Source organism: Streptomyces sp. NPDC044044, assembly GCF_056434405.1.
Window position 1 is genome coordinate 1 of sequence record NZ_JBWKFG010000011.1, and the last position, 56,875, is coordinate 56,875.

Annotated in this window: 48 protein-coding genes, 1 tRNA gene and 1 rRNA gene (1 of these 50 cut by a window edge); 31 read left to right on the plus strand and 19 right to left on the minus strand. The window is 70.6% G+C overall.

The genetic code is table 11. The features are described from left to right. Positions 1 to 86, plus strand: a 5S ribosomal RNA gene (rrf, locus tag AC07AG_RS36030); the annotation flags it as partial. A gap of 115 nt (positions 87 to 201) precedes the next feature. After that, positions 202 to 864, plus strand: coding sequence for a DegT/DnrJ/EryC1/StrS family aminotransferase (locus AC07AG_RS36035; protein ID WP_478760666.1), 663 nt, complete (start codon positions 202 to 204; stop codon positions 862 to 864). Between the two features lie 12 nt (positions 865 to 876). Here the strand turns inward: AC07AG_RS36035 and AC07AG_RS36040 are convergent, their stop codons facing one another. Then, on the minus strand, positions 877 to 1,797 hold the full coding sequence (locus AC07AG_RS36040) for a CE1 family esterase (protein ID WP_478760668.1): 921 nt from the start codon (positions 1,795 to 1,797) through the stop codon (positions 877 to 879). Between the two features lie 116 nt (positions 1,798 to 1,913). On the opposite strand from AC07AG_RS36040, the gene AC07AG_RS36045 reads away from it, so the two are divergent. Beyond that, positions 1,914 to 1,986: transfer RNA gene (locus AC07AG_RS36045), tRNA-Thr, on the plus strand. Positions 1,987 to 2,072: 86 nt separating this feature from the next. On the opposite strand, the gene AC07AG_RS36050 is transcribed toward AC07AG_RS36045, so the two are convergent. Further along, a complete protein-coding gene (locus AC07AG_RS36050; RefSeq protein ID WP_478760670.1) occupies positions 2,073 to 4,736 on the minus strand; it encodes a SpoIIE family protein phosphatase in 2,664 nt (887 codons plus the stop codon). A gap of 273 nt (positions 4,737 to 5,009) precedes the next feature. Here AC07AG_RS36050 and AC07AG_RS36055 point away from each other — a divergent pair, with 273 nt between their 5' ends. The 10 genes from AC07AG_RS36055 (at position 5,010) to AC07AG_RS36100 (ending at position 20,141) form a co-directional block, all read left to right on the plus strand. Then, positions 5,010 to 10,517: a HAMP domain-containing protein gene (locus AC07AG_RS36055; RefSeq protein WP_478760671.1), complete on the plus strand. Its 5,508-nt coding sequence runs from the start codon at positions 5,010 to 5,012 to the stop codon at positions 10,515 to 10,517. Between the two features lie 244 nt (positions 10,518 to 10,761). Continuing rightward, entirely contained in the window at positions 10,762 to 11,445 is a 684-nt protein-coding gene (locus AC07AG_RS36060; protein WP_249587368.1) for a response regulator, read from the plus strand. 138 nt (positions 11,446 to 11,583) lie between these two features. Then, on the plus strand, positions 11,584 to 14,379 hold the full coding sequence (locus AC07AG_RS36065) for a DNA translocase FtsK (RefSeq protein ID WP_478760672.1): 2,796 nt from the start codon (positions 11,584 to 11,586) through the stop codon (positions 14,377 to 14,379). A 188-nt stretch (positions 14,380 to 14,567) separates the two neighbouring features. Beyond that, positions 14,568 to 15,455: a helix-turn-helix domain-containing protein gene (locus AC07AG_RS36070; RefSeq protein ID WP_478760674.1), complete on the plus strand. Its 888-nt coding sequence runs from the start codon at positions 14,568 to 14,570 to the stop codon at positions 15,453 to 15,455. Positions 15,456 to 15,521: 66 nt separating this feature from the next. Continuing rightward, positions 15,522 to 17,015: a 30S ribosomal protein S12 methylthiotransferase RimO gene (rimO, locus tag AC07AG_RS36075; protein ID WP_478760675.1), complete on the plus strand. Its 1,494-nt coding sequence runs from the start codon at positions 15,522 to 15,524 to the stop codon at positions 17,013 to 17,015. After that, complete coding sequence (gene pgsA, locus AC07AG_RS36080; RefSeq protein WP_249587364.1) at positions 17,012 to 17,725, plus strand: CDP-diacylglycerol--glycerol-3-phosphate 3-phosphatidyltransferase; 714 nt, start codon at positions 17,012 to 17,014, stop codon at positions 17,723 to 17,725. Before rimO ends, pgsA begins: the two co-directional genes overlap by 4 nt. Beyond that, the gene (locus AC07AG_RS36085; protein ID WP_478760677.1) at positions 17,722 to 18,309 is read left to right on the plus strand and encodes a CinA family protein; all 588 of its coding nucleotides are present in this window, start codon (positions 17,722 to 17,724) and stop codon (positions 18,307 to 18,309) included. The genes pgsA and AC07AG_RS36085 overlap by 4 nt, the downstream gene beginning before the upstream one ends. A gap of 109 nt (positions 18,310 to 18,418) precedes the next feature. Next, on the plus strand, positions 18,419 to 18,793 hold the full coding sequence (locus AC07AG_RS36090; RefSeq protein WP_160507571.1) for a helix-turn-helix domain-containing protein: 375 nt from the start codon (positions 18,419 to 18,421) through the stop codon (positions 18,791 to 18,793). A 299-nt stretch (positions 18,794 to 19,092) separates the two neighbouring features. After that, positions 19,093 to 19,563: a Dps family protein gene (locus AC07AG_RS36095; protein ID WP_478760680.1), complete on the plus strand. Its 471-nt coding sequence runs from the start codon at positions 19,093 to 19,095 to the stop codon at positions 19,561 to 19,563. Positions 19,564 to 19,784: 221 nt separating this feature from the next. Then, positions 19,785 to 20,141: a hypothetical protein gene (locus AC07AG_RS36100; protein WP_478760682.1), complete on the plus strand. Its 357-nt coding sequence runs from the start codon at positions 19,785 to 19,787 to the stop codon at positions 20,139 to 20,141. On the opposite strand, the gene AC07AG_RS36105 is transcribed toward AC07AG_RS36100, so the two are convergent. The 3 genes from AC07AG_RS36105 to AC07AG_RS36115 all read right to left on the minus strand — a co-directional run bounded on the left by AC07AG_RS36105 (position 20,089) and on the right by AC07AG_RS36115 (position 26,780). Then, positions 20,089 to 20,892 carry an SDR family NAD(P)-dependent oxidoreductase gene (locus AC07AG_RS36105; protein ID WP_478760683.1) on the minus strand — a complete coding sequence of 268 codons (804 nt, stop codon included), beginning with the start codon at positions 20,890 to 20,892 and terminating at the stop codon, positions 20,089 to 20,091. The two genes, AC07AG_RS36100 and AC07AG_RS36105, sit on opposite strands and share 53 nt — an antisense overlap. A gap of 163 nt (positions 20,893 to 21,055) precedes the next feature. Then, complete coding sequence (locus AC07AG_RS36110; RefSeq protein ID WP_478760685.1) at positions 21,056 to 21,856, minus strand: Fpg/Nei family DNA glycosylase; 801 nt, start codon at positions 21,854 to 21,856, stop codon at positions 21,056 to 21,058. Between the two features lie 214 nt (positions 21,857 to 22,070). Beyond that, positions 22,071 to 26,780: an ATP-dependent helicase gene (locus AC07AG_RS36115; protein ID WP_478760686.1), complete on the minus strand. Its 4,710-nt coding sequence runs from the start codon at positions 26,778 to 26,780 to the stop codon at positions 22,071 to 22,073. Positions 26,781 to 26,859: 79 nt separating this feature from the next. On the opposite strand from AC07AG_RS36115, the gene AC07AG_RS36120 reads away from it, so the two are divergent. From AC07AG_RS36120 to AC07AG_RS36130, 3 genes are read left to right on the plus strand one after another with little or no spacing between them, the layout of a single operon-like run. Next, positions 26,860 to 27,795, plus strand: coding sequence for an AraC family transcriptional regulator (locus tag AC07AG_RS36120; protein WP_478760687.1), 936 nt, complete (start codon positions 26,860 to 26,862; stop codon positions 27,793 to 27,795). Between the two features lie 56 nt (positions 27,796 to 27,851). After that, positions 27,852 to 28,682: an AzlC family ABC transporter permease gene (locus tag AC07AG_RS36125; RefSeq protein ID WP_478761028.1), complete on the plus strand. Its 831-nt coding sequence runs from the start codon at positions 27,852 to 27,854 to the stop codon at positions 28,680 to 28,682. Further along, positions 28,679 to 28,987, plus strand: a complete 309-nt coding sequence (locus tag AC07AG_RS36130; protein WP_361058677.1) for an AzlD domain-containing protein — start codon at positions 28,679 to 28,681, stop codon at positions 28,985 to 28,987. Before AC07AG_RS36125 ends, AC07AG_RS36130 begins: the two co-directional genes overlap by 4 nt. Here the strand turns inward: AC07AG_RS36130 and AC07AG_RS36135 are convergent. Together AC07AG_RS36135 and AC07AG_RS36140 are read right to left on the minus strand one after the other, a co-directional pair. Then, a complete protein-coding gene (locus AC07AG_RS36135) occupies positions 28,956 to 30,305 on the minus strand; it encodes an MFS transporter (protein ID WP_478760688.1) in 1,350 nt (449 codons plus the stop codon). The genes AC07AG_RS36130 and AC07AG_RS36135 overlap by 32 nt on opposite strands. Continuing rightward, a complete protein-coding gene (locus tag AC07AG_RS36140; RefSeq protein WP_478760690.1) occupies positions 30,302 to 31,681 on the minus strand; it encodes an alkyl sulfatase dimerization domain-containing protein in 1,380 nt (459 codons plus the stop codon). Before AC07AG_RS36140 ends, AC07AG_RS36135 begins: the two co-directional genes overlap by 4 nt. Before the next feature lie 147 nt (positions 31,682 to 31,828). On the opposite strand from AC07AG_RS36140, the gene AC07AG_RS36145 reads away from it, so the two are divergent. Further along, on the plus strand, positions 31,829 to 33,028 hold the full coding sequence (locus AC07AG_RS36145; RefSeq protein WP_478760691.1) for a PucR family transcriptional regulator: 1,200 nt from the start codon (positions 31,829 to 31,831) through the stop codon (positions 33,026 to 33,028). Here the strand turns inward: AC07AG_RS36145 and AC07AG_RS36150 are convergent. Beyond that, positions 32,999 to 33,973: a hypothetical protein gene (locus AC07AG_RS36150; RefSeq protein WP_478760693.1), complete on the minus strand. Its 975-nt coding sequence runs from the start codon at positions 33,971 to 33,973 to the stop codon at positions 32,999 to 33,001. The genes AC07AG_RS36145 and AC07AG_RS36150 overlap by 30 nt on opposite strands. Before the next feature lie 79 nt (positions 33,974 to 34,052). Between AC07AG_RS36150 and AC07AG_RS36155 the strand changes: the two genes are divergently transcribed. The 6 genes from AC07AG_RS36155 (at position 34,053) to AC07AG_RS36180 (ending at position 41,456) form a co-directional block, all read left to right on the plus strand. Next, positions 34,053 to 34,247 carry a DUF3046 domain-containing protein gene (locus tag AC07AG_RS36155; RefSeq protein WP_478760695.1) on the plus strand — a complete coding sequence of 65 codons (195 nt, stop codon included), beginning with the start codon at positions 34,053 to 34,055 and terminating at the stop codon, positions 34,245 to 34,247. A gap of 103 nt (positions 34,248 to 34,350) precedes the next feature. Further along, complete coding sequence (locus tag AC07AG_RS36160; protein WP_478760697.1) at positions 34,351 to 35,679, plus strand: AI-2E family transporter; 1,329 nt, start codon at positions 34,351 to 34,353, stop codon at positions 35,677 to 35,679. Positions 35,680 to 36,156: 477 nt separating this feature from the next. Next, on the plus strand, positions 36,157 to 37,281 hold the full coding sequence (recA, locus tag AC07AG_RS36165) for a recombinase RecA (RefSeq protein WP_478760698.1): 1,125 nt from the start codon (positions 36,157 to 36,159) through the stop codon (positions 37,279 to 37,281). 3 nt (positions 37,282 to 37,284) lie between these two features. Further along, on the plus strand, positions 37,285 to 38,034 hold the full coding sequence (gene recX, locus AC07AG_RS36170; protein ID WP_478760700.1) for a recombination regulator RecX: 750 nt from the start codon (positions 37,285 to 37,287) through the stop codon (positions 38,032 to 38,034). A gap of 192 nt (positions 38,035 to 38,226) precedes the next feature. Further along, positions 38,227 to 38,916, plus strand: a complete 690-nt coding sequence (locus AC07AG_RS36175) for an ArsR/SmtB family transcription factor (RefSeq protein WP_478760701.1) — start codon at positions 38,227 to 38,229, stop codon at positions 38,914 to 38,916. Beyond that, a complete protein-coding gene (locus tag AC07AG_RS36180) occupies positions 38,913 to 41,456 on the plus strand; it encodes an FtsX-like permease family protein (protein ID WP_478760702.1) in 2,544 nt (847 codons plus the stop codon). The genes AC07AG_RS36175 and AC07AG_RS36180 overlap by 4 nt, the downstream gene beginning before the upstream one ends. A 67-nt stretch (positions 41,457 to 41,523) precedes the next feature. On the opposite strand, the gene AC07AG_RS36185 is transcribed toward AC07AG_RS36180, so the two are convergent. The 8 genes from AC07AG_RS36185 to AC07AG_RS36220 all read right to left on the minus strand — a co-directional run bounded on the left by AC07AG_RS36185 (position 41,524) and on the right by AC07AG_RS36220 (position 47,948). After that, positions 41,524 to 41,928, minus strand: coding sequence for a rhodanese-like domain-containing protein (locus AC07AG_RS36185; protein WP_478760703.1), 405 nt, complete (start codon positions 41,926 to 41,928; stop codon positions 41,524 to 41,526). Continuing rightward, positions 41,925 to 42,485 (minus strand): cupin domain-containing protein, encoded by a 561-nt coding sequence (locus tag AC07AG_RS36190; RefSeq protein WP_478760704.1) that lies wholly within the window; start codon positions 42,483 to 42,485, stop codon positions 41,925 to 41,927. Before AC07AG_RS36190 ends, AC07AG_RS36185 begins: the two co-directional genes overlap by 4 nt. Positions 42,486 to 42,560: 75 nt before the next feature. Continuing rightward, the gene (locus tag AC07AG_RS36195) at positions 42,561 to 42,692 is read right to left on the minus strand and encodes a putative leader peptide (RefSeq protein ID WP_478760706.1); all 132 of its coding nucleotides are present in this window, start codon (positions 42,690 to 42,692) and stop codon (positions 42,561 to 42,563) included. A 2-nt stretch (positions 42,693 to 42,694) separates the two neighbouring features. Beyond that, complete coding sequence (locus tag AC07AG_RS36200; RefSeq protein WP_478760708.1) at positions 42,695 to 44,338, minus strand: FAD-dependent monooxygenase; 1,644 nt, start codon at positions 44,336 to 44,338, stop codon at positions 42,695 to 42,697. A gap of 217 nt (positions 44,339 to 44,555) precedes the next feature. Next, positions 44,556 to 45,500 (minus strand): amino acid ABC transporter permease, encoded by a 945-nt coding sequence (locus AC07AG_RS36205; protein ID WP_478760709.1) that lies wholly within the window; start codon positions 45,498 to 45,500, stop codon positions 44,556 to 44,558. Next, on the minus strand, positions 45,497 to 46,165 hold the full coding sequence (locus AC07AG_RS36210; RefSeq protein WP_478760710.1) for an amino acid ABC transporter permease: 669 nt from the start codon (positions 46,163 to 46,165) through the stop codon (positions 45,497 to 45,499). The genes AC07AG_RS36205 and AC07AG_RS36210 overlap by 4 nt, the downstream gene beginning before the upstream one ends. A gap of 113 nt (positions 46,166 to 46,278) precedes the next feature. Then, positions 46,279 to 47,112 (minus strand): glutamate ABC transporter substrate-binding protein, encoded by an 834-nt coding sequence (locus AC07AG_RS36215; protein ID WP_478760712.1) that lies wholly within the window; start codon positions 47,110 to 47,112, stop codon positions 46,279 to 46,281. 56 nt (positions 47,113 to 47,168) lie between these two features. Next, entirely contained in the window at positions 47,169 to 47,948 is a 780-nt protein-coding gene (locus AC07AG_RS36220) for an amino acid ABC transporter ATP-binding protein (protein ID WP_160507590.1), read from the minus strand. 287 nt (positions 47,949 to 48,235) lie between these two features. On the opposite strand from AC07AG_RS36220, the gene AC07AG_RS36225 reads away from it, so the two are divergent. Both AC07AG_RS36225 and AC07AG_RS36230 read left to right on the plus strand, forming a co-directional pair. Beyond that, positions 48,236 to 48,925, plus strand: coding sequence for a response regulator transcription factor (locus AC07AG_RS36225; RefSeq protein WP_249587342.1), 690 nt, complete (start codon positions 48,236 to 48,238; stop codon positions 48,923 to 48,925). Between the two features lie 16 nt (positions 48,926 to 48,941). Further along, positions 48,942 to 50,357 (plus strand): sensor histidine kinase, encoded by a 1,416-nt coding sequence (locus AC07AG_RS36230; RefSeq protein WP_478760714.1) that lies wholly within the window; start codon positions 48,942 to 48,944, stop codon positions 50,355 to 50,357. Between the two features lie 44 nt (positions 50,358 to 50,401). Here AC07AG_RS36230 and AC07AG_RS36235 read toward each other — a convergent pair whose 3' ends face one another. Next, complete coding sequence (locus tag AC07AG_RS36235; RefSeq protein ID WP_478760716.1) at positions 50,402 to 51,397, minus strand: TAXI family TRAP transporter solute-binding subunit; 996 nt, start codon at positions 51,395 to 51,397, stop codon at positions 50,402 to 50,404. Between the two features lie 86 nt (positions 51,398 to 51,483). On the opposite strand from AC07AG_RS36235, the gene miaB reads away from it, so the two are divergent. Genes miaB through AC07AG_RS36250 form a run of 3 tightly spaced genes read left to right on the plus strand, consistent with a single transcriptional unit; the run spans position 51,484 to position 54,071 of the window. Further along, complete coding sequence (miaB, locus tag AC07AG_RS36240; protein ID WP_478760717.1) at positions 51,484 to 53,004, plus strand: tRNA (N6-isopentenyl adenosine(37)-C2)-methylthiotransferase MiaB; 1,521 nt, start codon at positions 51,484 to 51,486, stop codon at positions 53,002 to 53,004. Positions 53,005 to 53,052: 48 nt separating this feature from the next. Continuing rightward, on the plus strand, positions 53,053 to 53,337 hold the full coding sequence (locus AC07AG_RS36245; protein WP_478760718.1) for a hypothetical protein: 285 nt from the start codon (positions 53,053 to 53,055) through the stop codon (positions 53,335 to 53,337). 20 nt (positions 53,338 to 53,357) lie between these two features. Beyond that, complete coding sequence (locus AC07AG_RS36250) at positions 53,358 to 54,071, plus strand: class III extradiol dioxygenase subunit B-like domain-containing protein (protein WP_478760719.1); 714 nt, start codon at positions 53,358 to 53,360, stop codon at positions 54,069 to 54,071. Between the two features lie 132 nt (positions 54,072 to 54,203). Here the strand turns inward: AC07AG_RS36250 and AC07AG_RS36255 are convergent, their stop codons facing one another. Then, entirely contained in the window at positions 54,204 to 54,473 is a 270-nt protein-coding gene (locus AC07AG_RS36255; RefSeq protein ID WP_478760720.1) for an antitoxin, read from the minus strand. Positions 54,474 to 54,498: 25 nt separating this feature from the next. Further along, entirely contained in the window at positions 54,499 to 54,849 is a 351-nt protein-coding gene (locus AC07AG_RS36260; RefSeq protein ID WP_478760721.1) for a hypothetical protein, read from the minus strand. A 182-nt stretch (positions 54,850 to 55,031) separates the two neighbouring features. Between AC07AG_RS36260 and miaA the strand changes: the two genes are divergently transcribed. The 3 genes from miaA to dapF all read left to right on the plus strand — a co-directional run. Next, positions 55,032 to 55,970 (plus strand): tRNA (adenosine(37)-N6)-dimethylallyltransferase MiaA, encoded by a 939-nt coding sequence (gene miaA, locus AC07AG_RS36265; protein WP_478760723.1) that lies wholly within the window; start codon positions 55,032 to 55,034, stop codon positions 55,968 to 55,970. A gap of 107 nt (positions 55,971 to 56,077) precedes the next feature. Continuing rightward, positions 56,078 to 56,533: a hypothetical protein gene (locus tag AC07AG_RS36270; protein ID WP_478761030.1), complete on the plus strand. Its 456-nt coding sequence runs from the start codon at positions 56,078 to 56,080 to the stop codon at positions 56,531 to 56,533. A 75-nt stretch (positions 56,534 to 56,608) separates the two neighbouring features. Continuing rightward, positions 56,609 to 56,875, plus strand: partial view of a diaminopimelate epimerase gene (dapF, locus tag AC07AG_RS36275; protein ID WP_478760725.1) — the 5' portion only. Its footprint extends 612 nt past the window's final position; 267 of the gene's 879 nt are visible here — the first part of the coding sequence; its start codon is at positions 56,609 to 56,611; its stop codon lies beyond the right edge, outside the window.

Sequence of the window (56,875 nt, forward strand, 5' to 3'; positions counted from 1 at the left end):
GTTACATTCCGAACCCGGAAGCTAAGCCTCACAGCGCCGATGGTACTGCAGGGGGGACCCTGTGGGAGAGTAGGACGCCGCCGAACTATTATTAATAGAGCTGGTCCCTGAACTTCGGTTCAGGGACCAGCTCTTTTTTGTTTTGCGTCACTTGCCGTTCACGTTCCGCAGCCAACATCTTGAGTCATGGGGACAGTTGGCATGTTGCGAGCCGCAGGTGTCGGTGCTGGTGACGAGGTCATCGTGCCGGCGTTCGGAAACGTCGAGATCGCCGAGGCCGTGGTCCTGGCAGGGGCCGTGCCCGTGTTCGCGGACATAGATCGGGCGACGTACTGCCTTGATCCTGATGCGGTGACCGCCGCCGTGAACTCCCGTACGGCCGCTGTGGCCGTCGTGCACCGCTTCGGGCACCCCGCCGACATCAGGCGGCTGCGGGACGTCGGGCAGCGGCACGGCGTCCTCGTACTGGAGCAGGGCGAGTCGGACGCTCCGTACGACGAGCTCGCGCAGCGGAGGGCGCACGCGGCCTACCTCAGCGGGCGGCTCGGCGGTGTGATCACCCCGGACGGCGTCGAGGGGCACAGCTATCAGCAGTACGTCGTGCGCGTGCCCGGGAACGGGCGGCCGGACCGGGACGCGTTCGCGCGTGCCGTGCGGGCCAAGGGAATTGACTGCCGGGTGCCCGTGAAGACGCCCGCGCATCGCACGCCGAAGTTCTGGCGGGACGTCTATCTGCCGGAGACCGAGCATGCCGCGGACGAGACGCTGGCGCTGCCGGTCGCCGCGTCGATGTCGCGGCGTGAACTGCAGCGCGTCGTGTCCGCCTGCAACGCGCTCGGTGGGCTTCTTCAGCCGGCCTTCTAGGAGAATCTCCTACTAGGACGCCGTCTTGGGGTGGGACTTGAAGAACTCCCACATCAGGTCGGTGGCGTTGATGCCCGCGCCGGGATCGGACATGCTGCCGCCCGCGCCGTCCGGCCAGGAATGGCCCATGTCGGGCAGCCGGTACACGATCACGCCCGAGCCGTCGCGGCACTTGGCCGTCGTCTTCTTGATTTTGTTCTTGAGTTTCTCGGTCTTGTCCGGCTTGCAGGACAGGCGTTTCTGCCAGGCCGTGATGCCCTCGTCCATCCCTGTGTAGTGCTCGTCGAGGCCGCCGATGAAGGTGATCACGGAGACCGGGGTCTTCGGCATGTACGAGTCCATGGCCGAGTCGGGGCCGAGGTAGCCGCCGCTGACCGGGGCTATGGCCGCGAAGGTGTCGGGGAGTTCGACCGCCAGCTTGTAGGACATGTCCCCGCCGTTGGAGATGCCGGTCGCGTAGAGGCGGTCCGCGTCGGCGTTCCAGGTGCTGGTCAGCCTCTTCGTCAACGTACGAATGAAGCCGACGTCGTCCTCGGTGCCGCAGCAGATCAAGGCGTTGAAGCCTTGGTTGTGGCCGTCGGGGTAGGCGACGAGGAAGTTCTCCTTGTCCGCCTTGGCGTTGAGGCCGCTGATGGCGGCCGCGGCCGCGCCGTTGGCCGGATAGGGGTGCATGGCTACGACCAGCGGGAGCTTCTCGGTGCGGGTGTATCCGGGTGGGGCGTGCACCGTATAGACGCGCTTCTTGCCCTTCCAGGTGAGCGTGACCTTCTGGTCGCCGGGGCGCGGGGTCTCCGCGGTCGGCGGCTTCTTGGTGGGCTTCTGGTCCGGGGCTTCGCTGTCGTCGTCGGATCCGCACGCTGTGAGCAGCAGGAGCGGGGCGGTCAGTGCCAGGGATAAGGCGTACCGCTTGGATGCGCCACGTCGGGTCAGCATGGGCGCACAGTGGCAGGGCCGGTGCGGGTGGTCCAGAGGAATGGTCGGTTCGAGGTGGCTTCACTTTCGGGTAGGATCTATTCCGTTGCCAAGCGGGAAACCGCGAAGCGCAACAGGCCCCTATAGCTCAGTCGGTAGAGCGTCTCCATGGTAAGGAGAAGGTCTGCGGTTCGATTCCGCATGGGGGCTCAGAGAGCAAGTCGGGAAAGTCCCCGCCCAGTTGGGCGGGGACTTTTCTGTTTCCCGGGGGCCCTTGGGCCCCCGGGTGAGGTGCTTCAGTCCTTCTGGAGGCCGGGGACCCGCATCGCGAGGATCGCCATGTCGTCCGACGGCGCGTCCGTCGCGAAGCGCTCCACCGCGCGCATGATGCGGGCCGCGACCGCGCCTGCCGTGAGGCCCGTGCAGGTGGTGAGGACGTCCGCGAGGCCGTCGTCGCCGAGCATGCGGGTGCCCTCGCGGCGCTCGGTGACTCCGTCCGTCACGCAGAGCAGGACGTCGCCCGGGTCGAGCGTCACCGTCTGTTCGTAGAGCTCCAGGTCGTCCATGACACCGAGGAGCGGCTGCGGCTCCGCGTACGGCTCGACCGTGCCGTCCTGGCGCAGGCGGAGCGGGAGCGGGTGGCCGGCGCAGACGATCTTCAGGACGGCCGAGCCGTCCTCCTGGGGCCACAACTCCCCGTAGAGGAGGGTGAGGAAGCGGCTGCGGGCGCCCTCGTCGAGGATCGCGGCGTTCAGGCGCTCCAGGACCGCGGGGCCGCCGAAGCCCTCGCGGGCCAGGAGACGCAGGGCGTGGCGGGCCAGGCCGGTGACGGCGGCGGCCTCCGGGCCCGTGCCGCAGACGTCGCCGATCGCGAAGCCGTACGCGCCGTCGCGGATGGGGAAGAGGTCGTAGAAGTCGCCGCCGACCTCATTGCCCTCGCCGGCCGCGCGGTAGATGACCTCGACCTCGACGCCCGGGATCTGCGGGAGCCCCGGAGGAAGCAGGCTGCGCTGGAGGGACTGGCTGATGGCCATGCGCTCCGAGTACAGGCGGGCGTTGTCCAGGGCGAGGGCCGCTCGGCGGGAGAGATCTTCGGCCAATTCCAGGATCTCTTGGCGGAAGTGTTCGTCGGAGGGCTTGCCCAGCGTGAGCATGCCGATGACGCGGTTGCGGGCGACCAGGGGCAGGACGACCGTCTCGCCGCCCACCGCCGATGCCGTGGAGAGCGTCGTGCCGATTCCCGAGCCGAGGCTCATCGGTTCACCGAGGCCGAGGCTGCGCATGGAGGTGCGCAGGGCGGCCTGGTGGGCCGCTTCCGAGGGGGCGGCCCAGACGCGGGCGCCCGGGGTCGGCACGGGGTCAGGAGGGGCGATCTTGGAGAGGAGTGCCTTCAGGCCGTCGATGCGCTCCTCGTCCTCATGGAGGACGTACGAGAGATAGGGCTCGGAGGCCTGGTCGGCGATCGTGTAGACGGCGCACCAGGTGGCGAGGGTCGGGACCGTCATCTGGGCCATGAGGGCCAGAGTCTGGTCGCGGTCCAGGGTGCCCGCGAGGAGGTCCGAGGCCTCGACGAGGAAGGAGAGGGAGCCGCGGCGCAGGCGCTCCAGCTCGCCGAGGCGCGCGGACTCGACGGCGAGGGCGATGCGGTCGGCGGCGAACTGGAGGCGCAGGGCCTCTTCGTTCGAGTACCGGTCGGGGGACTCGGCGGCGACGCCCAGGGAGCCTGTGAGGCGGCCCTCGACCTTCAGCGGGACCGTCACCACTGAGCGCATGCCCGTGCCGCTCAGGAGCGGTACGGCGCCGGGGACGACCGTGAGGTCCTCGTGGACGGCCGGCATGCGGGCGGAGCCGTACCGGCCGGGGCCCGCCTCCACGGGGACGCGGGCGAAGCGCTGGCGGGCGGAGGGCAGGCCCGTGGAGGCGCGGACCTCCAGCTCGGTCTCGTCGTCCGTGGCGAGGAGCAGGAAGGCGGCGTCGCCGTCGAGCATGTCGCGGGCGCGCTCGACCGTGCGCTGGAGCAGACCGTCGAGGTCGTCCGGCGCGGGGGAGCCGATGAAGACCTCGAAGGGGTCGGCGGTGTGCGACTCGGTGAGCGTCCCGGGCTCGGGGGCGGGGCCGCGCAGCGGGGTCTGCAGGACGGCGCGCTCGTCGTCGCGGACGAGCAGGCAGACCGTGGACGGTTCGCCGTCGGTGTCGCGGACGCGCAGGTGTGAGGCGTAGACGGGGGTGACGCGGCCGTCGGAGCCGCGGATGCCGTAACTGCCCTCCCAGCGGGAGAGTTGGAGCGCTTCCACGATGCCCGTGCTGGTGCCCGGCGTGTGCGGCCAGGCGGCGAAGTCGGTGAGAGGCTTGCCGATGACCTGTTCCGCGACGTACCCGAAGAGCTCTTCGGCGTCTTCGTTCCAGGCGGAGATCGCGCCCACGCGGTCGATCTGGACGACGGCGACGCGGACTCTGCCGTCGGTGAGCGGGAGCATCTCGGCGGGGAGGGCGGGGCCTGCCGCTCGGGTGCCCACCGAGCGGTCGGGGAGGTCGAGTTGGAACCAGACCTGCTTCTGCGTGGGGGTGTAGTCGACGCCCCAGCGGGTGGCGAGCGCCGCGCACAGCTGGAGGCCTCGGCCGCCCTCACGGTCGGGGTTGCCCATGTTCACGGCGGACTGCTGGAGCGGGATCTCCCGTTCCGGATAGTGGTCGGAGACCTCGATGCGTACGGCGTCCTCGCTGCGCAGACACAGGACGTCAGCGGCGGTTCCCGCGTGCACCACGGCGTTGGTGACCAGCTCGCTGGTGAGGACGACGGCGTCGTCGACGATGTCCGTGAACCCCCAGCCCTGGAGGGTGTCGCGGACAAAGGAGCGGGCCGTCGCGACGGACCGTCCGACGGGGTCGAAAGTCGCAGCCGCGCGCGCGGTGATCACAGAACTCCTCGTACGAGTATCGACGCCCAGATCTCCCACCATGGTGCGGCCGCCCCTCCGATGCCCGCTTGTACGTGTGCCACCGCCCAGGCCGGGCAGGACCGGGGTGGTTGGACAGCCGGATGCCAGGTTACTTACCTTCGCCGTCCATGCTGATGCCGGTCGTCAGTGTTTCCGCCCGGAGGGTGTGCGGACGGTGTGCGAAGCTGCCGAACTGTTATGGCCTGGTTCAGCCATGGTGAAACACTGGGCAGGCTTCTTGGAGAGAGCCCAGGTAACCCGAGCAGTACGGTCGACCCTTGCGGGAGGGACACAGTGGAGTCTGGCGCAGCGACGCGGGGCACTAAAACGCGCGCGAAAGACGGACAGTCCCAGAGTAAACAGCGCAAACCGCGCCATGGGGCGACTACGTCAGTGGACACGGCGGCCCTGAACAGGCTGCTCGCGGCGCTCGCTGCCATGCGGGACGGAAACTTCCGCAAGCGGCTCACGGTCTCCGGTGACGACGTCATGTCCGAGATCGCCGCTGTCTTCAACGAGGTGGCCGACCGGAATCTGCATCTGACCGGTGAGCTTTCCCGGGTGCGGCGCATGGTCGGACGTGAGGGAAAGCTCACGGAGCGGCTGGAGAGCGGCGCCAGTGAGGGCTCGTGGGCCGCGGCGATCGATGCGTCGAACGCCCTCGTCGACGATCTCGTACGTCCCGTCTCCGAGGTCGGTCGTGTGCTCTCCGCGGTCGCGGAGGGCGACCTGGAGCAGCGGATGGAGCTGCGGGCGCAGGCGGACGAGGGGAACGGCCATCCGCTGCGCGGGGAGTTCCTGAAGGTCGGCCGGACGGTCAACAACCTGGTCGACCAGCTCTCGACGTTCACCGACGAGGTCACGCGGGTGGCCAGCGAGGTGGGCACCGAGGGCAAGCTGGGCGGTCAGGCGCGGGTGCGCGGAATGTCCGGTTCGTGGAAGGACCTCACGGATTCGGTGAACACCATGGCGTACCGGCTCACCGCGCAGGTACGTGACATTGCTCTCGTCACGACGGCGGTCGCCAAGGGTGACTTGTCCCGGAAGGTGACCGTTCACGTCGCCGGCGAGATGCTGGAGCTGAAGAACACCGTCAACACGATGGTGGACCAGCTCTCGTCGTTCTCCTCCGAGGTGACCCGCGTGGCGCGCGAGGTCGGCACGGAGGGCGAGCTCGGCGGCCAGGCACAGGTGCCGGGTGTGGCGGGAGTGTGGAAGGACCTCACCGACTCGGTGAATCTTATGGCCGGGAATCTCACCGCCCAGGTGCGTGGGATCGCCCAGGTCACGACGGCCGTCGCGAACGGCGATCTGTCCCAGAAGGTGACGGTGAGCGCGCGCGGCGAGGTCGCCCAGCTCGCCGAGACCATCAACCAGATGACCGAGACGCTGCGTACGTTCGCGGACGAGGTCACCCGGGTCGCGAACGAGGTCGGTGCCGAGGGGCAGCTGGGCGGTCAGGCGAACGTGCCGGGCGCCGCGGGGACGTGGAAGGACCTCACCGACTCGGTGAACACGGTCTTCCGGAACCTCACCACGCAGGTGCGGGACATCGCGACGGTGACGACGGCGGTCGCCAACGGTGATCTGTCGCAGAAGGTCACCGTCGATGTCGCGGGCGAGATGCTCGAGTTGAAGAACACCGTGAACACGATGGTGGACCAGCTCTCCGCCTTCGGTGCCGAAGTGACGCGTGTGGCGCGGGAGATCGGTGTCGAGGGTGAGCTCGGCGGCCAGGCGCAGGTGCAGGGCGCGGCCGGCACGTGGAAGGACCTGACGGACTCGGTCAACACCGCCTTCCGCAACCTCACGGGCCAGGTCCGCAACATCGCGCAGGTGACGACGGCGGTCGCCAACGGAGATCTGTCGCAGAAGGTCACCGTCGACGTCTCCGGCGAGATGCTCCAGCTGAAGAACACCGTGAACACGATGGTGGACCAGCTGTCGTCCTTCGCCGATCAGGTCACGCGGATGGCACGCGACGTGGGCACCGAAGGACGCCTCGGCGGCCAGGCCCGCGTGGACGGCGTCAGCGGCACCTGGAAGGAACTGACCGACTCCGTCAACTTCATGGCGGGGAACCTGACCTCGCAGGTGCGCCAGATCGCCCAGGTCACCACGGCGGTGGCGCGGGGCGACCTGTCGCAGAAGATCGACGTGGACGCGCGCGGCGAGATCCTGGAGCTGAAGAACACCATCAACACGATGGTCGACCAGCTCTCCGCCTTCGCGGACCAGGTGACGCGGGTGGCCCGCGAGGTGGGCACGGAAGGCCGTCTCGGCGGTCAGGCGCAGGTGCCCGGCGTGGCCGGTGTGTGGCGCGATCTGACCGACTCCGTGAACGGCATGGCCGGCAACCTCACCGCTCAGGTCCGCAACATCGCGCAGGTGGCGACCGCGGTGGCGCGAGGTGACCTGTCGCAGAAGATCGACGTGGACGCGCGCGGCGAGATCCTGGAGCTGAAGAACACCCTCAACACGATGGTGGACCAGCTCTCGGCCTTCGCCGAGCAGGTGACGCGGGTGGCCCGTGAGGTGGGCACGGACGGCATCCTGGGCGGCCAGGCCGAGGTGCAGGGTGTCTCCGGCACCTGGAAGGACCTCACGCAGTCCGTGAACGGCATGGCGAACAACCTGACCCTTCAGGTCCGCAACATCGCCGAGGTCACCACGGCCGTCGCCATGGGCGACCTCTCCAAGAAGATCACCGTCGACGCGAAGGGCGAGATCCTCGAGCTCGTCACGACCGTGAACACGATGGTCGACCAGCTCTCGAACTTCGCCGAGCAGGTCAACCGCGTGGCCCGCGAGGTGGGCACCGAGGGCAACCTGGGCGGCCAGGCGAGGGTCCCGGGCGTCACCGGCACCTGGAAGGACCTCAGCGACAACGTCAACCTGATGGCGAACAATCTGACCGCGCAGGTGCGCGGGATCTCCCAGGTCGCCGCGGCGGTCGCCAACGGAGACCTCACCAAGAAGGTCACCGTCGAGGCGCGAGGCGAGGTCGCGCAGCTCGCCGACACCGTCAACACGATGGTGAAGACGCTGAGTTCGTTCGCGGACGAGGTGACCCGGGTGGCCCGCGAGGTGGGCACCGACGGCATCCTCGGCGGTCAGGCCCGTGTGCCCGGAGTCTCGGGGACGTGGAAGGACCTGACGGAGTCCGTGAACGGCATGGCCTCCAACCTCACCGGCCAGGTCCGCAACATCGCGATGGTCACCACCGCGATCGCCAAGGGCGACCTGACCAAGAAGATCGACATCGATGCCCGGGGCGAGATCCTCGAACTCAAGACCACCATCAACACGATGGTCGACCAGCTGTCGTCCTTCGCCGAGCAGGTCACGCGCGTGGCCCGCGAGGTGGGCACGGAAGGGCAGTTGGGCGGTCAGGCGCGGGTGCGGGACGTCGACGGTACGTGGCGTGACCTCACCGAATCCGTGAACGAGATGGCCGGGAACCTGACCCGTCAGGTACGCGCCATCGCCGAGGTCGCCACCGCGGTGACACGCGGCGACCTGAACCTGAAGATCGACGTGGACGCGGCGGGCGAGATCCAGGTCCTCCAGGACAACATCAACTCGATGATCGCCAACCTCCGCGACACCACCCTGGCCAACAAGGAACAGGACTGGCTCAAGGGCAACCTCGCCCGCATCTCCGGTCTGATGCAGGGCCGCCGCGACCTGGCGGACGTCGCCTCGCTGATCATGAGCGAGCTGACGCCCGTGGTCTCCGCGCAGCACGGCGCCTTCTTCCTGGCGCTGCCCACGGACGATGGGGCGGAGCCCGGCGCCGAGCAGGGAGACGCGTACGAACTGCGCATGATGGGCAGTTACGGCTACTCCATGGGTTCCATGCCGACGTCCTTCCGGCCCGGCGAGACGCTCATCGGCACGGCGGCACAGGAGCGGCGCACGATCCTCGTGGAGAACGCGCCCTCCGGCTATCTGCGGATCGCCTCCGGCCTCGGTGAGGCGCCGCCCGCCCAGGTGATCGTGCTTCCGGTGCTCTTCGAGGGGACCGTCCTCGGCGTGATCGAGCTGGCCGCCTTCCAGGCGTTCACGCAGATCCAGAAGGACTTCCTCAGTCAGATCGCCGAGATGATCGCGACGAGCGTCAACACCATCAGCGTCAATACGAAGACCGAGGTGCTGCTCAGGCAGTCGCAGGAGCTCACCGAGCAACTGCGGGAGCGGTCGGCGGAGTTGGAGAACCGGCAGAAGGCGCTGCAGGACTCCAACGCCGAACTGGAGGAGAAGGCCGAGCTGCTGGCCCAGCAGAACCGCGACATCGAGGTCAAGAACACCGAGATCGAAGAGGCCAGGCAGGTACTGGAGGAGCGTGCCGAGCAGCTCGCCGTCTCCATGCGGTACAAGTCCGAGTTCCTGGCGAACATGTCGCACGAACTGCGTACGCCCCTCAACTCCCTGCTGATCCTGGCCAAGTTGCTGGCCGACAACGCCGACGCGAACCTCACCCCCAAGCAGGTGGAGTTCGCCGAGACGATCCACGGGGCGGGCTCGGACCTGCTGCAGCTCATCAACGACATCCTCGACCTGTCGAAGGTCGAGGCGGGCAAGATGGATGTCTCCCCGACGCGCATCGCGCTCGTCCAGCTCGTGGACTACGTAGAGGCCACTTTCCGGCCGCTGACCGCGGAGAAGGGGCTCGACTTCTCCGTACGCGTGTCTCCGGAGCTGCCCGCGACCCTGCACACGGACGAGCAGCGGCTCCTGCAGGTGCTGCGCAACCTCCTGTCCAACGCGGTGAAGTTCACCGACTCCGGAGCCGTCGAGCTGGTGATCCGGCACGCGAACGCCGATGTGCCCAACGCCATCCGCGAACAGCTCCTTGAGGCGGGTTCGCTGCGGGACGCGGACGCGGATCTGATCGCCTTCTCGGTGAGCGACACCGGCATCGGCATCGCGGGCAGCAAGATGCGGGTGATCTTCGAGGCGTTCAAGCAGGCCGACGGCACGACGAGCAGGAAGTACGGCGGCACGGGTCTCGGGCTCTCCATCAGCCGGGAGATCGCGCGGCTGCTCGGCGGAGAGATCCACGCGGCGAGCGAACCGGGCCGCGGCTCGACGTTCACGCTGTATTTGCCGCTGCACCCGAGCGAACTGCCGCCGCAGGGCTACTCGCAGCTTTCCCCGCTGCCGGGAACGGTCGCGCGGCCCGCTCTGGAAGAGGGCCCGTCCACGGCCGAGCAGCCGCCGCAGAGCGAGGCGCCGCCGGCGCCGCAGCTCGACGCGGCGCCCGACTCCGGCACGCTCTTCAGGCGCCGCCGGCGTGCCGCGCACGCGTCATCGGAGCAGCCGCCGGTCCTGCCGGGGCAGGGGCCGACCGCGGAGCAGCGGTCCCAGGAGCAGTGGGCGGCGACGAGCCAGGAGGCGCCCGAGGCGCGTCCCGGCTACCAGTTCGGCGGTGAGAAGGTGCTCATCGTCGACGACGACATCCGCAACGTCTTCGCGCTCACCAGCGTCCTGGAACAGCACGGGCTCTCGGTGCTGTACGCCGAGAACGGCCGTGAGGGCATCGAAGTCCTGGAACAGCACGACGACGTGACGGTCGTCCTGATGGACATCATGATGCCGGAGATGGACGGGTACGCGACGACGACGGCGATCCGCAGGATGCCTCAGTTCGCCGGGCTCCCGATCATCGCGCTCACCGCGAAGGCCATGAAGGGCGACCGGGAGAAGGCGATCGACTCCGGAGCCTCCGATTACGTTACGAAGCCGGTCGACCCGGATCATCTGCTCTCGGTGATGGAGCAGTGGATGCGCGGGGAGTGACCGAGAAGAGGCGTCATCACGCGGAGTTGCTGACAGAGTGTGGCCGAGGCCGTGTAGAACCACGGTATTCGGGGAACCTTCTGGTCTCCCACTGCGTTTCTGCTACGTGCACAGTGACATCGCGGTGACAGGGTGTGGCGACAGGCGGGGTGCGGCTACCATGACCGGCACAAGGACGGACGGCGTAAGGGAGTCGTCCCCTGGGGCGGCGCCCGGTGTACCGCCGGGGCGAGGAGGGCGGGCCATGGTGCAGAAGGCCAAGATCCTCCTGGTCGATGACCGGCCGGAGAATCTGCTGGCGCTGGAGGCCATCCTCTCTGCGCTCGATCAGACCCTGGTACGGGCATCGTCCGGGGAGGAAGCGCTCAAAGCACTACTCACGGACGACTTCGCGGTCATTCTGCTGGATGTCCAGATGCCAGGCATGGACGGTTTCGAAACCGCCGCGCACATCAAGCGGCGAGAACGGACCCGGGACATCCCGATCATCTTCCTCACCGCCATCAACCACGGCCCGCACCACACGTTCCGCGGTTACGCGGCGGGTGCGGTGGACTACATCTCCAAGCCGTTCGATCCGTGGGTGTTGCGCGCGAAGGTCTCGGTGTTCGTCGAGCTCTACATGAAGAACTGCCAACTGCGGGAGCAGGCAGCTCTGCTGCGCCTCCAGCTGGAGGGCGGCGGCAAGTCCACGGCGGGTGAGGCCAAGGAGCCGGCGGGGCTCCTCGCCGAACTCTCGGCGCGCCTCGCGGCCGTCGAGGAACAGGCGGAGGCGCTGTCGAAACAGCTGGACGACGACTCGGCGGATGCCGCCGCTGTCGCCACCGCGGCCCATCTCGAACGCAAACTCACCGGCTTGCGGCGGGCTCTTGACGCCCTGGAGCCGGGCACCGGCAGCGGTGCGCCTTCGGTGTCGTCGCAGAGCTGAACCGACGCGGACACCGGGCACAAGCCGACGCGGAGGCGGTGAACATCCGTCAGTTCACCGCCCCCGCAAGGGCGACACAAACGGGTGAAGCAGTGGGCACACGTGTCCGCAGTGGCCTCCACCGGTAACCTCAGACCCATGGCCTCACGTCCGTCCGCAGCCAAGAAGACGCCCGCGAAGAAGGCGGCCGCGCCCACAAAGGCTCCGGCGAAGAAGGCCGTCGCCAAGAAGCCGCCGCCCAAAAAGGCTCCGGCCAAGAAGGCGCCCGCCAAGAAAGCAGCGGCGAAGAAGCCCGCGCCCAAGCCGGCGCCCAGTCCCACGGGCGGCGTGTACCGACTCGCGCGCGCCCTCTGGCTCGGTCTCGCGCACAGCGTGGGCGCGCTGTTCCGCGGCATAGGGCGAGGCGCGAAGGGTCTCGATCCGGCGCACCGCAAGGACGGCCTCGCGCTGCTGCTGCTCGGCATCGCGCTGATCGTCGCCGCGGGCACGTGGTCGAACCTGCGCGGTCCCGTGGGCGACCTCGTCGAGATGCTGGTGACCGGCGCCTTCGGCCGCCTCGATCTGCTCCTGCCGATACTGCTCGCGGTCATCGGCGTACGCCTCATCAGGCACCCCGAGAAGCCCGACGCCAACGGCCGGATCGTGATCGGCCTGTCCGCGCTCGTCGTCGGCGTGCTCGGCCAGGTGCACATCGCCTGCGGTTCGCCCGCCCGTGCGGACGGCATGGAGGCCATAAGGGACGCGGGCGGCCTCATCGGCTGGGCCACGTCCACTCCGCTGATCTTCACCATGGGCGAGGTCCTCGCCGTACCGCTGCTCGTCCTGCTGACCGTCTTCGGGCTGCTCGTGGTCACGGCGACGCCCGTCAACGCCATCCCGCAGCGGCTGCGGCTGCTCGGCGTCAAGCTGGGCATCGTCCAGCCGGAGCCCGAAGCGGTGCAGGGCGAATACGCGGACGACGAGCGGTACGAGGAGCAGTGGCGCGAGGCGCTGCCCGCCCGCTCGCGCAGGCGCGCAGAGGCCCCTGAGGCGTACGCCCCGGAGCAGGCGGAGGAGGAGGCGCTCACCCGGCGGCGCAGGCCCCGCAGGGCGTCCGCACAGCCCTCTCTGGACCGGCCGATGGACGCGGTGGACGTGGCGGCCGCCGCTGCCGCCGCCCTGGACGGCGCCGTCCTGCACGGCATGCCGCCGTCGCCGCTGGTCGCCGACCTCACGCAGGGTGTCTCCGAGAAGCGCGACGAGCAGTCCGCGGAGAGCTCCACGCCGGTTCCGGCCGCGGAGAGCTCCGTCCCCGTACCGACCGCGCGTGCGACGGACAGCCCGCCGCCCGGTGTGCTCCGCAAGAAGCCGGGGGAGCCCCGCGACACCTCGGGTTCCGGCGTGAAGGACCTGACGAAGGCCGCTCCGGACGTGCCGCGGGATCTGCCGCCGCGCGCCGAGCAGCTGCAGCTCGCGGGGGACATCACGTACTCGCTGCCCTCGCTCGACCTGCTCGAGCGCGGCGGTCCGGGCAAGACCCGCAGCGCCGCGAACGACACGGTCGTCGCCTCGCTCAGCAATGTCTTCACGGAGTTCAAGGTCGACGCGGACGTCACCGGCTTCACACGGGGCCCGACGGTCACGCGGTACGAGATCGAGCTCGGCCCGGCCGTGAAGGTCGAGAAGATCACGGCCCTTGCCAAGAACATCGCGTACGCGGTCGCCAGCCCCGACGTCCGCATCATCAGCCCCATCCCCGGCAAGTCCGCGGTCGGCATCGAGATCCCGAACACCGACCGCGAGATGGTCAACGTGGGCGACGTGCTGCGTCTGGCGGACGCGGCCGAGGACGACCACCCCATGCTGGTGGCGCTCGGCAAGGACGTCGAGGGCGGCTACGTCATGGCCAACATGGCGAAGATGCCGCACATCCTGGTCGCCGGAGCCACCGGCTCCGGCAAGTCGTCCTGCATCAACTGTCTGATCACCTCGATCATGATGCGGGCGACCCCCGAGGACGTACGGATGGTCCTGGTCGACCCCAAGCGCGTCGAGCTCACCGCGTACGAGGGCATCCCGCACCTGATCACGCCGATCATCACCAACCCCAAGCGGGCCGCCGAGGCCCTCCAGTGGGTCGTGCGCGAGATGGATCTGCGCTACGACGACCTGGCGGCGTTCGGCTACCGCCACATCGACGACTTCAACCAGGCCGTCCGCGACGGCAAGCTCAAGACGCCCGAGGGCAGTGAGCGCGAGCTCACCCCTTACCCGTACCTCCTGGTGATCGTCGACGAGCTCGCCGACCTGATGATGGTCGCCCCGCGCGACGTCGAGGACTCGATCGTGCGCATCACGCAGCTCGCGCGCGCGGCGGGCATCCACCTGGTGCTCGCCACGCAGCGGCCGTCCGTGGACGTCGTGACCGGTCTGATCAAGGCGAACGTGCCTTCGCGGCTCGCCTTCGCCACCTCCTCGCTCGCCGACAGCCGCGTCATCCTCGACCAGCCGGGCGCCGAGAAGCTGATCGGCAAGGGTGACGGGCTCTTCCTGCCGATGGGCGCGAACAAGCCCACCCGAATGCAGGGCGCCTTCGTCACCGAGGACGAGATCCACGCGGTCGTCCAGCACTGCAAGGACCAGATGGCCCCCGTCTTCCGGGACGACGTCACGGTGGGGACCAAGCAGAAGAAGGAGATCGACGAGGACATCGGCGACGACCTCGATCTGCTGTGTCAAGCCGCTGAGCTGGTGGTTTCCACGCAGTTCGGGTCCACGTCGATGCTTCAGCGCAAGCTGCGGGTCGGCTTCGCGAAGGCCGGACGGCTCATGGACCTCATGGAATCGCGCGGCATCGTGGGCCCCAGCGAAGGCTCAAAGGCTCGTGACGTTCTTGTGAAGGGCGATGAGCTGGATGGCGTGCTTGCCGTGATCCGGGGGGAGGCTCACCCATAAGGGAGCGGCAGGCAACCGTTTCCCTTCGGCATACGTCAAGTTGAGGGGAGGGACAGCACCATGCTCCACCATCAGGATGTCCGGCCATTCCGATGGCGTACAAACTCCGTCGCCCAGTTGCCCCACCTTTTCCGAACCCCCCTAGACTGAACATCCGGCAGGTGGCTACACGCTCGAAAGGCGCCCCCGTGTCCATCGGCAACTCCCCTGAAGACGACCGCCCTTCAGACCACCGACCCACTGACGACCGGCCCGCTGACGACCGTCCGGCAGCTGAGAGCCCGGCTGACGACCGGCCCTCGATCGGGCGCACGCTGCAGCAGGCACGCATCGACGCGGGCCTGACCGTCGACGAGATCAGCACGTCCACCCGGGTGCGCATCCCGATCGTGCACGCGATCGAACAGGACGACTTCTCCCGGTGTGGCGGAGATGTGTACGCCCGCGGCCACATCCGGACGCTCGCACGCGCCGTGGGGGTCGATCCCGCCCTTCTGCTCGCCCAGTACGACGCGGCGCACGGCGGGCGCCCGCCCGCGCCCACTCCGGCGGCGCCGCTCTTCGAGGCCGAGCGGATCAGGTCCGATCCGCGCCGTCCCAACTGGACCGCGGCCATGGTCGCCGCGATCGTCGCCGTGATCGGCTTCGTCGGCTTCACCGCGTTCAGCGGAGGGGACGAGAGCGACGGCTCGAAGTCGCAGGTCGCCGAGGGTGCCACGCCCGCCACCAGCAAGCCCGCCACCAAGCCGGCGCCGAACAAGCCGGCCGACCCCAAGCCGGACCCGTCGGACAGCGCGATCGCCGGTGCCCCCCAGGACAAGGTCACGGTCAAGGTCAACGCGGCGGACGGCCGCAGCTGGATCTCGGCCAAGGACCACAACGGCCGCACGCTCTTCGACGGCGTCCTGGAGCAGGGCAAGTCGAAGACCTTCCAGGACAAGCAGAAGATCGACCTGGTCCTCGGTGACGCGGGCGCGATCAAGCTGTTCGTGAACGGCAAGGCAGTCGAGAACGAGTTCGACCCCGGTCAGGTCGAGCGGCTCACGTACACCAAGGGTGATCCCGAGGTCGGCTGAGCCGTGTGACGGGCGCCCGGACCCTCGCGGCGGGGGGCCGGGCAGGGACAAAGTAGTCTTGAGAGCATGCCCGAACGCCGTACTGTCGCCCTTGTCACTCTTGGCTGCGCCCGTAACGAGGTGGACTCGGAGGAGCTGGCAGGCCGCCTGGAGGCGGACGGCTGGCAGCTCGTCGAGGCCGCCGAGGACGCGGACGTCGCCGTAGTCAACACCTGTGGATTCGTCGAAGCCGCCAAGAAGGACTCCGTCGACGCCCTCCTGGAAGCCAATGACCTCAAGGGTCATGGCAAGACCCAGGCCGTCGTGGCCGTCGGCTGCATGGCCGAGCGGTACGGCAAGGAGCTCGCCGAAGCCCTCCCCGAAGCCGACGGTGTCCTCGGCTTCGACGACTACTCCGACATCTCCAGCCGCCTGAACACCATCCTGAGCGGCGGCAGTGTCGAGGCCCACACCCCGCGTGACCGGCGCAAGCTCCTCCCGATCAGCCCCGCCGAGCGGCAGGAGGCGGGCTCCGACGTCGCGCTGCCCGGCCACGCGCCCGTGGACCTGCCCGACGGCCTCGCGCCCGCATCGGGGCCGCGCGCGCCGCTGCGGCGGCGCCTGGGCACCAACCCCGTCGCCTCGGTGAAGCTGGCATCCGGCTGCGACCGGCGCTGCTCCTTCTGCGCCATTCCCTCCTTCCGCGGGTCCTTCATCTCGCGGCGCCCCTCGGACGTGCTCGGCGAGACGCGCTGGCTGGCCGAGCAGGGCGTCAAGGAGGTCATGCTCGTCTCCGAGAACAACACCTCGTACGGCAAGGACCTCGGCGACATCCGGCTCCTGGAGACGCTGCTGCCCGAGCTGGCCGCCGTCGACGGGATCGAGCGGGTGCGCGTCAGCTATCTGCAGCCCGCCGAGATGCGCCCCGGGCTCATCGACGTACTGACCTCCACGGAGAAGGTCGCCCCCTACTTCGACCTGTCCTTCCAGCACTCCGCTCCCGCCGTGCTGCGGGCGATGCGGCGCTTCGGGGACACCGACCGGTTCCTGGAGCTCCTGGACACAATCCGGACCAAGGCGCCCCAGGCAGGTGTCCGGTCCAACTTCATCGTGGGCTTCCCCGGCGAGACCGAGGCCGACGTGGACGAGCTCGAGCGGTTCCTCACGGGTGCGCGGCTGGACGCCATCGGCGTCTTCGGGTACTCCGACGAGGAGGGCACGGAAGCGGCGACGTACGACAAGAAGCTGGACCAGGACGTCGTCGACGAGCGGCTCGCGCGCATCTCGCGGCTGGCCGAGGAACTGACCTCGCAGCGCGCCGACGACCGTCTCGGTGAGACCGTCGAGGTGCTCGTGGAGTCCGTGGACGACGAGGACGGCGCGATCGGCCGGGCGGCTCACCAGGCGCCCGAGACGGACGGCCAGATCCGCTTCACGGGTGCCACGGGTGGGGACGACCTGCAGGTCGGTCGTATGGTCGTGGCAAAGGTGGTCGGCACGGAAGGCGTGGACCTGGTGGCTGAGTACAGCGAAATTCTGGGGGGCTCGCCCCGGATCCCGGCCGAGGAGGCGCGCAGATGACCGGAGTCCCGGCATCCGCGGCGGGCGGCTCCGGCGCGCAGGGCGCCAAGCCGGTGCGCGGCGGAAAGTTGGGCGCTGCGGCCGTCAATCAGGCCAGCGTGTGGAACGTCGCCAACCTGCTGACGGTGATCCGGCTGCTGCTCGTGCCGGGTTTCGTGATGCTGCTGCTCGCCGACGGCGGGTACGACCCGGCCTGGCGCGCGTGGGCCTGGGCGGCCTTCGCCGTCGCCATGATCACCGACCTGTTCGACGGGCACCTGGCGCGTACGTACAACCTGGTCACGGACTTCGGGAAGATCGCCGACCCCATCGCCGACAAGGCGATCATGGGCGCCGCGCTGATCTGTCTGTCCTACCTCGGCGATCTGCCCTGGTGGGTGACGGGCGTCATTCTCGGACGCGAGCTCGCCATCACCCTGCTGCGGTTCTGGGTGATCCGCTTCGGTGTCATTCCGGCCAGTCGCGGCGGCAAGATGAAGACGCTCTGGCAGGGCACGGCGGCCGGGATGTACGTCCTGGCGCTGACCGGGCCGCTGGCCACGCTGCGGTTCTGGGTGATGGCCGTCGCCGTCGTCCTGACCGTGGTGACCGGCCTCGACTATGTGCGCCAGGCCGTCGTGCTGCGGCGGCTCGGCCTCGCGGAGGCACGGGAAGCGGCTGCCGCTTCCGCCGCGGCCTCCGGCGAAGGGGCTCGGGAGTCGGCGACGTGACGTCCGCCGGCGGCCCGGCCGCGGAGGTGCTGCGGCTCCTTCAGGCGCGGGGTGAGACGCTCGCCGTCGCCGAGTCGCTCACCGGCGGTCTGGTGGCCGCCGAGGTGACGGCGGTGCCGGGGGCCTCACGGGTCTTCCGGGGGTCCGTGACGGCGTACGCGACCGAGCTGAAGCACGAGGTGCTCGGGGTCGACGGCACTCTGCTGGCCGAGCGGGGCGCCGTGGATGCCGAGGTGGCGCTGCAGATGGCGGCCGGTGTGCGCAAGGTCATGGGCGCGGACTGGGGGATCGCCACCACGGGCGTCGCGGGGCCGGATCCACAGGACGGACAGGCCGTCGGGACCGTTTTCGTGGCGGTCGACGGGCCGGTCTCATCGGCCGGGGGGCCGATTTCCACGGGTGGCGGACCGGGTTCCGCTCTTCGCTCTGAGGTGAAAGTGGCCGCGCTGCGGTTGAACGGTGAGCGTTCGGACATCCGTATGGAGAGTGTACGGAGCGTGCTCACGCTGCTGCTCGAGCGGCTGTCCGGCGAACGTGCTGGGAATGGGCGGGCACAGGATACGGAACAGAACGGGGGGAATTGATGTTTGCAGCCCTGAGTGAACACGACATCGCTCCCCGCACGGCCGCCGCGCAAGGCGGTACGGTGGGGCGTGAAGGATGCGGCTACGCGGTCCGAGGAGGGAGCCACCGATGATTCTGCTCCGTCGCCTGCTGGGTGACGTGCTGCGTCGGCAGCGCCAGCGCCAGGGCCGTACTCTGCGCGAAGTCTCCTCGTCCGCCCGAGTCTCGCTCGGCTATCTTTCCGAGGTGGAGCGGGGGCAGAAGGAGGCATCCTCCGAGCTGCTTTCCGCGATCTGCGACGCGCTTGACGTACGGATGTCCGAGCTCATGCGCGAGGTGAGCGATGAGCTCTCCCTCGCCGAACTGGCTGCGTCGGCAGCGGCTACGGAACCGGTGCGCGCACCGGTTCGCCCGATGCTCAATTCCGTCTCGGTGAGCGGTGTGCCGCCGGAACGGGTGACGATCAAGGCGCCTGCGGAAGCGGTGGACGTCGTCGCGGCGTGATGCTGCCCCGACGCTGACTGTGCACGCTGCTTGAGCGCTCAGAAGTGTGGAAGCCCCGGCCGGGTCACCGGCCGGGGCTTTTGTCTGCCTGGAGGTCCCCTGAGGTCTGTCTGGAGCTGAGCTGGGGTCTGGCTGGAGCTGCTCTGACGTCTGCCTGGAGCTGCGCTCGGGTCTGCCTGGAGAGGGTGGGGAGGGCGGAGAGGCGCTGAGGCCCCCCCTGAGATGCCCCGATTGGTGCACTTGTGCCATTGTTGGTGGGGATTTTCGATTACGGGGGTTTCGTGAGCCTTGGAGGCTGGATGTACGTCGTGAAGAGCCCTCTGTCCGATGCGGATCTGAAGACGGTCTCGGAGGCCCTGCAGGGCGCTCTGGTGGACCTGGTCGACCTCTCCCTGGTCGCCAAGCAGATCCACTGGAACGTGGTCGGGACGCGTTTCCGCTCCGTCCATCTGCAGCTCGACGAGGTCGTGGACACGGCGCGGCTGCACTCCGACACGGTGGCCGAGCGTGCCTCCACGCTCGGTGTCTCGCCCGACGGCCGTGCGGCGACCGTTGCGCGCAGCAGCGGCATCGCCGAGGTCGCCGACGGCTGGGTCAAGGACGCGGACGCGGTGGGGACGCTCGTGGACGCGCTCGGTGCGGTGATCACGCGGATGCGGGAGCGGGTCGAGGCGACCGGCGAGGCGGATCCGGTGAGCCAGGACATCTTCATCGGCATCACGGCCGATCTGGAGAAGCATCACTGGATGTTCCAGGCGGAGAACGGCTGATCGCGGAGAACCGCTGATCACGGAGAACAGCCGATCGTGGGGAACCGCTGACCGCGGAGAACTGCTGATCGCGGGGCTGATCGTGGAGAACCGCTGATCGCGGGCGGTTGATTTCGGTGGTCGTCGCCGTGCCTCGTGTGCCCTGTGGTGCGCCCTCGCGCCGGGTGAGGCCGGGCGTCTAGCGTCGACCGGGCGTCGAGCCTCAGGTGGAGGTGGTGGCCGTGGCATGGAGAGTCGTGCGGTGGGCGCCGGCTCTGGCGCTCGGTGCGCTCTGGTGGTGGGGCGTGCTGCGGCTGGCCCTCGCGCCCGATGCGGGAGTCCTGGAGGGCGCCGTCGCGGCCGGCGGGTGGGGGCTGAGTCTGCTGCCGGTGCACTGCGTGCCGAAGTCCCGGGCGGTGGGCGCCGCGTACCGGTCCAGGGAGCGCGCCCGGCGGCCGGAGAGTGCGGCCCTGCGGCCGGACAGTGCGCTGCGGTGGCCTGGGGAGGGTACGGCCAAGTCCGCTGCTCAGGCCGCCGGCGGCGCTGTCACCAAGGCATGGCGACGCCGCCGTTCGGGCGGAGGATCTGGCCGGTCGTGAAGGCGGACGCGTCGGATGCCAGGTGCAGGACTGCGTGGGCGATGTCCTCCGGTTCGCCGACGCGGCCCAGGGGGGACATACGGACCATGAGCCCCTCGGTGTGCGCCTGGGCGTCGGTGTCGTGGCGGTCGGTCATGGGGGTGCGGATCCAGCCGGGTGCCACGGCGTTGACGCGGATGCCGTGCGGGCCCACCTCGGTGGCGAGGGTCTTCGTGAGCTGGACGACGGCGGCCTTCGCCGCGCCGTAGCAGAGGAGGCCGGGGCCGCCGGTGTCGACGGCGCCCGATGCCATGGTGATGATGCTGCCGGGGCGGCGGGAGCCGTCGTCGGGCGCGTCGGCGTTCGCTGCGATCATCGCGCGGGCCGCGGCCTGGCAGGCGTACAGGACGCCCTTGAAGTTGATGTTCAGGACCCGGTCGAGGTCCTCGTCGCGGGTCTCAAGGACCGGGCTGCTGTGCATGATCCCGGCGATGGCGGCCATGACGTCGAGGCGGCCGGTGGCTGCCGTGGCGTTCGCGACGGCCTGGTCGACCTGGGCCCTGTCGGCCACGTCCAGGGCGTGGGTGTGTGCGGTGCCGCCCGCGGCCTTGATGAGCGTGGCCGTCTCGTGGAGCCCCTGGGCGTCGCGGTCGGCGCAGTGGACGGTGGCTCCCGCTTCCGCGAGGAGCACGGCCGAGGCCCTGCCGATGCCGCTGGCCGCGCCGGTGACGAATGCGGTGCGTCCGCTGAGGTCGTACGCCGTGAGGGGCATGACGGGACGGTACGGCGGGATCTGACGGGGCGTCAACTGGTGGGTGGGGGTGGGTTGCTGGGTGCGTGGGCGTGCGTGGGAGTGCCTGAGGGTGCGTGGGGGTGGGGGAGTGCGTGGGTGTGGGGGTGCGTGGGAGTGGGGGGCGGGCCTGGTCCGGCGTGGGTCAGGGGGTCGGGCCCGGTTGGCAGGTGGGGCACCAGTACGTGGGGCGGTTGCGGGAGCCGTCGCCCTGTTCCGCCGTGCGGATGGGCGTGCCGCAGCGCAGGCAGGGGCGGGGTGCACGGCCGTAGACGTACAGGCGCCGGCCCGCGCGGTCGAGGCCCGTGGTGGTGCGCGCGGCGCGGTCTCGGTTGGCTTCCAGGAGCTTCTTGGCGAGGGCGGGGAGGCGGGCGGCCGTCTCGGCGGGGAGCTCGCCGACGGGGAGCCAGGGGGTGATGCCCAGGAGGAAGCAGAGCTCGCTCTTGTAGACGTTCCCGATGCCCGCGAGATTGCGCTGGTCGAGCAGGGCCTCGCCCAGGGGGCGGTCGGGGGTCGCCAGGAGGTTGCCGATGGCCCGCTCGGGATCCCAGTCGGGGCCCAGGAGGTCGGGGCCGAGGTGTCCCACGGCCTTGTGCTCGTCGGTGGTGCGCAGGAGTTCGAGCACGGGCAGGCGGTAGCCGACGGCCGTGCGGTCGGCCGTGCCGAGGATCGCCCTGATCTGGTGTCCGGGGCCGCCGCTCCAGCGCTCGCCGGGGGCATACACCTTCCAGGAGCCGTCCATGCGGAGGTGGGAGTGCAGCGTGAGCCCGCCTTCGAAGCGGGTGAGGAGGTGCTTGCCGCGCGGGGTGACGTCCAGGACGGTGCGCCCGGTGAGGTCGACGGTCGCGAGCTTCGGGACGCGGAGGTCGGAGCGCGTGACGGTGTGCCCGGCGAGCGCGGTGTGCAGCCGCCGGGCTGCCTGGTGGACGGTGTCTCCTTCGGGCATGGGGTCCAGGGTGGCATGTCGGGGGCGAGGTGAGGGTGAGGAGCTTCGGGCGTGGTTGAGCGGGTGGCGGGTGGCGGGTGTGTGGTGGGGGCGGATGTGTGTGTTGGGGGGAGTGTGGGGGCGGCGGTCGTGTGTGAGGCGGCCCGTCGTGTGGGGCGGCGGCTGTGTCTGAGGCGGCAGTCGTGTGGGGCGGCGGTGTTGTGTGTGGGGAGCGTTACGCGCGCAGGCGTAGGCCCCGTGGGGTGGCGTGGAAGCCCGCTCCCTCCAGGAGGGCGGCGAAGGGGGAGGTGAGGGACGAGCTTCCGTTGATGCGCTCGACCGTGACCGTGCCGAGTGAGCCCGCTCGGGCCGCGGCGGCGAGGGCTTCGGCGGCCGCGTGCAGGCGGGCGTCCTCCGTGGAGGGGGTGTCGTCCTGTGGGGCCGCGGGCCAGGCCAGCAGGGTCTTGCCGCCACGCTCCATGTAGAGGGTCAGTTCGCCGTCGACGAGGACGACCAGGGAGCCTGCCTTGCGGCCCGGCTTGTGGCCCGCGTCGGTAGGCGGGTCCGGCCAGGGGAGCGCGGCTCCGTACGCGTTGGCCGGGTCGGCGGCAGCCAGGACGAGGGCCTGGGTGTCCGAGGAACGGGGGGAGTGCGGGGAGTAGTTCATCGCGGACGGTGAACTGTCCGTGCGGTCACGAGCGTTCGCCGCCGCGCGAAGGCGGTCCACCGCTCCGTCCATGGCGAACTGGGCGGCGCCGAGCCCCTCGACGACATAGCCGCGCCGCGCCTGACCGCTGTCCTCGAAGGCCGAAAGGACGCGGTACGTCGCCGAGAAGCCGCCTTCGACCCCTTCGGCCGCGACCGCCCCACGGGTCACGACGCCGTGCCGGTCCAGGAGGGTGCGGGCCAGGGCATGGGCGCGCAGGGTGGGGTCGGGTTCGTGGGCGGGGAGCAGCGACCAGCGGCCCGCCACGGTCGGCGGCCCCGTACGCGATGTGGGGCGGGCGGCGGCCGTCAGCGTGCCGTAGCGTCCGCGCGGGGCGGAGCGCTTGGCGCGGTGGGCGGTGGAGCCCGCGGTGCGGCCCGACCCCAGGAGTGAGCGCATCGGAGCGAGCGTGTCGTTCGTCAGCCTTCCGGACCAGGCCAGATCCCAGATCACGTCGGCAAGTTGGGGATCGGAGACATCGGGGTGGGTGGTGGCGCGGACCTGGTCGGTGATCTGCCGGAAGAACAGGCCATACCCCCCGGAGAGGGTGTCGAGGACCGATTGGTGGAGCGCGGTGAGCTCCAGGGGGTGGGCCGGTGGCAGGAGCAGGGGCGCGGCGTCGGCCAGGTAGAGGGAGACCCAGCCGTCCTTTCCGGGGAGAGACCCGGCTCCGGCCCACACGACCTCTCCGGCGGCGGTGAGTTCGTCGAGCATCGCCGGTGCGTACCCGGTGACGCGGGAGGGCAGGACGAGCTTCTCCAGCGCGGACGCGGGCACGGTCGCCCCCTGCAACTGTTCGATGGCGCGCACCAGTCCGTCCACGCCCCGGAGGCCGTGTCCGCTCAAGTGCTGCCACTGGGGCAGGAACTGGGCGAGCGCGGCGGGTGGCACCGGCTCCAGCTCGTGCCGCAGGGCGGCCAGTGAGCGGCGGCGCAGACGGCGCAGGACGGCCGCGTCGCACCACTCCTGGCCGATGCCCGCCGGATGGAACTCGCCCTGTACGACACGTCCGTTCGCGGCGAGGCGCTGCAGCGCGCCCTCGGTGACCGCCACGCCGAGTCCGAAGCGGGCCGCGGCCGTGGCCGAGGTGAACGGGCCGTGCGTGCGTGCGTACCTCGCGACGAGATCGCCCAGGGGGTCCTTGACGGGCTCGGTGAACGCTTCGGGGACACCGACCGGCAGTGCGGTGCCCAGCGCGTCGCGCAGGCGGCCCGCGTCCTCGATCGCCGCCCAGTGGTCGGCACCGGCGATGCGGACCTGGATCGCGCGGCGGGCGGACGCGAGCTCCTGCGCCCACTCCGCTTCGGCGCCGCGCTCGGCCAGCTCGGCGCCGGTGAGCGGCCCGAGGAGGCGCAGCAGGTCGGCGACGCCTTCGGCGTCCTTGACGCGGCGGTCCTCCGTGCGCCACTGGAGCTCCTGCTCCAGTTCCGTGAGGACGTCCGCGTCGAGCAGCTCGCGCAGCTCGGCCTGGCCGAGGAGCTCGGAGAGCAGGCGGGAGTCCAGGGAGAGGGCCGCCGCGCGCCGCTCGGCGAGGGGGGAGTCGCCCTCGTACAGGAACTGCGCCACGTAGCCGAACAGCAGGGAGCGGGCGAACGGGGACGGCTCGGGTGTGGTGACCTCGACGAGCCGGACCTTGCGGGACTCGATGTCGCCCATCAGTTCCGTGAGGCCGGGGACGTCGAAGACGTCCTGGAGGCACTCCCTGACCGCTTCGAGGACGATGGGGAAGGACCCGAACTCGCTGGCCACCTGGAGCAGTTGCGCGGCGCGCTGGCGCTGCTGCCACAAGGGCGTGCGCTTTCCGGGGCTGCGGCGAGGCAGCAGCAGCGCGCGGGCGGCGCACTCGCGGAAGCGTGAGGCGAACAGGGCCGAGCCGCCCACCTGGTCGGTGACGATCTGGTTGACCTCGCCCTTGTCGAAGGCGACGTCTCCCGCGCCCACGGGGGGCTGATCGCTGTCATGGTCCAGGGGCCGGTCGGTGGGCTCCTGGTCGAGCAGGTCCAGGCTCATCAGGTCGGCGTCCGGCAGGCGCAGCACGATGCCGTCGTCGGCGTGCATGACCTGGGCGTCCATCCCATACCGCTCGGTCAGCCTGGAGGCGAGGGCGAGGGCCCAGGGGGCGTGCACCTGCGCGCCGAACGGGGAGTGCACCACGACCCGCCAGTCGCCCAGCTCGTCGCGGAACCGCTCGACCACGATCGTGCGGTCGTCAGGGATGTGGCCGCAGGCCTCTCGCTGCTCGGCGAGGTACGTCAGGATGTTGTCCGCCGCCCAGTCGTCAAGGCCCGCGGCAAGCAGGCGCACGCGCGCGTCGTCGCGCGACAGGGAGCCGACCTCCCGGAGGAACGCGCCCACCGCACGGCCCAGTTCGAGCGGGCGGCCCAGCTGGTCGCCCTTCCAGAAGGGGAGCCGTCCCGGGACGCCGGGCGCGGGGGAGACGAGCACGCGGTCGCGTGTGATGTCCTCGATGCGCCAGGAACTGGTGCCGAGCGTGAAGACGTCGCCCACCCGGGATTCGTAGACCATCTCCTCGTCGAGCTCTCCGACGCGGCCTCCGCCCTTCTTGGGGTTGGCGCCGGCGAGGAAGACCCCGAAGAGGCCGCGGTCGGGAATCGTGCCCCCGGAAGTGACCGCCAGGCGTTGCGCGCCCGGCCGCCCGGTGACCGTGCCGGCGATGCGGTCCCAGACCACGCGGGGGCGCAACTCAGCGAAGGCGTCCGACGGATAACGGCCCGCGAGCATGTCCAGGACGGCCGTGAACGCCGATTCCGGGAGCGAGGCGAAGGACGCGGCGCGGCGGACCAGGGCAAGGAGGTCGTCGACCTGCCAGGTGTCGAGGGAGACCGTCGCGACGAGCTGCTGTGCCAGGACGTCCAGGGGGTTGGCCGGGATACGCAGCGACTCGATGGAGCCGGTCCGCATCCGCTCGGTGACCACGGCTGCCTGTACCAGGTCCCCTCGGTACTTCGGGAAGACGACGCCGGTGGACACCGCGCCCACCTGGTGTCCTGCCCGGCCGACCCGCTGCAGGCCGGAGGCCACCGAGGGCGGTGACTCGACCTGGACCACCAGGTCGACCGCGCCCATGTCGATGCCCAGCTCCAGGCTGGAGGTGGCGACGACGGCAGGCAGGCGGCCCGCCTTCAGGTCCTCCTCGACGAGCGCGCGCTGCTCCTTGGAGACCGAGCCGTGGTGGGCACGGGCGAGGACCGGAGGGGCGCCCTTGGCCGCGCCCGACTCGGCCATCAGCTCGGCGGGGGAGTGGTCCTCGGGGAGGGGCTCGCCCGTCGCGCGTTCGTACGCGATTTCGTTGAGCCTGTTGCACAGGCGCTCCGCGAGGCGGCGTGAGTTGGCGAACACGATCGTCGAGCGGTGTGCCTGGACGAGGTCGGTGATGCGCTCCTCGACGTGCGGCCAGATCGAGGGGCGCTCCGCTCCCTGGTCGGAGTCGGCGACCGGGGAACCGCCGAGCTCGGCGAGGTCCTCGACCGGCACGACCACGGAGAGGTCGAACTCCTTGCCGGACGGCGGCTGGACGATCTCCACCCTGCGCTGCGGGGACAGATAGCGCGCCACCTCGTCCACCGGGCGGACCGTCGCCGAGAGGCCGATGCGGCGGGCGGGCCTGGGCAGCAGCTCGTCGAGCCGCTCCAGGGAGAGGGCGAGATGGGCGCCGCGCTTGGTGCCCGCGACGGCGTGCACCTCGTCCAGGATCACCGTCTCGATGCCCGTCAGCGCGTCCCGCGCGGCGGAGGTGAGCATCAGGAAGAGCGACTCGGGGGTGGTGATCAGGATGTCCGGCGGGCGCGTGGACAGGGCGCGGCGCTCGGCGGGCGGGGTGTCGCCCGAGCGGATGCCGACCCGCACCTCGGGCTCGGGGAGCCCGAGGCGCACGGACTCCTGGCGGATGCCGGTCAGCGGGCTGCGCAGATTGCGCTCCACGTCGACCGCGAGGGCCTTCAGCGGAGATACGTACAGCACGCGGCAGCGCTTCTTGGGGTCGGCGGGCGGCGGGGTCGAGGCCAACTGGTCGAGGGCGGCGAGGAACGCCGCCAGCGTCTTGCCCGAGCCGGTGGGCGCGACGACCAGCACGTCCGAGCCCTCGCCGATGGCCTTCCACGCCCCCGCCTGCGCGGACGTGGGCGCGGAGAAGGCCCCCGTGAACCAACTGCGGGTCGCGGGGGAGAACCCGTCGAGGGCACTGAGGGCGCTTGACGCACCGGATGCGGACCTGACCATGACCCCATCGTGCACCCCGCCACTGACAACGGCGCCGACCTGCGGAAAAGGGTTTGCGTGGCTGTCGCAGAATGGGGTCATGGCAGGTTCGGCGGAGCAGGCGCGGCACTGGCGGTACGCGGAGCTGCCCGGGGTCGACCTGCTGCGTGCCCACTACATCAACAAGACCTTCGTCCGGCACACCCACGAGCATTTCGTGATCGCCGCGATCGCCGAGGGCGTCGACGTCTTCCACCACGGCGGCGCCGATCAGCACGCGGGGCCGGGCACGCTCGCCCTGATCAACCCCGACACCACCCATACGGGCCGGGCCGGTGCGCCCGAGGGCTGGCGGTACGCGGCGGTCTATCCGTCACCCGATCTGGTCGGCGCCATCGCCGCCGAGACCACCGGCATCCGCGGAACCCCCGGCTTCGTCCGCCCGGTGCTCGAGGACCCGTACGCCGTGAGCCTCGTCCACCGGGTGCTGCGTGCCGCGGAGGAGGGCAACGCGCTCGCCGCCGACACCCTGCTGCGGGTGGCCGTGACCCGGCTGCTGCGGCTGAACGGCGGGCCTGTTCCCCAGCGTGCCGTGCGCACCGCGGGTGCCAGGACCGCGGCACGCGCGCGTGCCGTCCTGGAGGAGCGGCTCGCCGACCCGCCGAGCCTGGAGCGGCTCGCCACCGACCTCGGCGCGAGCCCGTTCGCCCTGCTGCGGGCCTTCCGCGACGCGTACGGGATGCCTCCGCACGCATGGCTCACCGACGCTCGCGTGCGCGCCGCACGGCGCCTCCTGGACGCGGGGACGGCGCCCGCGGAGGCGGCCGTCGCTGTGGGCTTCACCGACCAGCCGCACCTGAACCGGCACTTCGCGCGGATCGTCGGGGTCCCGCCCGGGGCGTACCAGCGCGAGCGCAAGGACGTACGAGAGGAGCGCAGGGACCCACCAGGGGAGCGCAAGAACGTACAAGACAGGGAATCGGGCCTGCTCGTACCGTCCGGGGTGTGGCAGAACAGACGACACCCGCAGGCATAGCCCCAGGCGTGACCGAGCACGACGACCCAGACGTGACCGAGCACGATGCACCAGGCATGACCGAGCACGGCGACCCTTCGCCCCGGACACCGCAGAAACCCGATTCCGCCGTGGTCCGCGACGCCCTCGGCGTCGGGATCGCCGTCGGGCTCTCCGGCTTCGCCTTCGGAGTGACCTCGGCGGGCAGCGGCCTCACCGTGCTGCAGACCTGCGCGCTCAGCCTGCTCGTCTTCACCGGTGCCTCGCAGTTCGCGCTGGTCGGGGCGCTCGCGGGCGGAGGCAATCCGTTCACCGCCGCGGCGGGTGCCTTCTTCCTCGGCGTACGCAACGCGTTCTACGGCCTGCGCCTCTCGCAGTTGCTGGCCCTCCCGCGCGCGGTGCGTCCGTTCGCGGCCCACTGGGTCATCGACGAGACCACCGCCGTCTCGCTCGCCCAGCCGACACGGCGCGCCGCACGGATCGGCTTCACCGTCACCGGGCTGAGCCTCTACGTGCTGTGGAACCTCACCACGCTCCTCGGGGCGCTCGGCGCCGAGGCCATCGGTGACACCGACGCGTGGGGGCTCGACGCCGCGGGACCCGCGGTCTTCCTGGCGCTGCTCGCGCCGATGCTGCGGACGACCACGGAGCGGGCCGTGGCGGCGATCGCGGTCGTCCTGGGGCTCGGCCTGCTGCCCGTGCTGCCCGCGGGGGTGCCGGTCCTGGTGGCCGCGCTCGCCGCGCCGGCGGTGCTCTACGTAGAGGGCCGAAAGGCAGCAGCCAAGGAAGACGTCAAGGCAGCAGCCAAGGAGGACGCCGAGGACGCCAAGGAAGACGCATGCCCCGCTGACACCCGGAACGACTCCCGGGGCGGCATCCAGAACGACACGCAGAGGGAAGACCGTTGAACATCTGGATCGCGATCGGCGCGACCTTCGTCGGTTGCTACCTCGTCAAGCTCGCGGGCCTGCTGGTACCCGCGGGCGCCCTGGAGCGCCCGCTCGTCAAGCGCATGGCCGCCCTGCTGCCCGTGGCGCTGCTCGCCGCCCTCACGGCCCAGCAGGCCTTCGCCGATGGACGGGTCCTGGAGCTCGACGCCAAGGCACTGGGGCTCGCGGCGGCGGCCGTGGCGCTACTGCTGCGCGCCCCGTTCCTGGTCGTCATCGGGGCGGCGGTGGTCGTCACCGCGGGGGTACGGGCTCTCGCGGGGTGAGCGCCGGCTCCGGCCCCGTGGTCTCGGGGACCCCGAGCCGACGCGCGGCCTTCTCGGGACGGCAGAAGAGCGTCGCGAGGAGGCCCGCGGTCACCAGGAGCACCGCTGTCAGCAGCCAGCCTTGTTCGTAGCCCGCGGACACCGTGGCGGCGCGGTCCACCATGGAGCCGAGGACCAGGGGGGACAGGATCCCGCCGAGCGCGTAGACGAAGGTGAGCACCCCCAGGACGAGGCCCCTGCGCGAGGGCGGAGCGATCCGTGCGCAGGCGGTCGTGGCCACGGTGAGCATCACCATGGCCATGGCCATCGGGCCCATCATCAGCGGCACCTTGACCCACATGGAGTCCACCGCTCCGAACGTGGCGACGGCGCAGCCCGCCACCGTCATGAGCAGCCCGGCCCCCGCGCCCACCGGCAGCCGGGGCGTACCGCCCCGCCGCGCGGAGCGCTGCGCGAGCAGGCCGTGCGCGAGCAGCACCGCGCCGTTGGCGAGCGCGCCCACGCCCACCAGCGTGCCCGCCTGGTGGAGGTCCCAGCCGACGACGCTCTCCAAGTAGTCGGGCGTCCACGTCAGCAGGGTGCTCATCAGCCAGTACGCCGCGAAGGCACCGAATGCCGCCGTCATGAACGAGCCCGACAGGAGGATCCGGCGCAGCGGGACGCTGTCGGCCTCGGAGAGGGCCTTCCCGGGGGCCTCTACGGAGAGTGCTCCTGGTGTTCCCGCAGCGGCCGCCGCCTCCTTGCCGACCGGCGGCGCCAACGGGCCCTCCGAGCCCCAGACCCGCCAGGCCGCCGCCCAGACCAGGCCGATCAGACCCACCACGCCGAACGACCAGCGCCAGCCCCAGTGGGTGATCACCCAGGTCAGGACCGGAGAGGCGACAGCAACCCCGGCCGCCGCGCCGACCAGCAGGATCGCGGTCGGCAGGGCCCGCTCACGCTGCGCGAACCAGCCGTGCACGTGGTGCATGGCGACCGGCGAGGCGGGCCCCTCGGCCGCGCCGAGCAGCACGCGTGTGGCCAGCAGGGTGCCGAACCCCGCCGCGCCCCACAGCATCGGCAGCTGGGCCGCCGACCACATCAGGGCGAGCACGAGGAGCAGCGGCGTCGTCCGCACCCTCCGGGTCAGGGCGGAGACCACGAGCGCCGCCACCGAGAACAGGGCGAAGAACGCCGACTGCGCGGTGCCGAACTCCTGGCGGGTGATGCCGAAGTCCGCCCGGATCTCCGGCCCCGCGAGCCCCAGGACCGCCTTGTCGGCGAAGTTCACGACCATGAAGGCCAGGAGCAGCCAGGTGGTCCGCCAGGCGCCGCTCATCCGCAGCAGCCGTCTTCGTCGTCGATCACACCGACGCTGATCGCCCCGGCGGCGCGGCGGCGTCCCTCGGGGGTGCGCGTCAACTCCGTCTCCAGGTCCGTCCCTTCGGCCACGGCGGCGGACTCAGCGGCCGCCCAGTTGAAGACCCCGCGCGCCATGGTCGACGTCTCCTGGAGGGCGCGCAGCGCGTACACCTCGGCACGCACGCGTGCCACCTCGACATCGTCGGGTGCGGCCAGCGCGGCCGTCTCCGCCAGATGCGCGGCGAGACGGAGCTCGCCGTCGGTCAGCAGTCGCTGGGCCCGCCGCGCCAGTGCGAGGGCGCCTCCCGCGGCCTTCGCGAACTCGGCCGCGACCGCCGCCTCCGGGGCGGGCTTGAGGTGCGCGGGGTTCTGGTCGTACCAGCCGCCCCAGAGCCGCCAGAGGTTGCGTACGACGAACTCCGGCTCGTCGTAGGCGGGATGGAGGTACGGCTTCGCGAGGAGCTCATCGGGGACCTGGACGCCATGGATGACGGCGTCAAGGCGGTGGCCCGCGTTCATCAGTGCCCTGGTCTGCTCGCACAGCGACTCCAGGAGCCGTGCGGTGTCGTCGAGCGCCTGGTGCACGCGGTCGGCGCCCACGATGGGGACGCCGTGCCCGGGGAGCAGCAGTTCGGCGCCGAGTTCCTGCATGGCGCGCAGGGCGTGTGCCCAGTCCTCCGGGTAGCGCTGGACCTTCTGGGGGTTGCCCGCGTTCGGCGAGTTCCAGATGAACAGGTCGCCCGTGCAGAGCGTCTTGAGCTCCGGTATCCACACATAGGTGTGGTCGTCGGTCTCTCCGCGCGCGTGGAACAGCTCGAAGGTCAGCTCGCCGCGGCGCACGGTGTGGCGGTCCCGGTAGACGGTGTCCGGGTAGCGGTACGTGGTGGGCCACTCCAGGGAGGGCACTCCGAACTGCCTGCGGTTGATCCAGGAGTTGTAGCCCGCGGTGCGGATGTAGCGGTCGAAGCGTGCGGTGACGCCTTCGTGGGCGATCACCTCGGGCGGCAGGCCGCCCGTCGCCTCCGCCTCACGGTCGAAGGGGAACACTCCGAAGACGTGGTCCACATGGCCGTGCGTGTAGACCACGGAGCGCACCGGGCCCGCGCCGAACCCGCCGACCGCGGTGTGCAGCTGCTGTGCCGTGCGGAAGTCGCCCGAGTCGACGAGCACCACTCCGTCGCCCGTGTCGAACACCGCGACGTTCGCGAACGCCGGGAAGAAGCCCACCCGTTCGCGCAGCCGCACCAGCTCGTCCCCGGTGTACGCGCCGGTGAGGTGGGCCAGGAGCGTCTCCTCGCCCCGCCACACCCGGTCGACGTACTCGGAATAGTCCACTGCCTTGTGCTCGGTCATGTCCGCGGCTCCTCGTGTCCGGAGTGGTGGATGGCGACAGGTCACGAGTTTCGGGCCCTGGCGTACGGTCGAACACCCGCTCCCGTCACACACAGGTCCCGTGGGTAATGTGACGCGTCACAACCGTGGCCCCGGAGAGGAGACACCGTGGCACTGTCCTCCGAGGCGAGGTCCCTCGCGGCGCGCTGCGAGCCGAGAGTCAATGAACTGGCGCGCCGGATGGCCCGTGAGTCGTTCGAGGAGCTGCCCGGGTACGCGGAGCTCCCCGATGACGTGAAGGACCTGGAGATAGCCGCCACCGCACGTCATGGAGTGCGCCTCTTCCTGCGGCACGTCACCGATCAGCCCGGCAGCCACCGGCTCTTCCGCGAGCGGGCCGCGCAGCGCGCGGAAGAGGGCATGCCGCTGCACCTGCTGCTGCGTACGCACGCCCTGGGGGTCTACGTCCTGTGGCAGGCGCTGCGCGAAGCGGCACGCCCCGGCGAGGAAGCGGCCCTGGTCGAACTCGTGGACGTGCTGCTGCAGTCGCACCCCGCGGTCGTCGGTGCCGTGGCCGAGACCTACCTGGACGAGCGCTCCGCCCTTGAGGCCGAGCAGCGCGCCCAGCGCAGTTCCCTGGTCCGCGGCCTGCTCGACGGCATGGTGCCGCCCGGCCACGTGCTGCTCGACCAACTACGCCTCGCGGGGCCCGTGCTCGTCCTCGCTGTCGGCTTCGACGGGGCGCCGTCCGAAGGCCCGGTGGCCGTGCGGCGGAGGCTGCGACGCGTGCAGACCGCCCTGGACCACGCCTTCGGCCTGGAGGTGCTCGCGCTCCTGGAGGCCGACGGCGGCCGGGTCATCGTGCCCAAGGAGTGCCGTCCTCCCGAAGACCTGCCGCGCCGCCTCGGCAAGGCCTGCGACCTTCCCGTGCGCGTGGCCGCCGTGGACGCCGCCGGGCCCGAGGCCGTGACCGAAGCGGCCCGTACCGCGACCGAGATACTGCGGATCACGCGCGCGTGCGGGATGCCTCCGGGGCTGCACCGCATGACCGACGTACTCCTGGAGTACCACCTCTCCCGCCGCAACGAGAGCAGCCACCTCATCTCCGCGCTGCTCGACCCGGTCGCCGACCGGCCCGAGCTCCTGGAGACGCTGCGCACCCACCTCGGCCATCAGCAGGAGCGCAGGGCGACCGCTGCCGCCCTCGGCCTGCACCCCAACACCGTCGACAACCGCCTCGCGAAGATCGGCGAACGCACCGGCATCGACCTGTCGGCCCCGCGCGGCACGGCACTGGCCATCGCGGCACTGCTGCTGAGGGATGCCGAGGAGCCCCCGTCAGGCGATGGACCGTCCGTACGCCCGTAGCGTGCGCAACGCCTCGATGGTGACCATCGGGCGCGCTTCGAGGGCGACGGCCGGGGCCCACTGACGCCATCTGATCGGCCAGCCGCCGTCCTCCTGCTGGTCCTGTTCGAGGTGGTCCAGGGAGCGCGCCATCTCCTCGTCGGTGAACCACGCGCGCGCGAGCGACTCGGGTGCCTTCGCGTAGTCGTGCGCGAAGTGGTGCTCACCCGGTGCGTAGCCGGGCGCCACGGGATACGCGTCGAGCCGCTCGGGTTCGAGCGCCACGAGCTGCTGCTCCCGCGCGATCCTGCCAAGGCGGTCGGCGGCCGCCTCCGCGCGCGGGCGGTCGGGTACCCCGTCGAGGAACGCGACGGCCGCCTGGATCTCGTACGGATGGGACTTCTCGAGGGACTCGACGGCGGCCCAGCAGAAGTCGGTGGCCCTGAACAGCCAGGCGTGCCACACCTCGTTACGGTGCAACAGGCCCACCACGGGACCGGTGGCGAGGAGGTCGCTCGGCGGATCGTCCACCACGGGCACGAACGGCGCCGAGGGATAACCGCGCTGGCTGGGATGGATCGCGGGAAGTGCGCCGTCGGACGTCGAAACCGAGGTCAGATAGCGGCACACGCGCTCCACCCGCTGCCCGCCGCAGCGCCGGATCGAGTCCAGGACGCGCAGCGCGTGCCCGACGTGCAGAGGCTGGCTGACCGGGCCGCGCAGATCCGGTTCGAGCGCGTATCCGTACCCGCCGTCCGCGGTGTCGTACGCGGCCAGCGCGGTCTCGACCGCGTCGGCCGACGGGCCGGCTCCGGAGGCGGCCGTGCCGGCTGTGCCGCCCGTGCCGCTCAGGAAGTGGTACGCGAACCGTCGCTGTTCGAGGACGCGCGCGGTGAGCCAGACGAAGTGTTCTGCGCGTGCGACCGGCGAGGGCGCGGCGTGCGGGGATGCTCCGGTTTCGGCCATGCACAGACCGTAGGCCGGAAAGCGTCTTCGGCAAGCCCCCTGCGTCCGGCTGCACTCTCAAGGGCGCGATACTGAGGGCATGCGGTTGACGGTTTTCTGGGAGCGGATGGCGGACCACTTCGGACAGGGGTACGCCGACTCGTTCGCTCGCGATCACGTGATGGCGGAGCTCGGCGGGCGCACGGTGCATCAGGCACTGGACGCGGGCTGGGAGGCCAAGGACGTCTGGCGCGCCGTGTGCACGGCGATGGACGTACCGGCCGATAGGCGCTGACGGCGGACAGTTCGCCGCCCTCCGGCGCTCGTCGCGGGCACCCTTCGGCGTGAAGATGCGGGGGTGGCGGCTGAATGTCGGTGGCGTGGGCGAGACTGGCCCCGTGTCATCGACAGACGAGACCGCGCAGGTCACTCAGGACGTAGCTCCGCTCGGCACCACGCCGCCCGCACAGCCCCCAGGCGGGGCGGAGACCGGGCGGGCCGCCAGGATGCCGCGCTGGCTGCCGCGCGCCATGGTGCTCGCCCTCGCGCTCATCGCCTGTTTCCAGCTGGGCAGTTGGGCCTTCCATCAGCTGACCGGCCTGCTGATCAACATTCTGATCGCATTCTTCCTGGCGCTCGCGGTCGAGCCCGCGGTGAGCTGGATGGCCGCGCGCGGGCTGCGCAGGGGCTTCGCCACCTTCCTGGTCTTCCTCGGCGTCCTGATCGCGAGTGCGGGCTTCATCACGCTCATGGGCTCGATGCTGGCGGGCCAGATCGTGGACATGGTCGAGGACTTCCCGGAGTACCTCGACGACGTCATCAGCTGGATCAACCAGACGTTCCACACGGAGCTGTCCCGGGTCGAGATCCAGGACAGCCTGGTCCACTCGGACTGGCTGCAGAAGTACGTGCAGAACAGCGCGAGCGGCGTCCTGGACGTGTCGGCGCAGGTCCTCGGCGGCCTCTTCCAGCTCCTGACGGTCATGCTGTTCTCGTTCTACTTCGCGGCCGACGGACCGCGGCTGCGGCGCGCGCTCTGCTCGGTGCTGCCGCCCGCACGGCAGGCCGAGGTGCTCCGTGCCTGGGAGATCGCGGTCGACAAGACCGGCGGCTATCTCTACTCGCGCGGCCTGATGGCGCTGATCTCCGGAGTCGCGCACTACGTCCTGCTGCAGGCCCTAGGCGTGCCGTACGCGCCCGTGCTCGCGGTGTGGGTCGGCCTGGTCTCGCAGTTCATCCCCACCATCGGCACGTACCTGGCGGGCGCGCTGCCGATGCTGATCGCCTTCACGGTCGACCCCTGGTACGCGCTGTGGGTGCTGATCTTCGTGGTGGTCTACCAGCAGTTCGAGAACTACGTCCTGCAGCCCAAGCTCACCGCCAAGAGCGTGGACATCCACCCGGCGGTCGCCTTCGGTTCGGTCATCGCGGGCACGGCGCTCCTCGGTGCGGTCGGCGCGCTGATCTCCATCCCGGCGATCGCGACCCTGCAGGCCTTCCTGGGGGCGTACGTGAAGCGGTACGACGTCACGGACGACCCGCGCGTCCACGGGCACCGGCGCAAGGGCGGAACGTCGCTCCTCACGCGCGTGCGGCGTGCCATGCGCGGCCCGAACCGGCCGGGTGGGGCGTCGGAGGCCGAGGTGGCGGCGGAGGAGGCCGCGGGTTCGGGGCCCGACTCGGCGCAGGGACCCGGCCCGGAGCCGGGCTCGGACGGCCGTCAGTAGGTGACGGCGCCCTAGATGCCGGCGCCGAGAACAGCGACCCCATAGCAGCCGACCGCCGCCGGTCGCGCACTTTCCATGGGGCCGAGCCTGGCGGGAGGACGCGGCCCGGTCGTCGTCCGGCCGAAGGCGATGCGCGTACGCCCGGGGGGGGGAGTAGCCCCGGGTACGGGAGCGGGTGCGGGAGCGTGACGCGGCGGGTCGTGGGGGCGAGGTGCGCCCGGCGGACCGGGCCCTTCCGTACTCTCGGTGGAGCCGCGTGGTGCGCTTGACACCAAAATCGAACATCCATTCTCATAGGTTGCCTGGCGGCGTTTTCCCGGGGTTTTCGCGGGGGGATCCCTGGGGCTCCGGCGGATTTCGGCGGGGCGATCGCCTCGAGTTATCCACAGGCCGGACGGGCGTCGGGGCGGATTGTCAGTGGCAGGCGCTAGCGTCATTGACGTGAAGCGATCGACACAAGCAAATCGGGTGGAACCCATGGCAGGAACCGACCGCGAGAAGGCGCTCGAAGCCGCGCTCGCACAGATTGAACGGCAATTCGGCAAGGGCGCAGTGATGCGCATGGGCGAGCGGCCGAACGACCCCATCGAGGTCATCCCCACGGGGTCGACCGCGCTCGACGTCGCGCTCGGCGTCGGCGGCATCCCGCGCGGCCGTGTGGTGGAGGTGTACGGCCCGGAGTCCTCCGGCAAGACGACGCTGACGCTGCACGCCGTGGCGAACGCACAGCGCGCGGGCGGCGCCGTCGCCTTCGTGGACGCCGAGCACGCACTCGACCCCGAGTACGCGAAGAAGCTGGGCGTCGACATCGACAACCTCATCCTGTCCCAGCCGGACAACGGCGAGCAGGCTCTGGAGATCGTCGACATGCTGGTGCGCTCCGGCGCGCTCGACCTGATCGTCATCGACTCCGTCGCGGCCCTGGTGCCGCGTGCGGAGATCGAGGGCGAGATGGGTGACTCGCACGTGGGTCTGCAGGCCCGCCTGATGAGCCAGGCGCTCCGGAAGATCACCAGCGCGCTCAACCAGTCCAAGACCACCGCGATCTTCATCAACCAGCTGCGCGAGAAGATCGGCGTGATGTTCGGCTCGCCGGAGACCACGACCGGTGGCCGCGCGCTGAAGTTCTACGCCTCGGTGCGGCTCGACATCCGCCGGATCGAGACCCTGAAGGACGGCACGGACGCGGTCGGCAACCGCACCCGCGTCAAGGTCGTCAAGAACAAGGTCGCGCCCCCCTTCAAGCAGGCCGAGTTCGACATCCTCTACGGCCAGGGCATCAGCCGCGAGGGCGGCCTGATCGACATGGGCGTGGAGAACGGCTTCGTCCGCAAGGCCGGCGCCTGGTACACGTACGAGGGCGACCAGCTCGGCCAGGGCAAGGAGAACGCCCGCAACTTCCTCAAGGACAACCCCGATCTCGCCGACGAGATCGAGAAGAAGATCAAGACGAAGCTGGGCGTCGGCGTGAAGCCGGAGCCGGAGGAGGCCGCCGCCGAGCCGGCCAAGGATGCCGGGGACGCGGCCGAGGACGCCGCCAAGACGGTGCCCGCACCGGCGACCAAGGCCACCAAGCCCAAGGCCGCCGCGGCCAAGAGCTGATCCATGACGCGGCGCACGGACTGGGCGGACCAGATCACCCCCGAGCACCACACCGACCCCGCGGGCCGAGGCCTCGCGGACGGTGCGGATCAGGGCGGCGCCGATCAGGAGGGTGACGGCACCGGCTTCCGCGGGGGCGGCGGCCGGAGGGGGCGCCGACGGCGTGGCGGCTTCGGCGAAGGCCGGGGCGGCGGTTCACAGGACAGCGGCCCCCCTTCCTCGTCGAGGGCCGAGAAGGGGGAGCCGCCGACGGGGGATCCGGGTGAGAAGGCGCGAGCGATCTGTCTGCGCCTGCTCACCGGGACCCCGCGCACGCGCAAACAGCTGGCGGACGCGCTGCGCAAGCGGGAGATCCCGGACGACGTGGCGGACGAAGTGCTGACCCGCTTCGAAGAGGTCGGCCTGATCAACGACGGTGCCTTCGCGGGCGCGTGGGTGGAGTCCCGGCACCACGGCCGGGGTCTGGCCCGACGCGCGCTCGCGCAGGAGCTGCGCACGAAGGGCGTGGACGCGACGCTGATCGAGGAGGCCGTCGGACAGCTCGACTCGGAGCAGGAGGAGGCGACCGCACGCGAGCTTGTCGCCCGCAAGCTCCGCGCGACGAGGGGCCTCGACCGCGACAAGCGGCTGCGCCGCCTCGCGGGCATGCTCGCCCGCAAGGGCTACTCGGAAGGCCTGGCGCTCCGGATCGTCCGGCAGGCACTCGAGGAAGAGGGCGAGGACACGGGGGACTTGGGGTACGACGGGGGATGAGCTGACCAGGGCCCTCGCGGGGGTGGGGCCCAGGTCAGGGCCGGGCGAAGCGGCGCGAACCGCGGCCCGGCCCTTTCGCGTTCCGCGAGCCGTGAACTGGCCTTCACCGCACGGAGGGTGGGGTTAACCCCCTACCCAAGACGCCGGTCCGCCGCACTGCAAAGAGACCTGTGCACAGACGACTGTGTACGCATGGCTAAGGAACCCGGCACGCAGGAACCCAGCGCGAAGGAACCCGGCGCAACCGGGGGTGTCCCCGAGGGCGTCCCCGAGGAGCTGAACGACCTCCGCGTCCTCAAGGCGCTCGCTCAGCCCCGGCGCCAGCAGATGCTGCAGCACCTCACCGTGCACGGCCCGGCCACCTCCGCGACGCTCGCCAGGGCGCTCGGCTTGAACACCGGGGCCACCAGCTACCACCTGCGCGAGCTCGCCCGCTACGGCTTCGTCGAGGAGACCGCGGGCACCGGCCGGGGCCGCGAACGCTGGTGGCGCGCGATCCCCGGCGACCGGCGCTTCCCGCCCCGCAGCAAGCAGAACGCCGAGACGCGGCTCGTCATGGACGAGCTGAACCACCTCTCGTACGCCGCCGACCTGGAGCTCTTCGAGCAGTTGCAGCGCGGCGCGGGCGGCGCGGGGGCCGAACTCGGTGAGTGGGCCGACGCGTTTGCGTACTCGCGCGGCACGGTCCGGCTGACGCTCCCCGAACTGCGCGAGTTCTTCGAGAAGTACATCGCCCTGCTCAACAGCTACAAGCGCCCCGACGCCGAGACCCCGGCCGACGCCCGCGCCGTGCTCACACGGCTCCTGGCCTTTCCGGCGCCCGCGTCGGCAGACGCTCCTCTGCCCTCCCACTCCACCTCCGAGCCCGAGGCGACATCATGATGCTGCGCTACGCACTGCAGACAGTCCGAGACCGCAAGGGCGGATTCCTCGGCGCCTTCCTGGCATTGATGTGCGCCGCCGCGCTCATCACGGCCTGCGGCACCCTCCTGGAGACCGGCCTGCGAGGCACCATCCAGACCGAGCGCTACGCCGCGGCCCCCGTCGTCGTCTCCGCCGACCAGAACGTCCACCAGACCACCGTCAAGCACAAGAAGGGCAAGACCAAGGTCAAGCACAAGGCCAAGCCGATCGCCGAGCGTGCCTGGCTGTCGGACGGCATCGCGCACAAGCTCAAGGACGTGCCCGGCGTCGGCAAGGTCGTGCCCGAACTCACCTTCCTCGCCACACCGTTGACCCCCGCTGCCGGTGACCTCACCGACAGACCCGCGTACGGCCACGCCTGGGAGTCGGCCGCGCTGACCCCCTTCCGGCTCGTCGAGGGCAAGGCCCCGCGCGCCGCGGGCGACCTCGTCATCGACCGCGACTTCGCCGGACGCGCCCACCTCAAGACCGGTGACCGTCTCACCGTCCAGTCGACCCAGGCCCCGCGCTCCTACCGCATCACCGGTGTCGCGTCCCCCGCCGAAGGCGCCCTCGCCCACCAGACGTCCCTCTTCTTCTCGGCGGGAGAGGCCGAGCGGCTCGCCGCCCACCCCGGACGGATCACCACCCTCGGCGTCATGCCGACCACCGGCACCGCCACGGATGACCTCAAGAAGGCGGTCACAGAGGCTCTCGCCGGTACGAAGGCGCAGGTCAGCACCGGCGACGACCGTGGTCCCGTGGAGTTCCTCGACGCGGCGGGCGCCCGCGTCAAGCTGGTCAGCATGGGCGGCGCGATGGGCGGCACCTCCCTCCTGGTCGCCATCCTCGTGGTCGTCGGCACCTTCGCCCTCTCCGTGCAGCAGCGCCACCGCGAACTCGCCCTGCTCCGCGCCATCGCCGCCACCCCGAAACAGATCCGGGGTCTCCTCGGCCGCGAGGCCCTGATCGTCGGAGCGGCCGCGGGCGTCACCGGCTCGCTCGCCGGAATCCCGCTCGGCGGCTGGCTGCACGGCAAGTTCGTGGACATGGGCGCAGTCCCCGCCACCCTGGAGCGGACCGTGAGCGTCTTCCCGCTCTTCGCCGCCGTGGCCGCGACACTGCTCGGAGCCTGGGCCGCGGCCCGCCTCTCGGCACGCCGCATCGCCCGTATCCGCCCGGCCGAGGCCCTCGCCGAAGCACGTGTCGAGCGCGCCCGGCCGCCGTGGAGCCGCATCGTCGCGGGTCTCGTCGTGCTCGCCGGAGGCGCCGTACTGGTCGCCGTGCTCAGCGTGCTGCGCACCGAGCCCGCTTCGACTCCCGTGACGTTCCTGGCCGTTGTGGTCCTGTCCTCCGCCGTCGCGCTCCTCGGCCCGCTCGTGGTCAGGGCCGCGGCCGCCGTACTCCGCGGCCCGCTGCGGCTCTCCGGCCCCGGCGGCCGTCTCGCGCACGCCAACCTCCGCGGCAACGCCGCCCGGATGGCGGCAGCCGTCACCCCGCTCGCCCTCCTCACCGGCATGACCTGCACCGTCCTGTTCGTCCAGCCCACCCTCGGCGACGCGGCCCGCGCGCAGGCCCGCGACGGCATCCGCGCCGACTGGGTCCTTGCGGCGCAGGGGCCCGGCGTCCCGGCCCAGGCCGCGCAGAAGCTGCGTACGACCGAAGGCGTCGAGGCCGCCACCGAAGTCGTCCGCACCACCGTGCGGGTGGGACTCGACAAGTACCCGGCGCAGGGCGTCAGTACGGCCGGACTCACCCGCACCTGGGACCCGGACGTCACCGCCGGATCCCTGAAGGGCTTCGGCAAGGACAGCGTCGCCGTCAGCGAACTGGCCGCCGACCAGCTCGGCCTGAAGCCCGGCAGCACTCTGAAGCTCACGCTCGGCGACGGCACGAAGACCGCGCTCAAGGTCAGTGCCGTGTACGCACGCGGGCTCGGGTTCGGGGATCTGACCATGGCGCACGACCTGGTCGCCCGCCACGTCGACAACCCGCTCGCCGCCACGGTCCTGATCAAGAGCGACCGTACACAGGAACAACTCGCGGCGGGCATCGCGAAGTTCCCCGGCGTGCGGGTGCTCGCCCCGGCCGCCGCCGACAACCTCCAGGCCGAGCGCCAGCAGGCGAACGCCGAGGTGAACTACCTCGCCATGGGCCTCATCCTGGCCTTCACCGCGATCGCCGTCGTCAACACCCTCGCGATGTCCGTCTCCGAGCGCATCCGTGAGTTCGCGATGCTGCGCCTCGCGGGCGCGAGCCGCCGCCAGGTCCTGCGCATGCTGCGCACCGAAGCCCTGTCCGTCCTGCTCATCGGCACGGCCATCGGCAGCGGCATCGCGCTCGCCGTCCTGACCGCCTTCAGCATCGGCATGACCGGCAGCGCCGCGCCCTCGGTCACACCCCTGGTGTACGTCTCCGTGGTGGCCGTCGCGGCTCTGCTCGCCCTCACCGCGACCGCGCTCCCGGGCCGGGTCGCACTGAGGCCGCGCCCCGTCACGGTGGCGACAGCCAAGGAGTAAGAGGCAGTGCGCAATGGTGGGCGCCCCTTACCGGATCCGGCGGTAAGGGGCGCCCACGCGCGCGTGCTCACCCCGCGACAGGAAGCCCGGCGGCCTTCCACGCCTGGAACCCGCCGATGAGGTCGGTCGCGTGCCGCAGCCCCAACTGCCGCAGCGAGACGGCCGCGAGGCTCGACGCGTAGCCCTCGTTGCAGATCACGACGACCCGCAGGTCATGGCTGACGGCCTCGGCGGCACGGTGGCTGCCCTGCGGGTCGAGGCGCCATTCCAGCTCGTTGCGCTCGACGACGAGGGCGCCGGGGATCAGTCCGTCGCGCTCGCGCAGGGCGGCGTACCGGATGTCGACCAGAAGTCCCCCCGCGGCGGCGGTGTCGCGCGCCTCCTCCGGAGTGACACGGTCGAGGTCGAGCCGTACACGCTCGAGCAACTCGTCGATGCCCACGGGACGCACGTCTGCGGGATGCTCACTCACTGCCAGTCCTCCGGGCGTTCCACGGACTCGAGGCGCAGGACAGGGCCCGTACGGCTGTAGCGGCGGATGCGCGGCAGCGGCGGATAGTAGGCGTGCACGGAGACGGCGTGCTCGCTCGTGGACTCGTTCAGGACCTCATGCACGTGGTTCCGGCCGAACGCCCTGCCCTTGCCGGACGTCAACTCCCGCTCCCGGTCGACCCCTTCGGACAACTCAAGGGTCTTCCAGCCGTCGGTGGGCAGCCGGGCGGCGAGCGAGTTCTCCTTGAGGGTGCCTGCGGCGGTGAGGAAGGCACCTACCGACTCCGCGTGGTCGTGCCAGCCGGTGCCGGTGCCCGGCGGCCACCCGATCAGCCAGGCCTCGCTGCCGCCGGGTCCTTCGAGGCGCACCCAGGTGCGCCCCTCGGGGTCGAGCGGAAGCGACGCGATGAGCTCGGGGTCAGCGGCGCTGCGACGTACGAAATCGAGAAGCTCGGCGGCGGTGGGCGCGGACACCGCCGTGGAGGCATGCGTGGGGGAGGCAGAAGTCGGGACAGCTGGAGAAACGGAGGCAGACACAGGGACCGTCCTGGAAGTTCGCGGAAGGGCGCGCCGACAACCCGTTGGAACGGGCGCGCGAGGGAGAAGGCGAATTCAGAAGGACGGGCGACACACGCAGCCCGCATAGCGGACGAGGTCCATATGGACCCTCCGCCACAGGCGCACATCGGTGTCGGTCACGTTTCGGAGTAGACCATGACGCTGCGTGCCGGTCAACCCACCCATGCTCACTGTGTGGTCGGCCTGCTCCCAGAGGCCGTGCTCTCCACCTTCTCCGTGCTCTTCGTGTCGTCCGCGCGCCGCTTCGGTGCCGGCCCGCCGAGAGCCGCCTCGGCCGCCGTATACAGCTCGGCGGGCCGCACCCCGCCGAGCGCGGTGACCAGGTGGCCGTCGGGGCGGATGAGCAGCACCGAGTGCGCGGGGGCACCGGGGTAACTCTCCGCGACGAGCAGTTCCGCCGGGTGCGGCAGCGCCGTGACGGCGGCGGCGAGCCGGGGCATGATCCCCGCCGTCACCCAGTGCCGCCGCTCCCACACCACCGTGCCGGGCGCGACGAGGACGACGAGCAGCTGCCCCAGGCCGAGCCGGTCGCGCAGCCGCACGAGGGAACCATCGGGCGCCGTGACCGGCACATCGGCCACCGGAGCTCCCGGCTCCGTGGCGACCGCCACCTCGGACTCGGAGGGCGCGGGCGCCAGCGGCGACTCCGCATACGATGCGGGCGCGCCGAGCGGCCCCCGTCCCACATGGCCGTCGGTGAGGAGCATGTCGTGCCCGCGCGCCGACCCCGGCACGTACGAGCGCAGGCCTCCGCCGCCCCGCAGTATCGGCAGCGACTGGTCGGCGGCGCGCAGGCGCGCGGCGACCCCGGCCCGGCGCTCGGCCTGGTAGCTGTCGAGCAGGGCGTCCCGCGCGCCGTGGTGCCAGGCCAGGGCCAGCTTCCAGGCGAGGTTGTCCACGTCCCGCAGGCCCTCGTCGAGCCCCTGCGTACCGAGCGCCCCGAGCAGATGCGCGGCGTCGCCCGCGAGGAAGGCACGGCCGACGCGCCAGCGGCGGGCCAGACGGTGGTGGACGGTGTGCACGCCCGTGTCGAGCAGTTCGTACGGCGGTGTGGAGCCCCCGCACCAGCCCGCGAGGGTCTCGCGGATGCGCACCACGAGGGCGTCGGGCGTCACGAGCTCGCCGCGTGGCGGCAGCAGCCAGTCGAGCCGCCACACCCCGCCGGCGAGCGGACGGCCCGTCACCTCGGCGCCTCCGTGGCGCCACGGAGGCATGCGATGCAACAACGCCTCGCCGGGCCTGGGAAGTTCCGTGCGCAGCGCGGCCACGGCGTGTCGTTCGACGGCCGTACGTCCCGGGAAGCGGATGTCGAGGAGCTTGCGCACCGTCGACCGCGGCCCGTCGCAGCCCACCAGATAACTGCCGCGCCACCAGGTGTCCTTGGGCCCGCGCGTGTGGGCGGTCAGCCCGCCCGCGTCCTGCTCCAGGGAGTCGAGCTTGCTCTCCACGGCGACCTTGACGAGGCGCTCATCGGCGATGGCCGCGCGCAGGGCACCGGTCAGGACGTGCTGGGCCACGTGCAGCGGGGCGGGCACCTCATCACTGAACGTGAGCTCCCGCATCAGCTGCTTGCGCCGCAGGGACCGCCAGCCGCTCCACCGGGCACCCGATTCCGGGGCGCCGAACGAGTGACCGGTGAGCCGCTCCATGAGGGCCGCGGTGTCATCCCGCAGGATGACGGTCCGCGCGGCTCGCTGCTCGTCCTTGCCCGGCCCTTCGTCGAGTACGACGGTGGGAACGGAGTGACGCGCGAGAGCCAGGGCGAGCGCGAGCCCCACGGGGCCCGCGCCGACGACGATCACCGGGTCCACAATGCGTCCCCTCCTGCCGCGAGGGCCCGGGAGCGCTGGACGTACGTACAGAAATTGGCAGTTGGAGCCCGGTGCACGATCACAGAACGTATGCAACCCATTGCCGGTGCTTGCGTCAAGTGACGACGTCGGGAGGAGGCGCCGCAAAAGAAGGAGGCAGCGGCGTGTTGGCCGCTGCCTCCTTCTTCTGTCCTGCCTGCTGATCGGATGGCGGCTGCTAACCGCCGCCCCCACCGTCGCCCCCGCCGCCGCCCCCGGTGTTCTCACCGCGGTCCATACGGATCGTCTTGGGACCGATCGTCTCCAGATTCTCGAGCGCCTCGGGGCCCACCACGGCACCCGTGCTCTTCTTGGACCGCCGCATGCGGCGTTCGAGCCAGGACGCCAGGCTGGTGAGAATCAGGTTCAGCACGATGTAGACCACCGCGACCACGATGAAGCTGGGGATGACGCTCGCGTAGTACGACGCCGCCGTCTTCCGCGCGCTGAGCAGCTCGGCGAAGCTGAGCATCGCGCCACCGAGTGCGGTGTCCTTCACGATGACGACGAGCTGGCTGACGAGTGCCGGAAGCATCGCGGTCACGGACTGCGGCAGCAGCACGCTCGTCATCGTCTGGCCCTTGCGCAGGCCGATCGCCTTGGCCGCCTCTGTCTGGCCCTTGGGCAGCGACAGGATGCCCGCTCGCACGATCTCGGCGAGCACCGAGGCGTTGTAGAGCACCAGGCCGGTGACGACCGCGTACATCGGGCGTGAGTCGACGCTGATGTCCGTGGACGACGAGTAGAACTGGTTGGCGAAGACCATCAGGATCAGCACCGGGATCGCGCGGAAGAACTCGACGACCGCAGCGGCGGGAACCCTGATCCACCGGTGGTCGGAGAGCCGTGCGATACCGAAGAGCGCGCCCAGCGGAAGGGCGATCACCATGGCGAGGCCGGCGGCCTTCAGCGTGTTCGCGAGGCCTGGCAGCAGATAGGTCGTCCATGACTCGGAGTCGGCGAGCCAGGGCTCCCACTTGGCCCAGTCCAGCTGCCCCTTGTCGGACATCATGGTCCAGGCCCACCAGAGGCCCAGCAGCAGCAGGACGAGGAAGAGCAGGGAGAGAAGGACATTGCGCCGTCTGGCGCGTGGCCCGGGAGCGTCGTAGAGGACGGAGGTCATCGCTTCACCGCCATGCGCTTGCCGAGCCACCCGAGTATGAGGCCCGTCGGCAGGGTCAGCACCACGAACCCGAAGGCGAATATCCCGGCGATGAGGAACAACTGCGCCTCATTCTCGATCATTTCCTTCATCAGCAGAGCCGCTTCCGCCACACCGATGGCCGCTGCGACCGTGGTGTTCTTGGTCAGGGCGATCAGTACGTTGGTGAGGGGGCCGATCACCGAGCGGAAGGCCTGCGGCAGCACGATGAGACCGAGGACCTGGCTGAAGCTCAGCCCGAGTGCGCGTGCGGCTTCCGCCTGGCCCAGCGGCACCGTGTTGATGCCGGACCGCACCGCCTCGCACACGAACGCCGCCGTGTAGGCGCCGAGTCCGAGCACCGCGAGACGGAAGCTCATGACGGCGACGTCGTCGGACGCGCCCAGGGTGATGCCGAAGACGTCGGCGAGCCCGAGCGAGCTGAACACGATGATGACGGTCAGCGGGATGTTCCGCACGATGTTGACGTATGCGGTACCGAACCAGCGCATGACCGGAACCGGGCTGACCCGCATGGCGGCCAGCAGAGTGCCCCAGACCAAGGAACCGATGCCTGCGAAGACGGTGAGCTTCACCGTCATCCAGAAGGCCTCGAGCAAGTCGTAGTCTTCAAGAAAGTCGAACACGATCTCCCGCGCTCTCGCATGTGGTGATGGCGAGGTACGCCGCCGCGCTCGGGCGGCGGCGTACCGGCGTGTGCCCTGTCAGTGGAACGGCTTCAGGAGCCGCTCGCACGAGGTCACTTGACGATGTCGCCGATCTTCGGGGCGGGCTCGTTCTTGTAGTTGGCCGGGCCGAAGTTCTTCTTGACGGCCGCGTCCCAGGACTTGTCCTTGACCATCTTCTCGAGGGCCTTGTTGATCTGGTCCTCGAGCTTGGAGTCGCCCTTCTTGATGCCGATGCCGTAGTTCTCGTTGGTCAGCTTCAGGCCGGCGAGCTTGTACTTGCCCTTGTACTGCTCCTGCGCCGCGTAGCCGGCGAGGATCGAGTCGTCCGTGGTCAGCGCGTCGACGGCGCCGCTGCCCAGTCCGTCGATGCACTCGGAGTACGTGCCGTACTCGCGCAGCTGCGCCTTCGGGGCGATCTCCTTCTTGACGTTCTGCGCCGAGGTGGAGCCGGTGACCGAGCAGAGCTTCTTGCCGTTGAGGTCCGTGCCCTTGGTGATCTTGTCATCGGAGCGGACCAGCAGGTCCTGGTGGGCAAGGAGGTACGGGCCGGCGAAGTCGACCTTCTCCTTGCGCTCGTCGTTGATGGAGTACGACGCCGCGATGAACTTCACGTCACCACGCTGCAGGGCGGTCTCGCGGTCCGCGCTGGGGGTTTCCTTCCACTCGATGTCCCCGGCCTTGTAGCCGAGCTCCTTGGCGACGTAGGTCGCGACATCGACGTCGAAGCCGGTGTAGCCGTCCGGCGTCTTCAGGCCGACACCCGGCTGGTCGAACTTGATGCCGATGGTGATCTTCTTGCCACCACCGGAACCCTTGTCGTCCTTGTCGTCCGAGCCGCAAGCCGTGGCGGAGACGGAGAGCGCGAGGACTACGGCGGCCGCCGCGGTGACTTTGCGAGCCTTCATGGTGAACATCCTTTGTTTCGGCAGAAGAGGGTTGAGACGCAGGGGAGAGCGACGCGTCAGTGGTGAAGGATCTTCGACAGGAAGTCCTTGGCCCGGTCGCTGCGCGGGTTGCTGAAGAACTGGTCCGGCACGGCCTCTTCGACGATCCGGCCGTCGGCCATGAAGACGACGCGGTTGGCCGCGGACCGGGCGAAGCCCATCTCGTGCGTGACCACGACCATGGTCATGCCGTCACGCGCGAGCTGCTGCATGACCTCCAGAACCTCGTTGATCATCTCCGGGTCGAGCGCCGAGGTGGGCTCGTCGAAGAGCATCACCTTGGGGTCCATGGCCAACGCGCGGGCGATCGCGACGCGTTGCTGCTGGCCGCCGGAGAGCTGCGCGGGGTACTTGTCGGCCTGCGAGGCGACACCCACGCGGTCCAGGAGACCGCGTGCCTTTGTCTCTGCTTCCGCCTTGGACGTCTTGCGCACCTTGATCTGGCCCAGCATCACGTTCTCGAGCACGGTCTTGTGCGCGAAAAGGTTGAAGGACTGGAAGACCATGCCCACGTCCGCACGGAGACGGGCGAGCTCCTTGCCCTCCTGGGGCAGCGGCTTGCCGTCGATCGAGATGTCTCCCGACTCGACCGTCTCCAGGCGGTTGATGGCGCGGCACAGTGTCGACTTGCCCGACCCGGAGGGGCCGATCACGACGACGACCTCACCGCGGGTGATGGTCAGGTCGATGTCCTGGAGGACGTGCAGAGCGCCGAAGTGCTTGTTGACGTTCTTCAGCACGACCAGGTCGTCCGCCCCGGGCGGTATGGCGTCCTTGGTCACCGATACTTCGGTCACGGCTTGTTGCTCCATCCTCCTCGGTTGGGAGGACAGTAATAACCCGGTGCGACCAGCGTCATTACATCTGAGGGGAAATTGAGCATAACGATCCGGCCGCAACCGGACACTCCGTGTGAAGGGGACGCCCCACCGCGTACCGGCTGCATAACGGAACGTGTCCGTGACCCGAACCCTCTTGACGCGGTCCTTATCCATCGGCGTGGATGCCTTGATGCCTGTGCACGCGCGCATACCGGCCGACGGCGAGCGCGAACGGAACGACCGATGAACCGGAGGGGGCCCGTATGAGACTGCTCCTCGTCGAGGACGACGATCACGTGGCCGCCGCCCTGTCCGCGGTCCTGGCCAGGCACGGCTTCGACGTCGTGCACGCCCGCAGCGGCGAGGAAGCGCTGCAGGCCCTGCTGCCCGGCGAGACGGCGCCCTTCGGAGTCGTGCTCCTCGATCTGGGGCTGCCGGATCAGGACGGCTACGAAGTGTGCGGAAAGATCCGCAAGCGCGGTTCCACGCCCGTGATCATGGTGACGGCGCGTGCCGATGTGCGCTCCCGGATCCACGGCCTGAATCTCGGGGCCGATGACTACGTGGTGAAGCCGTACGACACCGGTGAGCTCATCGCCCGCATCCACGCGGTCATCCGGCGGCCCCCGTCCGGCGCCGCCGAGGGGCCCGCGGACAGCGAGCTGCGCCTCGGCTCCGTACGCATCGAACTGCCCACCCGCCAGGTCAGTGTGGACGGTTCGACGGTCCAGCTGACTCGCAAGGAGTTCGACCTGCTCGCCCTCCTCGCGCAGCGGCCCGGCGTGGTGTTCCGCCGGGAGCAGATCATCAGCGAGGTGTGGCGCACCAGCTGGGAGGGGACGGGACGCACCCTTGAGGTGCATGTCGCTTCCCTGCGCTCCAAGTTGCACATGCCGGCCCTGATCGAGACCGTGCGGGGCGTGGGCTACCGGCTCGTCGCCCCGGCCGCGTAGCGAGTAGCGAGGTCAGGTGCGCTCTCGCCTCCTCCCGCTGCTCATCGTCCTCATGGCGGGTGTGCTGCTCGCGCTCGGCTTCCCGCTCGCGGTGAGCGTGGCGGCGGCGCAGCAGCAGAAGGTGGTCGTCGACCGGATCGACGACACGGCGCGGTTCGCGTCGCTCGCGCAGTTCGTCACGAAACGCCCCACGGGATCACGGCTGCGGGACAAGGACGAACGGCGCGAAACCCTCCAGACCGAACTCGACTACTACCACGAGGTCTACGGGATCAAGGCGGGCGTCTTCTTCCGGGACCGTGAGCCCATGGCTCACGCGCCCGGGGACTGGTTCCTGCCCCCCAGGGGCGCCGAGGTGCGGGAGGCCTTCGAGGAGGCCCTCAGGTCCCGTGGAAGCCACGATCCGCGTCAAGTGTGGCCCTGGCAGCGCGGACGGCTCGTCGTCGCCTCTCCGGTGATCAGGGACGGGGACGTCGTCGCCGTCGTCGTCACCGAGTCGCCCACCGGACGCATGCGGTCGAAGACGCTGCAGGGATGGCTGCTCATCGGTGCCGGCGAGTCGGCCGCGATGCTGCTCGCCGTGGGTGCCGCGCTGCGTCTCACCGGCTGGGTGCTGCGCCCGGTACGGGTCCTGGACGCGACCACGCACGACATAGCGACCGGGCGCCTGAAATCGCGGGTGGCGGCCGCGGGCGGACCGCCGGAACTCAGGCGTCTCGCCCGGTCGTTCAACGAGATGGCCGACAACGTCCAGGACGTGCTCGAGCAGCAGCGGGCCTTCGTCGCCGACGCCTCGCACCAACTGCGCAACCCGCTCTCCGCGCTGCTGCTCCGCATCGAGCTGCTCGCCCTCGAACTGCCCGAGGGGAACGAGGAGATCGCCTCCGTGCGCACCGAGGGCAAGCGCCTCGCCCAGGTCCTCGACGACCTCCTCGGCCTCGCGCTGGCCGAGCACACGGCCGCCGATCTGCAGCTCACCGACATCGGTGCGCTGATGGCCGAACGGGTCGGAGCCTGGCGGCCGCTCGCCGAGGAGCGCGGGGTGCGGCTGACGGACTCCTGCCCGGCGACCACCGGCTGGGCCGACCCGGTCGCGCTGTCCAGCGCCCTGGACGCGGTGGTCGACAACGCCCTCAAGTTCACGCCCGAGGGCGAGGAGGTGCGCGTGGAGGTCTCCTGGAGCGGCGAGCGGACGACCATAGTGATCACGGATGGCGGCCCCGGCCTCACGGAGGACGAACTCGCCCGCATCGGCGACCGCTTCTGGCGCAGCAACCGCCATCAGAACGTGAAGGGCTCGGGCCTTGGCCTGTCGATCTCGCGGGCCCTGCTCACCGCGGGCGGGGGCTCCATCACGTACGCGCAGCACGAGCCGCACGGACTGCGGGTGACCGTCTGCGTCCCGCGCGGGGAACCCGGCCCCACGGCCTGACGGCCTGACGGCGTCCGACGCGGGACGGCTGAACGCGCCGACGGCTACGGCTTGACCGACTGGTAGTAGCGGCGCGCGCCCTTGTGCAGGGCGAGCGGATCCGTGTAGAGCGCCGTCCGCAGGTCCACCAGCTGGGCCGCGTGCACCTTGTCACCGATGTGGTCACGGCTGTCGATCACCGTGCGGGTCAGTCCCTCGGTCAGCTTCGGGTCCGCCCGGTCCGTGGTCACCAGGAGGTTCGCCACGGCCAGGGTCGGTACGGCGTCGTTCTGCTGGGCGTCGGGATAGGCGTCGGCGGGCATCACGGCAGCCCGGTAGTAGCGGGAGGCTCCGCCCTGCTTGTGCAGCGCGTCCACGAGGGTGCCGAGCGGCACGAGACGGATGTCGAACTCCTCGGAGAACTCCCGCACGGTGGTGGTCGGCAGCCCGCCCGACCAGAAGAAGGCGTCGATGTCGCCCTTCTTGAGGAGATCGGGCGCCGTGTCGATGCCGGAGTCCACCGGTGTCAGGTCCTTCCCCGGATCGAGACCCGCGGCCTTGAGCACCCGGTCCGCTATCAGCCGCACGCCCGAGCGAGGCTGCCCGACGGCCACCTTCTTGCCCCGCAGTTCCTGGGGCTTGTCGATGTCGGACGAGCGCCGGACGACGAGCTGTACGTAGTCGTCGTACAGCCGCGCGCAGCCCCGCAGCCGGTCCGCGCCCGTGCGCCCCTCCAGGCGGTACTTCTCGACGGCGTCGGCGGCGGCGATGGTGAAATCGGCCTTCCCCGTGGCCACCCGCTCGACGTTCTGCTGCGACCCCTCGCTGTTGAGCAGCTCCATGTCGACGTCCGGCATGTCATGGGAGGCCGCGGTCCGCAGGAGCTTGCCGTACCGCTCGTACACCGCGTTCTTCACGCCCGTACTGAACGTCATCCGGCCCTTCGGGGAGTCGTCGCCCACCGGGAGGAGCCACCACATCAGGAGTCCGAAGACCACGAGGGCGGCCGCCGCACCCTGGAGTGCGCGGCGCCTGCTGAGGTGGGGGAGTGCCTGGAGCATGCGCGCGATCCTGCCAGGCCACTCGCTGTCATGGCCAGGGCCGAGCTCCCGGCGGGGACACTTCCCGGACCGCCTACCCTTGTCACATGAGCAGCGGAGACCGGGGACAGGCAGTGGGCGTCAAAGGAACGTACGAGGTACGCACTTACGGGTGCCAGATGAACGTCCACGATTCGGAGCGCCTCTCCGGTCTCCTCGAGGGCGCCGGATACGAACGCGCGCCCGAGGGCTCGGACGGCGACGCCGACGTGGTGGTCTTCAACACGTGCGCCGTGCGGGAGAACGCCGACAACCGTCTGTACGGGAACCTCGGCCGCCTGGCGCCGATGAAGACCAAGCGGCCCGGCATGCAGATCGCCGTCGGCGGCTGCCTGGCCCAGAAGGACCGCGACACCATCGTCAAGAAGGCGCCCTGGGTGGACGTCGTCTTCGGCACCCACAACATCGGCAAGCTGCCGGTGCTCCTGGAGCGGGCCCGCGTCCAGGAAGAGGCGCAGGTCGAGATCGCCGAGTCCCTGGAGGCGTTCCCCTCGACGCTGCCCACGCGCCGCGAGAGCGCGTACGCGGCGTGGGTCTCCATCTCCGTGGGCTGCAACAACACCTGCACGTTCTGCATCGTGCCCGCCCTGCGCGGCAAGGAGAAGGACCGCAGGACCGGCGACATCCTCGCCGAGATCGAGGCGCTCGTCGCCGAGGGCGTCTCCGAGATCACCCTGCTCGGCCAGAACGTGAACGCGTACGGCTCGGACATCGGTGACCGCGAGGCCTTCAGCAAGCTCCTGCGGGCCTGCGGGAAGATCGAGGGCCTGGAGCGCGTGCGCTTCACGTCCCCGCACCCGCGCGACTTCACGGACGACGTGATCGCCGCCATGGCCGAGACCCCGAACGTGATGCCGCAGCTGCACATGCCGCTCCAGTCGGGCTCGGACACGGTCCTGAAGGCGATGCGCCGCTCGTACCGCCAGGACCGCTTCCTCGGGATCATCGAGAAGGTCCGCGCCGCCATGCCCGAGGCCGCGATCACCACCGACATCATCGTCGGCTTCCCCGGGGAGACCGAGGAGGACTTCGAGCAGACGATGCACGTGGTCCGCGAGGCACGCTTCGCCAACGCCTTCACCTTCCAGTACTCCAAGCGTCCCGGTACGCCCGCGGCGACCATGGAGGGGCAGATCCCCAAGGAGGTCGTGCAGGCGCGCTACATGCGTCTGTCCGCTCTCCAGGAGGAGATCGCCTGGGACGAGAACAAGAAGCAGGTCGGCAGGACCCTCGACCTGATGGTCGCCGAGGGCGAGGGCCGCAAGGACGGTGCCACCCACCGCCTCTCCGGCCGTGCCCCCGACAACCGCCTGGTCCACTTCACCAAGCCGGACGCCGAGGTCCGCCCCGGCGACGTCGTGACGGTGGAGATCACCTATGCGGCGCCGCACCACCTGCTCGCCGAGGGGGCCGTCCTGAACGTGCGCCCCACGCGCGCGGGTGACGCCTGGGAGAAGCGCAACACCGAGGCGGCGGCCAAGCCCGCAGGCGTGATGCTCGGACTGCCGCAGGTGGGCGCCCCCGAGCCGCTTCCGGTGGCCACCACCGGCGGGTGCGCGCTCGGCTGACCGGGGCGGCGGGCGACGGACGGCGACGGACACACGGGGGACGGGCCGATGGCGCGCTGGGCGCTGATGATGGAGAACCCTCCAGGGCCGGGGGCGTGGCATCTGTTCGAGCAGATGGCCACGGTGGACGGCACGCACGAGGAGGCGGTGCAGCGGTTCGCGGAGTTCGTCCGCCTGTACCGCCCCAAGCACCCGCGCCATCCCGTACGGATGCGGCGCTACCGCACGTCCGACGGCTGGATGGTGATCGGCGACGGCTCGTCCGGTGGCTCCTTCCCGTACCGCTTCTCGATCTCCGAGCTGGAGTGGGACTCGGGCCCGATCACGTATTAGCGGGCATTACGCTGCGGATCATGCTTGTCGCCGCAGCCGTCTGCCCCTGCCCGCCCCTGCTCGTCCCCGAGGTCGCAGCGGGCGCCGCCCCCGAACTGGACGCCGCGCGCGCCGCGTGCACGGACGCCATCGGGGTGCTCGCCGCCTCGCGGCCCGACCGGCTCGTCGTGGTCGGCCCGGCCGAGCAGAGTGGCCGTGGTCCGCATCCGCAGGGCGCCCGTGGGTCCTTCCGCGGCTTCGGCGTGGACCTCGACGTACGCCTTGGACGCTCCGGCGGCGATGCGGCCGAGGGCGGGCTTCCGACCTCGCTCGCCGTCGCCGCCTGGCTGCTCGACCGTACGGAGTGGTCGGCGGCCCCGCTGGAAGGGCTCGGGGTGGGGGAACCTCTGGCGGCCGAGCGGTGTATTCAAGTCGGAGGGGAGATCGCGGCGCGGGCCGACCGGGTGGCCCTGCTGGTGATGGGCGACGCCAGCGCGTGCCGCACGCTGAAGGCGCCGGGGTATCTGGACGAGCGGGCCGCCGGGTTCGACGCGGAGATCGCCCGTGCGCTGGGGGCCGCGGACGTGGCGGCGCTCAAGGCGCTGGACGAGGAGCTGGCGTACGAACTGAAGGCGGCGGGCCGGGCGCCGTGGCAGGTGCTCGCGGGCGCGGCCGAGGGCGCGGGCCTGAGCGGCGAGCTGCTCTACGAGGACGCTCCGTACGGCGTCGGGTATTTCGTGGCCGCCTGGTCCTAGCGGTCCTAGCGGTCCTGGAGGGGGTCTGGTCGGGCCGGAGCGGTCCGTACCGCGCACGCGGCCGACGCACGGCGACGGCCGTGGAGCCGGTGGTGCTCCACGGCCGTCCGCCGGTGTCGTTCAGCCGGTGCTTCAGGGCGCCGTCGGGGGCGTCGGAGGGGCGGTGCCGCCGCCCTTGTCCGTGCCCGCGTCAGGCGTCCCGGCGAGGCGGTCCACGGCATCCTTCGCCTTGCCCGTACCCGTCTGGATCTTGTCGCTGTACTTGCCCTTGGTCTTGTCGTCGACCACCTTGGCGGCCTTGTCGAGACCTTGGTCGATCTTGTCCCCGTGCTGCTGCGCGAGGCCCGCGACCTTGTCCTTCGCCGGGGCGAGCTTGTCTTTCAGGCTCTGCAGGAAGCCCATCGGTTACCTTCCCTCGCCGGGAGAGTCACTTGCGGGCGCCCTCGTCGGCCTCGTCGTTGTCGGCGGCCTTCTCCGCGGACTGCTGCTTCGGGATGTCCACGTTCTCCGCGGCAGCCTCTTCGGTGTTCTCCGTCTCGCCCTCGGTCTTGGCCTCGGTGTCGGCGTCGGCCTTGGCCTTGGCGTCACCGGCCTCCGTGCGAGCCTCGGCCTGGTCCTCGGCGGCAGCTTCGGCCTTGGCCTCTTCCGCGCCGGTCTCGGCCTCGGGGGACTCCGTCGCCGTTTCCGGCTCGGCCGTCAGGACGGCGGCTGCCGCGTCGGACGTTGACGCCTCTTCCGTGCCCTTGGACTTCCGGCGGAACCGTGCAAAAACGCCCATATCTACTCCATACGGTACTCGTGTGGGCGAAATCCCGCGCCGCCCGGTGCGCCCTGTTGCGCCGCCCGGGTCGCCGATCCTCGAAACCGGCGGCCGGAACCTCGCAACAGGCAACGACCCCGGGCCTGTGGCGTCACGTAGCTCGTTCGGGAAGTGGTCGCGAGGTTTGCGAGACTGGGGCGGTGAGTAGAGCAGCTCCCGCACCGCGGGTCATCGCCGTCGTCGGGCCGACCGCGGCAGGAAAGTCCGATCTGGGCGTTTTCCTCGCCCAGCGTCTCGGCGGCGAAGTCGTCAACGCCGACTCCATGCAGCTCTACAGAGGGATGGACATCGGGACCGCCAAGCTGACGCTCGAAGAGCGCGACGGAGTGCCGCACCACCTCCTCGACATCTGGGACGTCACGGAGGCGGCGAGCGTCGCCGAGTACCAGAAGCTGGCGCGAGCCGAGATCGACCGCCTCCTCGCCGACGGGCGCTGGCCGATCCTGGTCGGCGGCTCCGGGCTCTACGTCAGGGGGGCCGTGGACCACCTGGAGTTCCCCGGCACGGATCCCGTGGTCCGGGCCCGCCTGGAGGAAGAGCTCGAACTCCAGGGCCCCGGCGCGCTCCACGCCCGTCTGGCCGTCGCCGACCCGGGAGCGGCCCAGGCCATCCTCCCCAGCAACGGCCGCCGGATCGTCCGCGCCCTCGAGGTCATCGAGATCACGGGCAAGCCCTTCACCGCCAACCTCCCCGGCCACGACTCGGTCTACGACACCGTGCAGATCGGCGTGGACGTCGGCCGCCCCGAACTCGACGAACGCATCGCCACGCGCGTGGACCGCATGTGGGACGCGGGCCTCGTCGACGAGGTGCGTGCGCTGGAGGCCGTGGGGCTCCGTGAGGGGCGTACGGCGTCGCGTGCGCTCGGGTACCAGCAGGTGCTCGCGGCGCTCGCGGGGGAGTGCACCGACGACGAGGCGCGTGCGGAGACCGTGCGCGCGACCAAGCGCTTCGCACGCCGTCAGGACTCGTGGTTCCGCCGCGATCCCCGGGTGCACTGGCTCAGTGGCGCCATGGCCGATCGGGGGGAACTCCCGGAACGGGCAATGGCGTTGGTCGAACGACCGGTCACAGCCTGATCACGTGATGGCATCGGGACGCTCCGGCGGTCATCCCGGCCCCTGGCGCCGTGCCATCATCGGTCATCGATCGACCAGTGGAGTCCGAAGTGGGAGGGCGGATGGCGATGGAGGCCGGCCCTCGTGACACCGCGCATGACGGCGGCGAGCTGACTCCGGACGGCCCTGACGGGCCATCGGACGGCGTGACCGCCGACGGTCCCGGCGCGGACGACATGGCCGCAGCCGAGGTCGAGGTCGAACTGCGCCCGCAGCGCCGCCTGCGCATCTGGCAGCTCGCGCCGATCGTCATACTCGCCGCCGCCGGATCGCTGATGTTCGCCTTCCCGCTGGCCTTCGACTTCGGGGACGGCGGCGCCGTCGTCGCCATGCTCGGGCTCCTGATCAGCTCGTGCGCCGCGGGCTGGGGCATGATGGCCGCGCGCCGCGTGGGGCACACCTGGCCGGGGCTGCCGGAGCGCGGCTCCGGAGGCCGCCCGGACTGGCGGATCGTCTCCGCCTACGCCCTGGTGTTCCTCGCCGTCGCCTTCCTCGCGGTGTGGCGCGTCGCACGCCTTCGCTGACGGCGTCGTACGAGGTCAGGGCCCTGATGGGTACCGTACGGACCGAGTGTCGTGGCTACCCCGTACGATCGAGGAATGAGCACGCGGATCGCCTTCCTCAAGGGGCACGGGACCGAGAACGACTTCGTGATCGTCCCGGATCCCGACAACGCCATTGAGCTGTCCCCGGCCGCCGTGGCCGCCCTGTGCGACCGCCGCGCGGGTATCGGGGGCGACGGCCTGCTGCATGTCGTGCGGTCCGCGGCGCACCCGGAGGTGCGCCATCTGGCCGCCGATGCCGAGTGGTTCATGGACTACCGCAACGGCGACGGTTCGATCGCCGAGATGTGCGGCAACGGCGTG

Bases quoted from the DNA above. Each gene is read 5' to 3' on its own strand.
- pgsA (WP_249587364.1), top strand. From the start codon at position 17,012: ATGACCGGAGTCCCGGCATCCGCGGCGGGCGGCTCCGGCGCGCAGGGC.
- AC07AG_RS36090 (WP_160507571.1), top strand. From the start codon at position 18,419: ATGATTCTGCTCCGTCGCCTGCTGGGTGACGTGCTGCGTCGGCAGCGC.
- AC07AG_RS36125 (WP_478761028.1), top strand. From the start codon at position 27,852: ATGACCGAGCACGGCGACCCTTCGCCCCGGACACCGCAGAAACCCGAT.
- AC07AG_RS36120 (WP_478760687.1), top strand. From the start codon at position 26,860: ATGGCAGGTTCGGCGGAGCAGGCGCGGCACTGGCGGTACGCGGAGCTG.
- AC07AG_RS36065 (WP_478760672.1), top strand. From the start codon at position 11,584: ATGGCCTCACGTCCGTCCGCAGCCAAGAAGACGCCCGCGAAGAAGGCG.
- AC07AG_RS36180 (WP_478760702.1), top strand. From the start codon at position 38,913: ATGATGCTGCGCTACGCACTGCAGACAGTCCGAGACCGCAAGGGCGGA.
- AC07AG_RS36235 (WP_478760716.1), bottom strand. From the start codon at position 51,397: ATGCTCCAGGCACTCCCCCACCTCAGCAGGCGCCGCGCACTCCAGGGT.
- AC07AG_RS36245 (WP_478760718.1), top strand. From the start codon at position 53,053: ATGGCGCGCTGGGCGCTGATGATGGAGAACCCTCCAGGGCCGGGGGCG.
- recX (WP_478760700.1), top strand. From the start codon at position 37,285: ATGACGCGGCGCACGGACTGGGCGGACCAGATCACCCCCGAGCACCAC.
- AC07AG_RS36260 (WP_478760721.1), bottom strand. From the start codon at position 54,849: ATGGGCGTTTTTGCACGGTTCCGCCGGAAGTCCAAGGGCACGGAAGAG.
- AC07AG_RS36270 (WP_478761030.1), top strand. From the start codon at position 56,078: ATGGAGGCCGGCCCTCGTGACACCGCGCATGACGGCGGCGAGCTGACT.
- AC07AG_RS36140 (WP_478760690.1), bottom strand. From the start codon at position 31,681: ATGACCGAGCACAAGGCAGTGGACTATTCCGAGTACGTCGACCGGGTG.
- recA (WP_478760698.1), top strand. From the start codon at position 36,157: ATGGCAGGAACCGACCGCGAGAAGGCGCTCGAAGCCGCGCTCGCACAG.
- AC07AG_RS36225 (WP_249587342.1), top strand. From the start codon at position 48,236: ATGAGACTGCTCCTCGTCGAGGACGACGATCACGTGGCCGCCGCCCTG.
- AC07AG_RS36135 (WP_478760688.1), bottom strand. From the start codon at position 30,305: ATGAGCGGCGCCTGGCGGACCACCTGGCTGCTCCTGGCCTTCATGGTC.
- AC07AG_RS36105 (WP_478760683.1), bottom strand. From the start codon at position 20,892: ATGCCCCTCACGGCGTACGACCTCAGCGGACGCACCGCATTCGTCACC.
- AC07AG_RS36060 (WP_249587368.1), top strand. From the start codon at position 10,762: ATGGTGCAGAAGGCCAAGATCCTCCTGGTCGATGACCGGCCGGAGAAT.
- AC07AG_RS36215 (WP_478760712.1), bottom strand. From the start codon at position 47,112: ATGAAGGCTCGCAAAGTCACCGCGGCGGCCGCCGTAGTCCTCGCGCTC.
- AC07AG_RS36035 (WP_478760666.1), top strand. From the start codon at position 202: ATGTTGCGAGCCGCAGGTGTCGGTGCTGGTGACGAGGTCATCGTGCCG.
- miaB (WP_478760717.1), top strand. From the start codon at position 51,484: ATGAGCAGCGGAGACCGGGGACAGGCAGTGGGCGTCAAAGGAACGTAC.
- AC07AG_RS36155 (WP_478760695.1), top strand. From the start codon at position 34,053: ATGCGGTTGACGGTTTTCTGGGAGCGGATGGCGGACCACTTCGGACAG.
- AC07AG_RS36095 (WP_478760680.1), top strand. From the start codon at position 19,093: ATGTACGTCGTGAAGAGCCCTCTGTCCGATGCGGATCTGAAGACGGTC.
- AC07AG_RS36150 (WP_478760693.1), bottom strand. From the start codon at position 33,973: ATGGCCGAAACCGGAGCATCCCCGCACGCCGCGCCCTCGCCGGTCGCA.
- AC07AG_RS36195 (WP_478760706.1), bottom strand. From the start codon at position 42,692: ATGGGTGGGTTGACCGGCACGCAGCGTCATGGTCTACTCCGAAACGTG.
- AC07AG_RS36250 (WP_478760719.1), top strand. From the start codon at position 53,358: ATGCTTGTCGCCGCAGCCGTCTGCCCCTGCCCGCCCCTGCTCGTCCCC.
- AC07AG_RS36050 (WP_478760670.1), bottom strand. From the start codon at position 4,736: ATGGTGGGAGATCTGGGCGTCGATACTCGTACGAGGAGTTCTGTGATC.
- AC07AG_RS36040 (WP_478760668.1), bottom strand. From the start codon at position 1,797: ATGCTGACCCGACGTGGCGCATCCAAGCGGTACGCCTTATCCCTGGCA.
- AC07AG_RS36110 (WP_478760685.1), bottom strand. From the start codon at position 21,856: ATGCCCGAAGGAGACACCGTCCACCAGGCAGCCCGGCGGCTGCACACC.
- AC07AG_RS36255 (WP_478760720.1), bottom strand. From the start codon at position 54,473: ATGGGCTTCCTGCAGAGCCTGAAAGACAAGCTCGCCCCGGCGAAGGAC.
- rimO (WP_478760675.1), top strand. From the start codon at position 15,522: ATGCCCGAACGCCGTACTGTCGCCCTTGTCACTCTTGGCTGCGCCCGT.
- AC07AG_RS36175 (WP_478760701.1), top strand. From the start codon at position 38,227: ATGGCTAAGGAACCCGGCACGCAGGAACCCAGCGCGAAGGAACCCGGC.
- AC07AG_RS36115 (WP_478760686.1), bottom strand. From the start codon at position 26,780: ATGGTCAGGTCCGCATCCGGTGCGTCAAGCGCCCTCAGTGCCCTCGAC.
- AC07AG_RS36205 (WP_478760709.1), bottom strand. From the start codon at position 45,500: ATGACCTCCGTCCTCTACGACGCTCCCGGGCCACGCGCCAGACGGCGC.